The organism is uncultured Sneathiella sp. (assembly GCF_963973085.1).
GTDB lineage: Bacteria > Pseudomonadota > Alphaproteobacteria > Sneathiellales > Sneathiellaceae > Sneathiella.
This window is the reverse complement of sequence record NZ_CAXAXA010000001.1, coordinates 229349-285470: the sequence shown is the minus strand read 5'-3', so window position 1 is coordinate 285470 and position 56122 is coordinate 229349. Positions and strand designations below refer to the sequence as shown.

The 56122-nt window shown below is 56.5% G+C and carries 56 protein-coding genes (2 of these 56 cut by a window edge); 26 read left to right on the top strand and 30 right to left on the bottom strand.

Annotation, left to right across the window (positions count from 1 at the left end; genetic code table 11):
• From AACZ19_RS01300 to AACZ19_RS01290, 3 genes are all read right to left on the bottom strand, one after another.
• Positions 1–106 carry the 5' portion of a hypothetical protein gene (locus AACZ19_RS01300; RefSeq protein ID WP_339630396.1) on the bottom strand. The gene continues 113 nt to the left of window position 1, outside the view, so 106 of the gene's 219 nt are visible here — the first part of the coding sequence; its start codon is at positions 104–106; its stop codon lies off the left edge, out of view.
• A 156-nt stretch (positions 107–262) separates the two neighbouring features.
• Positions 263–2167 carry an ATP-binding protein gene (locus tag AACZ19_RS01295; RefSeq protein WP_339630394.1) on the bottom strand — a complete coding sequence of 635 codons (1905 nt, stop codon included), beginning with the start codon at positions 2165–2167 and terminating at the stop codon, positions 263–265.
• Between the two features lie 413 nt (positions 2168–2580).
• Positions 2581–4563, bottom strand: a complete 1983-nt coding sequence (locus AACZ19_RS01290; protein ID WP_339630392.1) for an ATP-binding protein — start codon at positions 4561–4563, stop codon at positions 2581–2583.
• A gap of 217 nt (positions 4564–4780) precedes the next feature.
• On the opposite strand from AACZ19_RS01290, the gene AACZ19_RS01285 reads away from it, so the two are divergent.
• Positions 4781–5425, top strand: coding sequence for a hypothetical protein (locus AACZ19_RS01285; RefSeq protein WP_339630391.1), 645 nt, complete (start codon positions 4781–4783; stop codon positions 5423–5425).
• 6 nt (positions 5426–5431) lie between these two features.
• On the opposite strand, the gene AACZ19_RS01280 is transcribed toward AACZ19_RS01285, so the two are convergent.
• The gene (locus AACZ19_RS01280) at positions 5432–6253 is read right to left on the bottom strand and encodes a hypothetical protein (RefSeq protein ID WP_339630389.1); all 822 of its coding nucleotides are present in this window, start codon (positions 6251–6253) and stop codon (positions 5432–5434) included.
• A 105-nt stretch (positions 6254–6358) separates the two neighbouring features.
• Here AACZ19_RS01280 and AACZ19_RS01275 point away from each other — a divergent pair, with 105 nt between their 5' ends.
• On the top strand, positions 6359–9133 hold the full coding sequence (locus AACZ19_RS01275; protein WP_339630387.1) for a DNA methyltransferase: 2775 nt from the start codon (positions 6359–6361) through the stop codon (positions 9131–9133).
• Positions 9134–9289: 156 nt separating this feature from the next.
• Here AACZ19_RS01275 and AACZ19_RS01270 read toward each other — a convergent pair whose 3' ends face one another.
• Positions 9290–9694, bottom strand: a complete 405-nt coding sequence (locus AACZ19_RS01270) for a hypothetical protein (protein WP_339630385.1) — start codon at positions 9692–9694, stop codon at positions 9290–9292.
• Positions 9695–9841: 147 nt separating this feature from the next.
• Here AACZ19_RS01270 and AACZ19_RS01265 point away from each other — a divergent pair, with 147 nt between their 5' ends.
• On the top strand, positions 9842–10663 hold the full coding sequence (locus AACZ19_RS01265; RefSeq protein ID WP_339630383.1) for a helix-turn-helix transcriptional regulator: 822 nt from the start codon (positions 9842–9844) through the stop codon (positions 10661–10663).
• A 95-nt stretch (positions 10664–10758) separates the two neighbouring features.
• On the opposite strand, the gene rpsU is transcribed toward AACZ19_RS01265, so the two are convergent.
• Positions 10759–10959 (bottom strand): 30S ribosomal protein S21, encoded by a 201-nt coding sequence (rpsU, locus tag AACZ19_RS01260; RefSeq protein ID WP_161316574.1) that lies wholly within the window; start codon positions 10957–10959, stop codon positions 10759–10761.
• A 105-nt stretch (positions 10960–11064) separates the two neighbouring features.
• Here rpsU and def point away from each other — a divergent pair, with 105 nt between their 5' ends.
• From def to AACZ19_RS01245, 3 genes are all read left to right on the top strand, one after another.
• Positions 11065–11679 carry a peptide deformylase gene (gene def, locus AACZ19_RS01255; RefSeq protein ID WP_339630380.1) on the top strand — a complete coding sequence of 205 codons (615 nt, stop codon included), beginning with the start codon at positions 11065–11067 and terminating at the stop codon, positions 11677–11679.
• 9 nt (positions 11680–11688) lie between these two features.
• The gene (locus AACZ19_RS01250; protein WP_339630379.1) at positions 11689–12366 is read left to right on the top strand and encodes a COQ9 family protein; all 678 of its coding nucleotides are present in this window, start codon (positions 11689–11691) and stop codon (positions 12364–12366) included.
• A 658-nt stretch (positions 12367–13024) separates the two neighbouring features.
• The gene (locus AACZ19_RS01245) at positions 13025–13807 is read left to right on the top strand and encodes a DUF1828 domain-containing protein (protein WP_339630378.1); all 783 of its coding nucleotides are present in this window, start codon (positions 13025–13027) and stop codon (positions 13805–13807) included.
• Between the two features lie 104 nt (positions 13808–13911).
• Here the strand turns inward: AACZ19_RS01245 and AACZ19_RS01240 are convergent, their stop codons facing one another.
• The 3 genes from AACZ19_RS01240 to AACZ19_RS01230 all read right to left on the bottom strand — a co-directional run bounded on the left by AACZ19_RS01240 (position 13912) and on the right by AACZ19_RS01230 (position 16814).
• Entirely contained in the window at positions 13912–14607 is a 696-nt protein-coding gene (locus AACZ19_RS01240; protein WP_339630377.1) for a glutathione S-transferase family protein, read from the bottom strand.
• A 133-nt stretch (positions 14608–14740) separates the two neighbouring features.
• Positions 14741–16264, bottom strand: a complete 1524-nt coding sequence (locus AACZ19_RS01235) for a BCCT family transporter (RefSeq protein ID WP_339630375.1) — start codon at positions 16262–16264, stop codon at positions 14741–14743.
• A 253-nt stretch (positions 16265–16517) separates the two neighbouring features.
• Positions 16518–16814, bottom strand: a complete 297-nt coding sequence (locus tag AACZ19_RS01230; protein WP_339630373.1) for a hypothetical protein — start codon at positions 16812–16814, stop codon at positions 16518–16520.
• A gap of 150 nt (positions 16815–16964) precedes the next feature.
• Between AACZ19_RS01230 and AACZ19_RS01225 the strand changes: the two genes are divergently transcribed.
• On the top strand, positions 16965–17411 hold the full coding sequence (locus AACZ19_RS01225) for a MaoC/PaaZ C-terminal domain-containing protein (RefSeq protein ID WP_339630371.1): 447 nt from the start codon (positions 16965–16967) through the stop codon (positions 17409–17411).
• Between the two features lie 131 nt (positions 17412–17542).
• Complete coding sequence (locus AACZ19_RS01220; protein ID WP_339630369.1) at positions 17543–19321, top strand: methyl-accepting chemotaxis protein; 1779 nt, start codon at positions 17543–17545, stop codon at positions 19319–19321.
• 156 nt (positions 19322–19477) lie between these two features.
• Here the strand turns inward: AACZ19_RS01220 and AACZ19_RS01215 are convergent, their stop codons facing one another.
• Entirely contained in the window at positions 19478–20206 is a 729-nt protein-coding gene (locus tag AACZ19_RS01215; RefSeq protein WP_339630367.1) for a TorF family putative porin, read from the bottom strand.
• Positions 20207–20444: 238 nt separating this feature from the next.
• Here AACZ19_RS01215 and AACZ19_RS01210 point away from each other — a divergent pair, with 238 nt between their 5' ends.
• From AACZ19_RS01210 to AACZ19_RS01195, 4 genes are all read left to right on the top strand, one after another.
• Positions 20445–22256 (top strand): methyltransferase domain-containing protein, encoded by a 1812-nt coding sequence (locus AACZ19_RS01210; protein WP_339630365.1) that lies wholly within the window; start codon positions 20445–20447, stop codon positions 22254–22256.
• Between the two features lie 79 nt (positions 22257–22335).
• On the top strand, positions 22336–24063 hold the full coding sequence (locus AACZ19_RS01205) for an adenylate/guanylate cyclase domain-containing protein (protein WP_339630363.1): 1728 nt from the start codon (positions 22336–22338) through the stop codon (positions 24061–24063).
• Between the two features lie 58 nt (positions 24064–24121).
• Entirely contained in the window at positions 24122–25795 is a 1674-nt protein-coding gene (locus AACZ19_RS01200) for a SulP family inorganic anion transporter (RefSeq protein ID WP_339630361.1), read from the top strand.
• Between the two features lie 86 nt (positions 25796–25881).
• Entirely contained in the window at positions 25882–26616 is a 735-nt protein-coding gene (locus tag AACZ19_RS01195; protein WP_339630359.1) for an SDR family oxidoreductase, read from the top strand.
• A gap of 3 nt (positions 26617–26619) precedes the next feature.
• Here the strand turns inward: AACZ19_RS01195 and AACZ19_RS01190 are convergent, their stop codons facing one another.
• Together AACZ19_RS01190 and purE are read right to left on the bottom strand one after the other, a co-directional pair.
• Positions 26620–27708 (bottom strand): 5-(carboxyamino)imidazole ribonucleotide synthase, encoded by a 1089-nt coding sequence (locus tag AACZ19_RS01190; RefSeq protein WP_339630358.1) that lies wholly within the window; start codon positions 27706–27708, stop codon positions 26620–26622.
• Between the two features lie 15 nt (positions 27709–27723).
• A complete protein-coding gene (gene purE, locus AACZ19_RS01185; protein ID WP_339630356.1) occupies positions 27724–28212 on the bottom strand; it encodes a 5-(carboxyamino)imidazole ribonucleotide mutase in 489 nt (162 codons plus the stop codon).
• Between the two features lie 195 nt (positions 28213–28407).
• On the opposite strand from purE, the gene AACZ19_RS01180 reads away from it, so the two are divergent.
• Entirely contained in the window at positions 28408–29145 is a 738-nt protein-coding gene (locus AACZ19_RS01180; protein ID WP_339630354.1) for a GGDEF domain-containing protein, read from the top strand.
• Between the two features lie 46 nt (positions 29146–29191).
• Here AACZ19_RS01180 and AACZ19_RS01175 read toward each other — a convergent pair whose 3' ends face one another.
• Positions 29192–29401: a DUF465 domain-containing protein gene (locus AACZ19_RS01175; RefSeq protein ID WP_339630353.1), complete on the bottom strand. Its 210-nt coding sequence runs from the start codon at positions 29399–29401 to the stop codon at positions 29192–29194.
• 151 nt (positions 29402–29552) lie between these two features.
• Here AACZ19_RS01175 and AACZ19_RS01170 point away from each other — a divergent pair, with 151 nt between their 5' ends.
• Positions 29553–30125: a TIGR02444 family protein gene (locus AACZ19_RS01170; protein WP_339630351.1), complete on the top strand. Its 573-nt coding sequence runs from the start codon at positions 29553–29555 to the stop codon at positions 30123–30125.
• 36 nt (positions 30126–30161) lie between these two features.
• On the top strand, positions 30162–30851 hold the full coding sequence (locus AACZ19_RS01165) for a hypothetical protein (RefSeq protein ID WP_339630349.1): 690 nt from the start codon (positions 30162–30164) through the stop codon (positions 30849–30851).
• Positions 30852–30856: 5 nt separating this feature from the next.
• Here AACZ19_RS01165 and AACZ19_RS01160 read toward each other — a convergent pair whose 3' ends face one another.
• Positions 30857–31438, bottom strand: coding sequence for a UbiX family flavin prenyltransferase (locus AACZ19_RS01160; protein ID WP_339630347.1), 582 nt, complete (start codon positions 31436–31438; stop codon positions 30857–30859).
• A gap of 132 nt (positions 31439–31570) precedes the next feature.
• Here AACZ19_RS01160 and AACZ19_RS01155 point away from each other — a divergent pair, with 132 nt between their 5' ends.
• The 5 genes from AACZ19_RS01155 (at position 31571) to AACZ19_RS01135 (ending at position 38263) form a co-directional block, all read left to right on the top strand.
• Complete coding sequence (locus AACZ19_RS01155) at positions 31571–31753, top strand: DUF465 domain-containing protein (protein ID WP_339630345.1); 183 nt, start codon at positions 31571–31573, stop codon at positions 31751–31753.
• Between the two features lie 508 nt (positions 31754–32261).
• Positions 32262–34139, top strand: a complete 1878-nt coding sequence (locus AACZ19_RS01150) for a ribonucleoside-diphosphate reductase subunit alpha (RefSeq protein WP_339630343.1) — start codon at positions 32262–32264, stop codon at positions 34137–34139.
• A 45-nt stretch (positions 34140–34184) separates the two neighbouring features.
• Positions 34185–35144: a ribonucleotide-diphosphate reductase subunit beta gene (locus tag AACZ19_RS01145; RefSeq protein WP_339630341.1), complete on the top strand. Its 960-nt coding sequence runs from the start codon at positions 34185–34187 to the stop codon at positions 35142–35144.
• A 137-nt stretch (positions 35145–35281) separates the two neighbouring features.
• Positions 35282–36271, top strand: coding sequence for a DUF262 domain-containing protein (locus tag AACZ19_RS01140; protein ID WP_339630339.1), 990 nt, complete (start codon positions 35282–35284; stop codon positions 36269–36271).
• Between the two features lie 876 nt (positions 36272–37147).
• On the top strand, positions 37148–38263 hold the full coding sequence (locus tag AACZ19_RS01135; protein WP_339630337.1) for an MBL fold metallo-hydrolase: 1116 nt from the start codon (positions 37148–37150) through the stop codon (positions 38261–38263).
• A 21-nt stretch (positions 38264–38284) separates the two neighbouring features.
• Here AACZ19_RS01135 and AACZ19_RS01130 read toward each other — a convergent pair whose 3' ends face one another.
• Positions 38285–38677: a hypothetical protein gene (locus AACZ19_RS01130; protein ID WP_339630335.1), complete on the bottom strand. Its 393-nt coding sequence runs from the start codon at positions 38675–38677 to the stop codon at positions 38285–38287.
• A 390-nt stretch (positions 38678–39067) separates the two neighbouring features.
• Complete coding sequence (locus AACZ19_RS01125; protein WP_339630334.1) at positions 39068–40462, bottom strand: alpha/beta fold hydrolase; 1395 nt, start codon at positions 40460–40462, stop codon at positions 39068–39070.
• Between the two features lie 157 nt (positions 40463–40619).
• Between AACZ19_RS01125 and ppk2 the strand changes: the two genes are divergently transcribed.
• On the top strand, positions 40620–41378 hold the full coding sequence (ppk2, locus tag AACZ19_RS01120; protein ID WP_339630333.1) for a polyphosphate kinase 2: 759 nt from the start codon (positions 40620–40622) through the stop codon (positions 41376–41378).
• A 33-nt stretch (positions 41379–41411) separates the two neighbouring features.
• Here the strand turns inward: ppk2 and AACZ19_RS01115 are convergent, their stop codons facing one another.
• From AACZ19_RS01115 to AACZ19_RS01100, 4 genes are all read right to left on the bottom strand, one after another.
• The gene (locus AACZ19_RS01115) at positions 41412–41546 is read right to left on the bottom strand and encodes a hypothetical protein (RefSeq protein WP_339630332.1); all 135 of its coding nucleotides are present in this window, start codon (positions 41544–41546) and stop codon (positions 41412–41414) included.
• 290 nt (positions 41547–41836) lie between these two features.
• The gene (locus tag AACZ19_RS01110) at positions 41837–43120 is read right to left on the bottom strand and encodes an adenylate/guanylate cyclase domain-containing protein (protein ID WP_339630331.1); all 1284 of its coding nucleotides are present in this window, start codon (positions 43118–43120) and stop codon (positions 41837–41839) included.
• 157 nt (positions 43121–43277) lie between these two features.
• Complete coding sequence (locus AACZ19_RS01105) at positions 43278–44468, bottom strand: multidrug effflux MFS transporter (protein WP_339630330.1); 1191 nt, start codon at positions 44466–44468, stop codon at positions 43278–43280.
• Positions 44469–44732: 264 nt separating this feature from the next.
• Entirely contained in the window at positions 44733–46373 is a 1641-nt protein-coding gene (locus AACZ19_RS01100) for a hypothetical protein (RefSeq protein ID WP_339630328.1), read from the bottom strand.
• Positions 46374–46563: 190 nt separating this feature from the next.
• Here AACZ19_RS01100 and AACZ19_RS01095 point away from each other — a divergent pair, with 190 nt between their 5' ends.
• Complete coding sequence (locus AACZ19_RS01095; protein ID WP_339630326.1) at positions 46564–47787, top strand: MFS transporter; 1224 nt, start codon at positions 46564–46566, stop codon at positions 47785–47787.
• 80 nt (positions 47788–47867) lie between these two features.
• Positions 47868–48497, top strand: coding sequence for a LysE family transporter (locus AACZ19_RS01090; RefSeq protein WP_339630324.1), 630 nt, complete (start codon positions 47868–47870; stop codon positions 48495–48497).
• A 27-nt stretch (positions 48498–48524) separates the two neighbouring features.
• On the opposite strand, the gene AACZ19_RS01085 is transcribed toward AACZ19_RS01090, so the two are convergent.
• The 4 genes from AACZ19_RS01085 to AACZ19_RS01070 all read right to left on the bottom strand — a co-directional run bounded on the left by AACZ19_RS01085 (position 48525) and on the right by AACZ19_RS01070 (position 51597).
• A complete protein-coding gene (locus AACZ19_RS01085; protein ID WP_339630322.1) occupies positions 48525–48953 on the bottom strand; it encodes a GFA family protein in 429 nt (142 codons plus the stop codon).
• A gap of 84 nt (positions 48954–49037) precedes the next feature.
• The gene (locus AACZ19_RS01080; protein ID WP_339630321.1) at positions 49038–49547 is read right to left on the bottom strand and encodes a helix-hairpin-helix domain-containing protein; all 510 of its coding nucleotides are present in this window, start codon (positions 49545–49547) and stop codon (positions 49038–49040) included.
• 228 nt (positions 49548–49775) lie between these two features.
• Positions 49776–49961 carry a hypothetical protein gene (locus AACZ19_RS01075; RefSeq protein WP_339630319.1) on the bottom strand — a complete coding sequence of 62 codons (186 nt, stop codon included), beginning with the start codon at positions 49959–49961 and terminating at the stop codon, positions 49776–49778.
• A gap of 133 nt (positions 49962–50094) precedes the next feature.
• Positions 50095–51597, bottom strand: a complete 1503-nt coding sequence (locus tag AACZ19_RS01070) for an NAD(P)/FAD-dependent oxidoreductase (RefSeq protein WP_339630317.1) — start codon at positions 51595–51597, stop codon at positions 50095–50097.
• Between the two features lie 142 nt (positions 51598–51739).
• Here AACZ19_RS01070 and AACZ19_RS01065 point away from each other — a divergent pair, with 142 nt between their 5' ends.
• The 3 genes from AACZ19_RS01065 (at position 51740) to AACZ19_RS01055 (ending at position 53194) form a co-directional block, all read left to right on the top strand.
• Positions 51740–52204, top strand: coding sequence for an MAPEG family protein (locus AACZ19_RS01065; RefSeq protein WP_339630316.1), 465 nt, complete (start codon positions 51740–51742; stop codon positions 52202–52204).
• A gap of 46 nt (positions 52205–52250) precedes the next feature.
• Positions 52251–52769, top strand: coding sequence for a DUF2867 domain-containing protein (locus AACZ19_RS01060; protein ID WP_339630315.1), 519 nt, complete (start codon positions 52251–52253; stop codon positions 52767–52769).
• Between the two features lie 92 nt (positions 52770–52861).
• Positions 52862–53194 (top strand): YegP family protein, encoded by a 333-nt coding sequence (locus AACZ19_RS01055; RefSeq protein ID WP_339630313.1) that lies wholly within the window; start codon positions 52862–52864, stop codon positions 53192–53194.
• Between the two features lie 63 nt (positions 53195–53257).
• Here the strand turns inward: AACZ19_RS01055 and AACZ19_RS01050 are convergent, their stop codons facing one another.
• The 6 genes from AACZ19_RS01050 to AACZ19_RS01025 all read right to left on the bottom strand — a co-directional run.
• Entirely contained in the window at positions 53258–53569 is a 312-nt protein-coding gene (locus tag AACZ19_RS01050; RefSeq protein WP_339630311.1) for a YciI family protein, read from the bottom strand.
• 24 nt (positions 53570–53593) lie between these two features.
• Positions 53594–54025, bottom strand: coding sequence for an SRPBCC domain-containing protein (locus tag AACZ19_RS01045; RefSeq protein WP_339630309.1), 432 nt, complete (start codon positions 54023–54025; stop codon positions 53594–53596).
• Positions 54022–54351 (bottom strand): metalloregulator ArsR/SmtB family transcription factor, encoded by a 330-nt coding sequence (locus AACZ19_RS01040; RefSeq protein WP_339630307.1) that lies wholly within the window; start codon positions 54349–54351, stop codon positions 54022–54024. The genes AACZ19_RS01045 and AACZ19_RS01040 overlap by 4 nt, the downstream gene beginning before the upstream one ends.
• A 79-nt stretch (positions 54352–54430) precedes the next feature.
• Complete coding sequence (locus tag AACZ19_RS01035) at positions 54431–55159, bottom strand: NYN domain-containing protein (RefSeq protein ID WP_339630306.1); 729 nt, start codon at positions 55157–55159, stop codon at positions 54431–54433.
• A 112-nt stretch (positions 55160–55271) separates the two neighbouring features.
• On the bottom strand, positions 55272–55844 hold the full coding sequence (locus tag AACZ19_RS01030) for a flavodoxin family protein (RefSeq protein WP_339630304.1): 573 nt from the start codon (positions 55842–55844) through the stop codon (positions 55272–55274).
• A gap of 178 nt (positions 55845–56022) precedes the next feature.
• A protein-coding gene (locus tag AACZ19_RS01025) for a flavodoxin family protein (protein WP_339630302.1) crosses the window boundary here: on the bottom strand, positions 56023–56122 show its final stretch. It continues 488 nt past the right edge of the window; only the last 100 of its 588 coding nucleotides appear in the window; the start codon falls outside the window, past its right edge; its stop codon occupies positions 56023–56025.

Below are 56122 nucleotides of genomic sequence, written 5' to 3'. Positions count from 1 at the left end.
CGACCATCTTCTGAATGGCGACGGTATAGTCGTTAGCGGCGGCGGTTGTCACCAGTCCGGCAAATGCGGCGATGGCGACAAGAGAGGAAACTGCCTTACGGATCATGGTGTTACTCCAATATTGCAAACTAAATTAAGTAAAATTCTGTATTCAGAGGTCGATATTTATTAGTTCTCGCCCCTGAAAGTAATAGAACAATAAAGGAAGAACTGTTTATTTATAGTTAATGAAGGAGGTCAGCGCAGGAAATGGGCTGGTCCGTCAGGCGACCTGACGATGGAGATCCCGGGGCAGGGTGACGGTGACACTGGTGCCGTAACCGAATTTACTTTCGATATTCAGGGTGCCCTGATGGGCGGTGACGAAGGACTGGACGATGGAAAGGCCGAGGCCGGCCCCCTCATGTGTGATGAGGGAGTTGGAATGCCCCTTGACGAACGGATTCGTAATGTCAGGAAGCTGTTCCTTCTTGATGCCGTCGCCGGTATCGGCAACGACTATCACCACCTTGTCGTCATCGGCCTCGGCGGACAGTGTTATTGTGTCCCCCGAATGGGAGAATTTGATGGCGTTGGTCAGCAGGTTGAGAAACACCTGCTGCAGGGCAGTCTCATCACCTTCAATGATCGGCAGGCTCGATGGTGTCTGCAGCGACAGGGCGATGGCCTTGGCTTCGGCGCGCCGGGAAACGGACTTGATGCAGTTCTGGAGTATGTCGGCGATGGCGATCGGCTTCTGTACGATATTACGCTTGCCCAACTCGATCGCGGAGATATCGAGCACCTCGTCAATCAGGGCGAGCAGGTGTTGGCCGCTATGGTTGATATCGCGCGCATACTCGATATATTTTTTGTTGCCGACCGGTCCGAAAAACTCGCCGGTCAGGATTTCGCTAAACCCGATGATGGCATTGAGCGGGGTCCGGAGTTCATGGCTCATGGTGGCGAGGAATTTCGATTTTGACTGGCTCGCCTCCTCCGCCTTTAACAGCGCATTGCGCAGGACTTCCTCGGCCTTCTTGTTGGCGTTGATATTGGTATTGATGTTGCCGGTGGCGATTATTTCGCCCTGCCTGTTGATGATCGGGAACCTCTGCGCGAGAATATGAACAATCGCGCCATCGGGGAGTACCTTTTCAAACTCCCATTCCATGGGCTTCTTTTCCGCTAATATCTGCAGCTCCTGAGCGCGCGTTTTTTTCGCAACCTCTTTCTCAAAGAAATACTCCATGGTTTTCCCGGTGATGTCCTGCTGTTCCAGGTTGAACCATTGGTGCCAGCGGTCATTGACATGGAGATAATGTCCGTTGAGGTCCTTGATCGAGATGGCTGCGGGGGAGTATTCGATAAATGTGCGGAACAGGACATCGCTGGTATGAAGCTTCCTCTGACGTACCATGGAAGTATGAATCAACCAGGAAATTGCCATTGTCAGGAGCAGCAGGAAGGCGAGGATCAGCTCGTCGATTATCGAGCTATTTGCGGCAATAAGTGCCGCCGTCGGTGCAATGGAGATAGTCCAACGGCGATCACCGAGCGCGATGGTGTGCGTAAGCGGCATGCCGGAATCAAGCACCGCCGCATCGGCGTTCGCAAAGACCAGCGTGTTGCCATCCAGTATCCTCACATGGAACTGGTCGAGGAAACCGTGATCCATGACCGACAGCAATAGCGGCTCGGTCCGGAACACGATATTCAGGAAGCCCAGCAATATCTCGTTGCGAACGACCGGAATGTAGACACTTATGCCACTGCCGCCCTGCCTGAGTTCAATGGGGGGCGTCATGCGCAGCTCCCCGGTATTAGCGGCGCTGCGTAAGACGGAACCGGGCCCGTCAAGATTGTAAACATTGATATTCTGCGCCGACTCATTCTTCTCCGGCGGATAGACCCAGCGAATAACGCCGTCGGCATCAATCCAGTTGAACGCCTGTAAATCCTGGAACAGGTCATAAACGGACGCCGCTTCGGACAGGAATTCGTGCTTGCCATAGACATGGCCGGCGACGATCTCGCGGCGGACATGTTCGGCAATGACGAGGTTGGTCCGGAAATGGGATTCCAGCTTCGCGGAGAAACGTTCGAGATGGCGCCGGGTATCCGTTTCCAGTCCCTTGGTGTCGCTTGTCGGGATCAGCAGCCAGCTTCCGATGATCAAAATGAACATGGATGCACATACCATAGCAGGCACCAACACCGTGCGGCGCATGAGCAACGTCGGGAGTTGATGAAGATAGCTAAGGAACAGTGGTTTCGGCAATTTGCAGCTTTTCAATAAATTGTCATGTTAAATGCACAGCGGAACAAAATACTTCCTCTTTCTCGGTATCCGAAACCGGATGCCGGGGCAGAAATATTTTTCCTCATTAATCCGCTAATCAAACTCTTCGGAATTTCTCTGCGGAAACGCCCAAAAAAAACGCCGATATCCAGCGTTATTTAACTGATCAACCAAATAATGTTTTGTAACAAACAAAAGTTGAGTGAGGCGGTTCTTAGTTAAAAAACAATATGCTGTCAACCTAATATAGCGCCATAGCGTCATTTCGTTCTCCTGCAGGGTTACCCGGCCGCCAGACGTCAGGCGACCTGGCGATTGAGTGTCCGGGGCAGGGAGACAGTGACGCGGGTGCCTTGGCCGAATTCGCTCTCGATATTCAGCGTGCCCTCATGTGCGGCGACAAAGGACTGGACGATCGAGAGGCCAAGTCCGGCTCCCTCATGAGTGATGTGGGAATTCGAATGCCCCTTGACGAAGGGGTCGGTGATCTTGGGGAGCTGTTCCTTCCTGATTCCGTCACCGGTATCGGCAACGACGATGACCACCTTGTCGTCGTCAGCTTCGGCGGACAGCGTTATTGTGTCCCCCGAATGGGAGAATTTGACGGCGTTGGTGAGCAGGTTGAGAAAAATCTGACGGATTGCGGTTTCGTCCGCGAAGATAACCGGGAGGTTCGCATCCGCGACCAGCGTCAACGTGATCCCCTGGCTCTCGGCGCGATGGCGAACGGATTTTACACAGCTCGACAGCAGATCCAAAAGAATGACAGGTTCCAGCACCATTTCACGTTTGCCCAGTTCAATTGCCGAGATATCGAGCACCTCGTCGATCAGCGCCAGCAGATGCCGGCCGCTATGATTGATGTCCTCTGCATATTCGATATATTTCTGGTTTCCGACCGGGCCGAAATACTGTCCGGTCAGAATGTCGCTGAACCCGATAATGGCATTGAGCGGGGTCCGGAGTTCATGGCTCATGGTGGCAAGGAATTTCGATTTTGACTGGTTCGCCTCCTCGGCCTTCAGCAGTGCATCCCGGAGGGCTTTTTCCGTTTTCTTGTTGCTGCTGATATCGGTCAATGTACAGCCGATGGCCGTGACGGTTCCATGATCGTCGGTAATCGGGAACATATGGCCCAGCGTTGGCATGATCCCGCCGCCCGCAACCGGACTGAGATACTCATACTCGGTCATTTCCTTGGTCTCGAGGGTCCGTTTCTCCTGATCCCGCACTTCCTTGCTGTAGGCTCTTGGGAAGAAGTCCGCCGCCGTGCGTCCCTCAATATCGTTATGGTCGGGGTTGAACAGCTCATGCCAGCGGGAGTTGCCATGAATGTAGTTTCCGTCGGCGTCCTTGATGATGATGGCGGAGGGAGTATGCTCGATGAAGGTGCGGAACAGCTTGTCGCCCGCCTTCACTTTAACCTGGCGCACCATCGCCAGATGGATGAGCCAGGCAATGGCGATACAGAGCAGGAGGAGCGTCAACAGGACGACCTCGTCCACCGCCGTTGAATAGGCGCCGATTGTTTCCGCCTTCGGCAGCAGGTTGACAGTCCAGACCCGGTTGCCGATGACAATCCACTTGCTTAGTACATGGTCGTGACCGGCCATGGTATCAATTGTGCCGTAGATCCGCCTGTCCTTGTCCATGAGGACGACGTCATGCTTGTTCATCAGGGACTCCGGCATGGCCGCCTGCATCAGCGGCTCGGTCCGGAAGACGATATTGATAAAGCCGGTGACACGCTCCATCTTGATAATCGGAATATAGGCAACGAACCCGCCGCCACCCTGGGTCAGCTCGATCGGGCGGGTCACCTGCAGGCGGCCGGTTTTTGCGGCCTCAGTAATGGCGAGGTCGGCGGGCGGGATGGTATGGACATTCAGGTTTTGCGCCGCCTCATTACCCTTTATCGGGGAAACCCAGCGGATCACCCCCTTGGAGTCGATCCAGTTAATCGCCTGGAAATCAGTAAACAGGTCGTGGATATAGGCGGTTTGCTCGAGAAACTCCTCGCGGCCCGCAATCTTTCCCTCGACCAGCCCGTCGCGGAGCTGTTCGCCAATGGCAAGCCGTGTCGTGATATGGGATTCCAGCCGTGCGGCGAAATTGGCGAGGTCATTCCGCGTCTCGGTCACATAGCCTTCGGTTTCCGCTGTCGGGGTCAGGGCCCAGGCCGTGACGACCAGCACGACCATGACCGCACCAATGACAGACGGCACCAGCGTCGTCCGACGCGGGAGCCGCCGGAGGCCGCGCCGCAGATTTTGAATTGCCATGTGCTTTTTCATCGGTGAATTCTAGTAAACAAACCCTTAAGAAAGCTTAAACAACTTTCCCAAGTTTTTATCTTTTTTCGCCTTCTCCGCGTTCGGTCACATCTCTGTGAGGGGCCGGCTTTCCCATTGCATTTCCCGCATCAATAAAATCTAATTTACCGGCGCCATGCGGCCCTCTCACCCGCGTCCGCCGCGCCTGAATTGAAAGGATTTGATCATGTCTCTGTTGAAATCGCTCACCGCTGCCACATTGCTTTTCGCCGCCGGCTTTCCGCTCGCCCAGGCCGGGGATCATTCCATGAGCTTCTTCGTCACCAGCGTCGGCATGGGCAATGGCGCTAATCTCGGCGGGCTTGAGGGAGCTGATGCCTGGTGCACGAAACTCGCGACGGACGCTGGCGCCGCGCCGAAAACATGGCGCGCCTACCTGAGTACGCAGGAGGAGGGCAAGCGCGGCATCTCGGCGCGCGAGCGGATCGGGATCGGGCCGTGGTACAACGCGCTCGGCGAGCTGATCGCCAGCGACCTCGACATGCTGCATTTGAGCCCCAACATCACCATGCGCACGGCGCTCGACGAGAAGGGCAACCGCGTCAAGGGCCGCGGCGATAAGCCGAACGAGCATGACATCCTGACCGGCACCATGGCCGACGGCACGGCCTATTTCCCGAGCGTGACCGAGGACAAGACCTGCAGCAACTGGACGAGCTCGACCGAGGGCAGCGCCACTGTCGGCCATCACGACCGCCATGGCGGCGGGAATACCTCGTGGAACGCCGCCCATGATAGCCGCGGCTGCAGCCCGGACAATCTCAAAAGCACCGGCGGCAACGGCTATTTCTACTGCTTCGCCGCGGATTGAGTTTTCTTATGCGCCCGGCGGGGAGGGGGGCGCCGCTTCGCCTCGCAATCCGATCATGTCGCGATAGAGGAAGGACGCGGTGGTCACCGTAATCGCCACGAACAGGACCGACAGGAACAGGTTCACGACGAGAAGGATTATCGTCGCGGCGGTGGAATGATCGAAAATGTCCGTGATCAAATTCATCGCGAAAAAGAGGATCGCCAGCGGCGCCACGAGGATCAGCATGACCATCCCGAGCGCGACGATATAGGAGAGGATCAGCGAGACCCCCTTTTTCAGGAACAGGGATAGGTCAAGCGGCTGATCGAGCGCGATGGCGGGATACATGAACAGCACCGTCATATAGACCGGGGCCATGATGACGAGGCCGATGATCGCGCCGATCCCCGACGTCAGCAGCGCGGTAAAGGCGAGGAAGACCAGCAGGCCGAGCACGGTCGTGCCGATGGCGAGGCCGGCGAACCTGATTTCCCGAAGACCGAAGGCGAGCGCAAACCCTTTTCGCATCCGCTCGGCGGGGAGCAGGGTGTAGCGGTGCCAGGAAACGGCGAATATGCTGAACAGGATCATGCTGATCACCTGCCCGGCGATGGAGAAGCCCTGCGAGAAAAAGCCGAGCCCGATCTCGATCAGCAGCGCGACGAGAAAGACCGGCAGCCCCCGCGCGAGGCAATCCCCGAAATTCCCGAACACGAACGCCCCCGCCGCCAGAATGGCCCTCGGCACCGTCAGCAGCGGCACCCCGCCTTGCTCATTGTCACCCAAACCGCCAACTCCCCCGCAAACAATAACCCTGCATGCGAGTATAGGGGCGGGGGAATTCACTGGCAATGCGGATTGTGGAGCGATCAGATTGCTGCATCTTTAGCGCTTGTGGGAAGATCATTAATCCCCTAGTTTTCGAATACCCGCACTGGTTAAGAAGAAAACATGCCCCTAAGCTGGAATGAAATACGCGCCCGCGCCGCCCATTTTGCCGTTGACTGGAAAGACGCGCATTACGAAAAAGGCGAGACGCAGACCTTTTACAATGAGTTTTTCGAAGTTTTCGGCAACCGCCGCCGGAATGTTGCCGTTTACGAGGAGAAAATCAACAAACTCAGCGGCAATCACGGATTTGTCGATTTGTTCTGGCCCGGGCATTTGCTGGTTGAGCAAAAATCCGCGGGCCGCGATCTGGCGAAAGCGAGAGTGCAGGCAACGGATTATTTCGTCTCCCTGACGGAAAAGGAAAAGCCGCGCTACATCCTGCTCTCGGATTTCCAGACGTTTGAGTTGCTCGATCTGGAGGAGAACGCGGAATACCGTTTCACCCTCGCCGAGCTTGCCGGCAATGCCCGCCACTTCGCCTTTATCGCAGGTTACCAGCAACAGAAATACCGCGATCAGGACCCGGCGAATATCGAGGCGTCCGAGCTTATGAGCAACCTTCACCGGCTGCTGGAGGAAAGCGGATACACCGGCCATGACCTCGAGCGTTTTCTGGTCCGCATCATGTTCTGCCATTTTGCCGAGGATACCGGCATTTTCGATATGGAGATATTCCTTCGCCTGATCGAGGACAGGACGGAGAAGGACGGCAGCGACCTCGGCAACTGGCTTGTCCATCTGTTCCAGATACTCAATACGCCGGAGGACAGGCGCCAGAACAATCTCGATGAGGACCTTGCCGCCTTTCCCTATGTGAACGGCAACCTGTTCGCCGATGCGATCAGTATTCCGTCCTTCGATCCGGCGATGCGCGACGCGCTGCTGAAATCCGCCTATTTCAACTGGTCGAAGGTGTCCCCGGCGCTGTTCGGATCGCTGTTCCAGACGGTGATGCTGCCCGCCGCCCAGCGGCAGGGCGGGGCGCATTACACCTCCGAGAAGAATATCCTCAAAACCATCCATCCGCTTTTTCTCGATGATCTGCGGGACGAATTCAATCACCTGAAAGGCCTTAAATCCCGCAAGAAGCAACGGCTTGAGCAATTTCACGACAAAATTGCCGGGCTCACCTTTTTCGATCCGGCCTGCGGCTGCGGCAACTTCCTGATCCTCGCCTTCCGCGAGCTTCGGGAGCTGGAGCTGGATATCCTGAACGAGCTTCATCCCGTAAAATCCAGCACGATGGTTCTGGATATCGGGTCACTGACAAAGGTCCGGGTGAACCAGTTCTACGGCATCGAGATCGAGGAATTCCCGGCCCGCATCGCCGAGGCCGCCATGTGGCTGGTCGATCACCAGATGAATATGAAACTCTCGGAAAATTTCGGTCAGGCCTTCGTCCGCCTGCCGCTCACCGAATCCGCCCATATCCACCACGGCAACGCCCTCACGACCGACTGGGCGGACGTCCTGCCGCCGGAAAAATGCAGCTATATCCTCGGTAATCCGCCGTTTGTCGGCTCGAAATATATGACCGCGGATCAACGAACTGAACTTCTGGCCGTATTCAACGGAGTAAAAGGTGCGGGTATACTGGACTATGTATCGGCGTGGTACGGCAAAGCGGCGCAATACATGCAAAACACCGAGATTATTTGTGCATTGGTCTCGACAAATTCTATTGCTCAGGGCGAACAGGTTGGCGTGCTATGGGGCACGTTACTGCGAGAATACGGCATCAAAATTTACTTCGCCCACCGGACATTTAAATGGACAATTGACGAGAAAAAAGCAAAGGGGATGAGAGTTGCCGCAGTGTACGTAGTAATCATCGGATTTGCTGCGCATGATACTGATAAGAAGTTTCTATACGAATATGAAAACTTGACCTCCGATCCTCATAAAGTAAAGGCCAACAACGTAAATCCGTATCTGGTGGATGGTCCGGATACTGTGATTACAAGCCGCAGGATACCTATTTGTAATGTTCCGGAGATCGGAATAGGCAACAAACCCATAGACGGCGGGAATTATCTTTTCACGACGGATGAAAAAGATGAATTTCTGAAACTGGAACCCGGCGCAAGAAAGTTTTTTCGGCGGTGGATAGGGTCTCACGAGTTTTTAAATGGATATGAGCGTTGGTGCCTTTGGTTGGGAGATTGTCCACCAAATGAACTCCGAACAATGCCGGAAGCTATAAAGAGGATTGAAGCCGTAAAAAATTTCCGGCTTGCCAGCAAAAGTGCGCCGACTCGCAAACTGGCGGACACGGCTACTCGATTTCATGTAGAGAATATTCCAGAAAGCTCATATTTAGTTGTGCCTAAAGTCTCTTCGGAAAGACGGCATTACATTCCAATTGGCTTTATGGACAAAACCACGTTTGCCAGTGATCTGCTCTTTATTGTTAGAAATGCTGAAAAATATCATTTCGGTATTTTATCTTCGGCAATGCACATGGATTGGGTGCGCTATACTTGCGGTCGGCTCGAAGGGCGGTACAGATATTCCAAAGACATCGTCTACAACAACTTTCCATGGCCGGTCGCGAGTGAGGCGGAGCGGGAAAATATCGCCGAAAAGGCGGAGGCCGTTCTGGCGGCGCGGGAAAAATTTCCGGGCAGCACATTGGCCGATCTCTATGATCCGAACACCATGCCGCCGGTTCTGTTAAAGGCGCATCAGGCGCTCGATAAGGCCGTCGATAAGGCGTACCGCAAGGCGGCGTTCCGCGATGAAAAGGAGCGTATCGAGTTCTTGTTTGATCGCTATCAGAAGCTGACCCAGCCGCTGCTGCCGGCGGAAAAGAAGAAGCGCGGCCGCCGGAAATAGGGCCGTGCGCCGCCCCAAAAAACCTTGACAATCTTCGAAATCTATACTAGTATGAAGGCCTTCCCTAATCGTGACAAACTATTCAAATTCCGTCATCGGTCAGGTATGGATAAGCCGCGGGCGAGGCCCACGGCTTTCTGCGTTATCCGGAGGATATCAGGCTGTCCGGGGATGGTGATCCCCCAGGCGCCTGAGGCCGACGGTCTGAAGGACCGCGAAGGCAGCGACGGCAAGAGCGATGAGCTCGATAGACCACTGCCCCAGCGTCGTCAGGCGGTCTGAGAACAGGAGCAGGGAGAGACCACTCCCCGCCACCCAGGCAACGTCGGCAGCAATGATAGCCTTGGCGAACAGCGGATTTATCGGATCTCGCGTGGCCGTCCAGGCAACATCGGCAGCGAAGAGCACCAAGCCCGCCCCAAGCACATAGAGGATCCATGAGGCGATCCCCGTCCACTGTGCCAAGGGGTCCGCGAAGGCGAGCGCCGCCCCTCCGATGAGAAGCGAGGACCCCGCATTGATCAGCAGGGTGTTCCGTAGCAGGTTAGACTTGTTCATCATCTTGATCTCCTTTCAGATGGGCGAGCCATGGGCTCTACTGAAAGCAGGATGGCGGAGACAGGTTATCTTCTCAATTACCTCACGGGTAATGTTCCTGATCTTTTTTTCGGGTTATTGTGGACGCCGGATTTATGAGAAGGAGGGACGATGACTGCGTCAGCCATGCAAACCCCGGTGCCCGAGCTCGGTCGGCTCTTGAAGCACTGGCGGCAGGTTCAGGGGCTCAGCCAGCTCGATCTCGCGCTCGACGCGGGAAGCTCGGCCCGGCACCTGAGCTTTATCGAGACCGGCCGCTCAAGCGCGAGCCGGGAGATGGTGCTGCGCCTAGGCGACGCGCTGGACTTGCCCTTGCGCGAGCGAAACCGCCTGCTCAACGCGGCGGGCTATACGGCCGCCTATACGGCGCGGCCGCTCGGCGATGCGCATCTTGAAACCGTGCGCAACGCCCTCGACCATATATTGAGGCAGCAGGAGCCTTTTCCTGCCATTGTGATGAACCGGTGCTTCGATATATTAATGATCAACGAGGCGGGCGCGAAACTGATCGCGATGCTCGGCCTTGGCGATACGGGCGGGGAGGGACCGCCGAATGTGCTGAAACTCACCCTGCACGCCGATGGCCTGCGCCGGGTGCTGAAGGACTGGGAACCCGCCGCGCGGCATATTGTCGAGCGCGCGCACCGGCAACTCAAGGGCGCGGAGGGGAATGATCCGCTCCGGCAACTGCTGGCGGAAGTGCTCGACTATCCGGGCGTGCCCGAGAGTTTTGCGGCCGAAAACCCGTCCCATGACGCGCTGCCCGTGCTGCCGCTGGAATTCGTGGTTGAGGGGGTCACCCTGTCCTGGATCACGACGGTCGCGAGTTTCGGAACCCCGCAGGATGTCACGGCGGAGGAAATCATGATCGAGAGTTTCTTTCCCGCCAATGCCGAGACCGAGGCCGCCGTCCGCGCGCAAATGGCGGATTAGGCTCTCGCAAATCATCCGGCCAGAAACGCCAAAAGCCGCGTTCCGGAACCCCGGTGCGGCTTTTTGAATTCTGTATCCCGGCGAACCGGGGAGGCTCAGCCTTCGCGCTGCATCCGTTTGCGGGCGAGCTTGCGGGCGCGGCGAATGGCTTCCGCTTTCTGGCGGGCGCGCTTTTCGGACGGCTTTTCATAAGCACCCCGGAGCTTGAGCTCACGGAAGATGCCTTCGCGTTGCATTTTCTTTTTCAGCGCCCGGAGCGCCTGGTCTACATTGTTGTCACGAACAGAAACTTGCACAGTTAATCGTGCTCCTATCTAAAACCTAAGTGTTACCGATTACAGAGTGGCCGCGGGTTTAGCACGCTTCATTTCCCCTGTGAAGGGGAAAACCACATTTTTAAGGTGAATTCCCTAAACAAAAGAGTAAATAACATAAAAGACACGAAAAAGGAAGGGTCTATGGCAATTCGCGACATTCTGAAGATGGGAAATCCGCTGCTGCGCGAGGTGGCGGCGCCTATTCATCCGCCGTTCGGTGACGAGATCGAGCAGCTGGTGGCGGATATGCAGGACAGCCTGGCGGCGGTCGGCGGGGTCGGCCTCGCCGCGCCGCAGATCGGGGTGTCGAAGTCCCTCGTCATCTTCGAGGTGCCGGAGGAGCGCGTGCAGCGCGAGGACGGCGAAATGGCGGAAAGCGTCCCCGCCACCATCCTCATCAACCCGGTGATCGAGCCGCTCTCGGACGATATCGAGCTCGGCTGGGAGGGCTGCCTGTCGGTCCCCGGACTGCGCGGCCTTGTCCCGCGCCATACCCATATCCGGTATCGCGGCCTCGGCATTGACGGCGGCGCGATTGATGTCGAGGCGCGCGGCTTCCACGCCCGCGTCGTGCAGCATGAATGCGACCATCTTTTCGGCATTTTATATCCCGAGCGGATGACAGACATGCGCTATCTGGTGTATGAAAGTGAAGTCGAGGCCTTTATGGAGGGGCTTCGTACATCCGCAGCCGAATAGGAGCGCGCCATGGGCAAGAGCGACGACAATGCGACGACCGAGCGGGAGCATCAGACCCGCCTGATGGAGGCGGTGCTGCCGCATGTGCTGTTTGACGGCTGGAGCCCGAAGGCGGTGAAGGCCGCCGCCGCTGACCTCGGCGAGGATGTTGCCACCTTCGATCTCGCCTTCCCGAACGGCGCGGTGGACATGATCCGCCTGTTCGTCGAGAATGCCGATGACGCGATGGAGGCGGAGCTGGAAAAGCGCGACGTGCTCTCCCTCAAAATTCGCGAGCGCATCACGCTCGCCATTCGTGTCCGGCTGGAGCTTTATGCGATGCATAAGGAGGCCGTGCGCCGCGCTGTCAATATCCTCAGCCTGCCGCAGAATGCCGCCCTCGGCCTCAAGCTGACGGCCAACACGGTCAGCCGCATGTGGTGGGCGACGGGCGATACCTCAAGCGATTATAACTGGTACACCAAGCGCATGACGCTCGCCGGCGTCTATGGTGCGACGCTGCTCTACTGGCTCGCCGACAAGTCGCCGGGCCATGAGAAAACCTGGGAATTCCTCGATCGCCGCATCGAGAATGTCATGCAGGTCGAGACCGCCAAATACAAATGCCGCGAACGGCTAAAGGAAAAGCCCGACTTTTCCCATATCCCGAGCCCGAAAAGATTTTGGCGGAATTTAACGGAGCGGTGAGGCGCTTTAAAAGAGAATTAAAGAATATTCTTGTGTCTTCACCACTATAATTTAGCGTATGAATCCCGTTAGAATGAACGTAAGGTTGCAAATGGGGCATGGTTAGTAGTATCTTATAAAGATATTACTGATAAACCTAGTGCTCAACAGCGACCTAACTAAGAGAAAATGACGGGTGCGCAATGAAGTTATCGAATATAATTAGAGCTAATAAAGTAAACGTAAATTTAGGGAGATGGCAAACAGGTCATGTTCCCAAGTCTAGCTTTCCCATGTCTAAATTACGCGCTAAAAATTGGAAGTTTGGTCAAGAGTATAAATCGAGAATTGTTAGTTTTGACGCCGCAGGTTACAAATGCCGAATTTGGCTTCTTTTGAATGAGAAAAAATCCATATATAGGGCACGATTTGGCGTTGAGTTAAATGGAGACATGGTCGTACTATGTGATCATGAGTTTCACTCTAGTGAACCCGGTTGGCATTGTCACTTGTGCAATGACGCAATTGACACTATCGAGCCTGGTGTAGCTAGGTCTCATACGTTAAGGTGGCCACAACACGAACATTTATGTTCATTAAAAAATTTTAATGTATCAGAAGTAAACGCGTTGTCGGAGGCGGCAACGCGTTTTCGATTCAACGCACAGGGGTCTTTGTTATGAAGCTGAAAGCATTATGCGAAGCATTCTGTACCGGCATTGCGGTAACCGAGGTGCCTATAGGATACGCCATTCGTACTCCGTTTATCGGAAATGATGGTGATGCACTTGGCCTTTATGTAAGACGCTTCGGCTCAGAGACGAGTCTTTATAGAGTTGAAGATGATGGACAGACGATTGTTTCTTTGGAAGAAAACGGCGTTGATCTCGACAACGAAGTACGTTTCGAGGAACTAACAAGGCTTCTACGAGAATATGAGTGCCAATTTGATGAAGCCGAGTTTTTACTACATACAGAATATGTTGAAGAGGAACGAATTCCGGCACTTTTTCTGAAATTTATTGGATTATTGTTGCGTGTACAGGACCTTGTTTTGTTGGCGCAATCTAAGGTTAGGAATACCTTTCTTGCAGACCTTAAAGAAATGGTAGAAGTTAATTTTTCAGATCGGGCAGAAGTCGAGTTTTCTGCACAAGTTGATATAAATCTTAAAGACTACTTTGCAGATATTGTTATTCATGCGCCCAATGGTAAGGCTCTGGCAATATACGCTGCTACTTCTGAAGTTAAAGCGTTGGAATCACTCTTAATTGCAGCCAAGATTAAGGAAGAGAGACTCAGCAAAATTAAATCGATGCTGGTATTGGAAACAGGGAAACCGCAGCAAATAAAAGCAAGAACACTCTCTCGCGTTATGAATAGCGAAGTACAGCTTGCTGCTATGGATGGGACTGTACAGGAAATTACTCAAAAGATGGCTGAAAGCGTTTCTCTGCACTAACAGTAAAAAATCAATAAGAGAAAAATTTTTGACGTACAGCGAGTCACCAAAAAAGCCAGCAGTTTAACCCGCTGGTCTTTGCTTTTTGTGCTCTGCGCCGCCCGTTACGCCTCGGCGTAGAGCGGGGTGATGCCGTCGTCGGCGTAGCCGGTGACTTTCGGGTCCCACCACAGGATGGGGTTTTTGGTGAAGGAGGGGCGGGCCTCCAGGCGGGCGACGAGGGCCTCGACCTTGGGGAATTTTGCCAGCTCGCAGTCGAGCTCCAGCGGGCGGTTGGCGATAAAGCTCAGGTGGCAGGCGAGAAAGATGTCCTGCGCCGCCGTGACGGGGCCGAAAAAGCCGGTCTCCCTATCCTCCAGCCGTGCCTCCAGCCAGCCGAGCAGATGCGGGAGCCGCTCGCGCCCGCGGGTGAGATAGCCGTTGTCCTGCCAGGTGACACCGGACCATTTCATCTGGCTGATCGTCGTCGCGACAGTGCCCAGCGTCTGCACGGTGGCGAGGGTGAGCCTGTCCTCCCACTCGGACCCGTCGCGGGTGAGGGCGCGGGCCAGCGGCTGCGATCCCTGCCAGATGGCGGGGTAGGTGGTGAGCAGATACTCGGCGATCAGCCCGCTCTCCCAGAGGACATGACCCTTGTCCCAGAGCGTCGGCACCTGCAGCGTGGGGGAGGCCGTCGCCCGCTCCTCAACGCTCGGGGTGGTCAGTTCCGCCTGTTGCTCATAGTCGAGGGCAAGCTCATGGAGAAGGACGCGCACGGCCCGCGCATAAGGGGAACCAAGGGTATAACGAAGCGCGCGCATGGGCTGTTCCTGTTCCTGAAGAGAAGATTTTCATTGTCGAGGGAATGGGGGCACCTGTCAAACGCCAATCGGGGAGATAAAAAAAGGCCAGCGGTTTAACCCGCTGGCCCTTGCTTTTGCGTTGTCGCCTTGGTTACGAGACCGGGGCGCCGGCTTCGTCGACAACGTAGATCTTCTCGTGGCGGAGCCCCATATAGAGGCAGACGCACATGGCGAGGAGGACCACCGTGAACGGCAGGCCGACCGTGATCGCCGCCGCCTGTAGCGCGGTGAGGGCATCGGCCCCGCCGCCAAACAGCAGCGCCGCCGCGACGACACCTTCGATGACGACCCAGAAGATCCGCTGCACCACCGGCGCATCGACCTTGCCGCCCGCCGTGATCGCGTCGATCACGAGGGAGCCGCTGTCCGATGAGGTGATGAAGAAGACCAGCACCAGCACGATCCCGATGGCGGAGGTGATGGTGGCAAACGGCAGGTTCTCCAGCATGTGGAACATCGCCAGCTCGACCGAGTCGAGACCGCCGGCGAGCGTGCCGACACCGTTCTGGATCTGGTCAAGGGCGGAGCCGCCGAAGACGCTCATCCAGACGAGGGTGACCAGCGTCGGGATGATCAGCACGGCGATGATAAACTCGCGCACTGTCCGGCCCTTGGAGACGCGGGCGATAAACATGCCGACGAACGGGGACCAGCTGATCCACCAGGCCCAGTAGAACACCGTCCAGCCCTGCATCCAGGCTTCATCCTCGCGGCCGATGAAGTTACTGTAGGCGACGATCTGGCCGAGATAGCCGATCAGCGTGTCGCCCATGGTCGCGATGATGACGGCCGTCGGGCCGACGATAAAGATGAACAGCAGCAGGATCGCCGCAATGCTCATGTTGATGTTCGAGAGCACCTTCACCCCGCCGTCGAGCCCGCGGATCACCGAGAACAGCGCCAGCGCCGTGACCACGATGATCACCGCAATCTGGGTGTTGATCCCGGCATCGAAGCCGAACAGATAGGCAAGCCCGGCCGAGGCCTGCTGCGCCCCGAACCCGAGCGAGGTTGCCAGGCCGAACAGCGTCGCCAGCACCGCAACGGTATCGATCACATGGCCGAAGAAGCCCCAGCTGTGATCGCCGATCAGCGGATAGAAGGCCGAGCGGATGGTCAGCGGCAATCCCTTGTTATAGGAGAAGAACGCCAGCGACAGCGCCACAACCGCGTAAATCGCCCAGGGGTGAAGGCCCCAGTGGAACATGGTCGCACTCATGGCAAGGCTCGCCGCTTCGGGCGTTCTTGCCTCGACCCCGAGCGGTGTCTCGTACCAGCCGGTGTAATAGGCCGTGGGCTCGGCCACGGACCAGAACATCAGGCCGATGCCCATGCCCGCCGCGAACAGCATCGCGAACCACGACATGCGGCTGAACTCGGGCTTGGCATCCTGCCCGCCCAGGCGGATTTTTCCGACCGGCAGGAAGATCAGCACAAGGCAGAAGATCACGAAGATATTCCCTGCCAGCATGAACAGCCAGTCAAAGGCGGCGATGGACCACCATTTCGCGCCGTCAAGGGCGCCTTTCGCGGCTTCCGGCGCCATCAGGACGCCGAGCACGAAGAGGATTACCAGGCCGGACGACACCCAGAAAACCGGGTGATGAACATCCATCCCCCATCTCTGGAGGTTGCTCTGTCCAACCTCATAATCTGTTTCATATAAGTCTTCGCTCATAGTTCCCCCATATTCTGCCTCCCGGTGCCGGCGCGTTAAAATTTTTCATTCCCGGGATACTCATGATATATGCGTCGGCGGCGCCAAACTTTACCAAATCCGACAGTTGATGTCCAACCGGGTCCGGCATTTTTCGGCGAAACGGGGGAATTCCGCGGCCGCGGGTATAGGCTGCTTTCCGTGGAATGCATCAACGGCGGAAGTTAACCCGGCTGTTGCCATGGCCATCAGCGCCGATCACCAGCGTGCCGTTGCCGATGATCTTCACGTCATAGTAATGCTTCTTGCCGATATTCTCCAGAAAGCCCTTGTAAAACACGACCGCATAAAGTTCCGTGGCATCGACATGATAGGCATGGGCGGCGTCGATCTTGCCGTCTTTCACCTCCACGGTGACCAGTTCCTTCGATTTGTCCTTGGAAAAAAGGACAATCTTCTTCACGTCCGTGACCTTGCTTCCCGAAAGGTCGACTGTAATCCGGGCCATCTCTTTCTCCATATTTTTTCAGGGTCCTGGCAAAGAGGACGGAAAAGTGGGCACCCTTGTGACGCGCCCACGACCTGCCTTTTCGAAAATAGCCGTTTGCGCGGCGGCCAATCCGGCTTATTCTCAAGCCAAAACAGACGGGGACGGACAATGGCGCGGAAACTCTATTTCAACGATATTGCCAAGGGCGACAGGTTCGCCGGCGCGACGGTGACGGTGGAGCGCGAAGAGATGCTGGATTTCGGGCGGCGCTTCGATGATCAGCCCATGCATTATGACGCCGAGGCCGCCCGCGCCATGGGTTTCCCCGATGTGGTGGCCTGCGGCGCCTATACCTTCGCGCTCTCCTCCAAGGCGACGACGCATATCTGGCAGCAATGGCATTTCCTGCCTTCCGGCCTTGGGGTGGAACTGAATTTTCTCGCGCCCCTGCATGCGGGCGATGTGCTGACCACGGAAATGGAAATACTGGAGACCCGGCCCAGCTCGAAGCCCGGGCGCGGCTGGCTCGATACGGTTCTGCGCTGCGTCAACCAGAACGGCGCAACTGCCTTTACCACCAAGGCACATTTCCTGCTGCTGGAACGCCCGGAATAAAGCCGAAGCGGCTCGGTCGGATAAAGTTTCCTTAACCTTCTTTATCTAAAGTCGAACAATTGCGAATGGTTGTCTTTGCGCGATTGCCAAAAAAAGCCGCGCTCCAGCGCGTGTATACAGAAGGTTTCATAATGTTCAAAACTATGTCATTGCGCCGTAAATTCGGCATTTTGTCAGTCATCACCGGCCTGCTAATTGCCGTGACGGTCTGGATCAGTATCAGTGCCACCAATAAGCTCAACGCGACGCTTGAAAATGTCGTGGTATCGGGTCAGGCCTCCAGCAACTTCCTGATCGGTGACATGATGCATGACGCCCTGAAATCGGATGTGCTCAATGCGCTTCTGGTGTCGGGCGGCGAGAAAATCTCGGACAAGGAAACCGTGCTTGCCGATATCGGGGAGCATGCGGCTTTATTTCGCGAAACCCTGAAAAAGAACGAGGCGCTGCCCCTCAAGCCCGAAATTTCCGCCGCAATCAATGATGTTAAATCGGCACTTGATAACTATATCGGCACGGCCGAGCAGCTTGTCGAGCAAAGCTTTTCCGATCGCGCCGCAGCGATCAGCGCAATGCCGCAGTTCTTTGCCGCCTTTGACCGGCTCGCCGATGAGAACGGGACCATCGGCGAATTGATCGATGAGGAAATGGTGGCCAGCAGCGAAGCCGCGATTGCCGCTGCGCGGACATCTGAACTTGCCATCCTTGGATCCGGGGCTGTCGCCATTCTGCTTTTTGTCGGGCTGTCGATCTTCATTGTCCGTTCGATCGAAGCGCCGCTCCGTCTCTGCGCCAATGCACTAAAGAAAATCGGTGCGGGGGATGTGTCGGTTACCGTCGATCATCAGTCAAGGGATGAAATTGGCACCATCGCCGCGGCCGTTGTCGATTATCGGGATAGCGTGGTGACCTCGCGGGAACTGGCCGAGAAGCAGGCAGAGGCAGAGAAGTCCGCAAAACTTCACGAGGAAGAAGAAAGAAAGCGGCAGGCCGCCGCCTCAGAGGAACAACGCCGCCGTGAAGAGCAAATCAACAACGAGCGCGAGGCGCGCCTCGCCAAAATTGACGCGCTGAACAAGGATTTCGATGCCGGAATTTCCGGTATTCTCGGCTCCTTCCGCACGGCGCTTTCGAAATCCGAGACGATGGCCCGCAGCATGTCTGACTCATCTTCAAATACCTCCGAGAAATCGGTATTGGCCAAGGAGACGTCCGACAGGACTGCCAACAATGTGCAGTCCGTCGCCGCGGCAGCGGAAGAACTCGGTACAACCATCCGCGAAGTGAGCCAGCAGGTAAGCCATGCCGGATCGATCTCCGACGAAGCGGTCACCGAGGTTGAAGGCGCCTCCGTCAAGGTGATGGGCCTGCGCGATTCCGCCCAAAAGATCGGCACGGTTATCCAGCTTATCACGGATATCGCCGAGCAGACCAACCTGCTGGCGCTGAACGCCACTATCGAGGCGGCCCGCGCCGGAGAGGCGGGCAAGGGCTTTGCCGTTGTCGCTGCTGAAGTCAAGAGCCTCGCCACCCAGACCGCCAACGCGACCGAGGAGATCAACAAGCAGATCAATGGCATCCAGGGCGCCACCGAAGATACGGCCAGGGCGATTGAAGGGATCGGCGGGATTGTCTCGAAGGTGAGCGATGTTTCCATGGCGATTGCCTCGGGGGTCGAGGAACAGAGCGCCGCGACGCAGGAGATCTCCCGCAATGTGACCGAGGCCTCAAGCGGCGCCCAGCTGGTGAACCGCAATATCACCGAAGTGAACGATGCGGTTCTTGAAACCGGCCGGACGGCTGGCCAGGTTCTTGATGCGACGAAGGACATGGGATCGCAGGCGGAAAGCCTGAACAGGCTGGTGGAGAAATATCTCGCCGATATCAAGGCGGTCGATCGCGTCGCCTGATCGCGATCACATCCAGATGACGAAAGGCGGCAGGAACCCTGCCGCCTTTTTTAATGTCTCGCAAAAAAAGGCCGTCCGACGGGAGTAGGGATCGTCAGACGGCCAAGTTACAGGACCATGGTAGGGGAGACCTCTACATGGCCCAGCGGGAATAACTTAGAAGGAACGCGACACCGAAAGGGCGAAGATACCGCACAGATCGCTGCACTGGCTGCTGGGCAGGTCCGTATCAGTCCAGCCCGCGCTGACGCCGAACCCGGCAATCTCCGTCGAGAGGCTGACGCCGTAATCCATGTAGTCATCGGTGCCCCAGGCGGCATTATCGTCAATCGTCTGGTAGCCGATGGTGCCGCTTAATGTGAAATATTCTCCGAGCGGGATATCCACGCCGCCGCTGTAATAGAAGGCATCGCCGCTGCTACCGAAATAATCAGGTGAATAGTTGATGCCGGCACTGACCGAGGCGAAGCCGAAGTCATAGCCGACGGACGGCGCAATTTCGAAGAAATCATAGTTGAGGCTGCTGGAGGCGCCGGGATAGCTGTAATAGATCGCCGAGACATCCCAGCTGAAATCGTCGACCGCGCCGCCGACGCCAACGTAATAATCAATCTCGACCGTGGCGTCCGTGAATTTGACGTTGGACGCCCAGACGCCGCCACTGACGGCAACCGGGCCGAAGTCATATGTATAGTCGAACCCGCCCTGAACGGCCGGTTCGTTATCCGTTTGTGAAATACCGCGGAAGGTATAATCAGTGGTGAAACCGATATTGGCGGAAAATTCGCCCGGTACGTCACTCTCTTCAACCAGCGGGGCCGCGTGAGCCATTGTGGTGAGACCTAGAGCGAGAACCGTCGTCGAAAGCAACCTGGAATATTTCATTTAAAGTAAATCCTTTACTCACGTTGATGATCCTTTAATTAGCAAGGGGTGTGCCAGTTTTTAAAATATAATAAATTCAATATGTTAGACTGACTTCCTGTTGGGGGAGGGCCTTAAATGGCTCAGAATTTAATCAGTTTATGTTGCGCTGCACCATTTTTGAGCAGATTTCCTCTGCTTGCGGGTGGCGGTTGCCTCAAATTTCCCCTAGATTGGCCGTTCAAACCGGAGGACTTTTATGCGAGCAGCGGAAATAGAACAGGTGATGGGCCGGGCAACGGCTCTGCAGCGGCGCGGCGAGACGGACGCGGCGGCGGCGCTCTATCGCCAGATTCTCAAGCAGCATCGCGACCTTGCCCCGGCCCATTACAATCTCGCGCTCTTGCTAAAGGATCAGGGGAAGACGCAGGCGGCGGAGAAATCCTTCAAGGCAGCGGTGACGGCGGACAAGGGGTATCGGCTCGGCTGGCGCGGCTATGCCCGTTTCCTTAGTCGGCGGGAGAAGCATCGCGAGGCCATCCGCGCTGGACTGAAGATGGCGGCGCTCGACGATTATTCCGATAACGCGCTGCAGGAAGTGGCGGACCTTGTGGCGGGCGCCGGAACGGCGGACCTCGGTGCGCCGGGGGATGAGGCGATGCTGCGCTGTCTCGGCCGCGACGGGGTCGAGAGTGATCGCATGATCAATGCGCTGCTGGCGCGACTCCGGCGGCACCCGGGTCTGCAAAGCCCGCCCAAGAGCAAGGACGACTGGCCTAAGTTTTCGGCGGCGCTGACGGAGCCGGTGATCGCCGCGGCCTTCGCCAGTCTCATTCTTCCTGCGCCGGATATGGAGGCACATGTGGAGGCTGGTCGGCGCCTTATCCTCGGCGGAGAGGTGACGGCGGAACCGGAGGTCATCGCCCTTCTCGCGCTGCAGCTTTCCCTCTGTGAATATGCGCTTGCGCCGCCGCCGGGGGAGCCGCCGCTGGTCACCGGCCTTGAGAGTGCGCTGTTGGCGGCGCTTTACGCCCCGCTTCAGCCGGAGATGGCGGACGAGATTTTGGAGAAGGGCGAGACGACCCTGACCGCGCTGCCCTGGTGCGGCCAGCTGATAGTCCGCATGGGGCCGGAAAAGATGCGCGAATGGGTGTTGAAGGCGACGCTGCCGTCGCTCTCGACGACCGGCGATAAAGTCTCCCGGGCCGTGCGCGCGCAATATGAGGAAAGCCCTTATCCGCGCTGGCGCGGCCTCAGGGCAGGGGGCGAAACTACCTTGCCAGCGCTTCTGCGCACTCTCTTCCCCGCGCTACCGCCGCTCCCGGTGAGTGCCGCGCCTGCCGTGCTGGTTGCGGGCTGCGGTACAGGGCGGCATGCACTCCGTACGGCACGGCGGATAAAGGATTGCACGGTGACCGCCATCGATCTCTCCCGCCGGTCCTTGAGTTACGGAGCACGGCAGGCGGAGGTGCTGGACATCGGGAATGTCACCTTCGCCGAGGCGGATATCCTCGACCTGCCAGATACCCTCGGGCCGTTCGACCTGATCGAGGCCTGCGGTGTGCTGCATCATATGGCCGATCCGGAAGCGGCCTGGCGCGGGCTGCTCGATCTGCTGGCGCCGGGTGGCGTGATGAAGGTCGCGCTCTATAGCGAGAGTGCGCGGCAGGATGTCGTCGCGGTCCGCGAGATGGTGGGCGAGGGGATCGGGACCCTCGATCTCGATGACATGCGGGCGCTGCGCCAAAAAATTCTGGCCCTGCCGGAGGAACATCCGGCGAAGGGTGTCACGCGGGAGCTTGATTTCTACTCTTTAAGCGGCTGCCGCGATCTTCTCTTCCACCGCCATGAGCAGCGCTTCGACATCCCGCGCCTGCAGGCGGCCATCACCGACTTGGGGCTGGAGTTCCTCGGCTTTGAATTCACGGAAAGCCGGGTGATGGAAGCCTACCGCGCCCGCCATGGCGATGATCCCGGCGGACGCAACCTCGCCAACTGGGCCGAGATCGAGGCCGAAAACCCGACGTTGTTCCGGGGCATGTACCAGTTCTGGTGCCGGGTTAAAAAGTAAACTCTCGCAATTGCCATGGCCGTGTGACAATATTAAATTAGCTGGTCGGGATATTCTGACAGCAAATGGATAGTCAAAAATGGCGCTGCAGCGACGCCTTGCAACAATCATGGTCGCCGATGTTGTCGGCTACAGCCGTATGATGGAGATGGCCGAGGAAGAGACGGCGGCACATCTCGATATCTGCCAGAAACTGATCACGGAGACGGTAGACGCGGGCGGGGGACGTATTTTCAATCGCGCCGGCGATGCCGCGCTCGCGGAATTTCCAAGCCCCATTAACGCGGTGAAGGCGGCGGTCGGAATCCGGGAAGGCCTTGCCGGGCTGGCGCCGGAAATCGCCAGCAAGATGAAGATGCGCTTCGGCATGCATCTGGCGGATGTCATGGTGTCCGGCGATGACCTGCTTGGTGACGGCGTCAATCTCGCCGCCCGCATCCAGCAAGGCGCCGATCCCGATACAATCCATCTTTCGCAAGCCCTGTTTGACCAGATCAAGCGCAACTCGCCCTATTCCTTCGATGATCTGGGCGAGCAGCGCTTCAAGAATATTACCGATCCGATCCGGGTGTACCGGCTGAAAGGGCATCTCGGCGCCCATGTCTTCCTGTCGGCGCCAAGCCAGAGGGCGGCAACGGCCAAAACCATCCACCCTAATTCTCTTGCCGTCCTGCCCTTTGTCTCGGCGGGCGGGGACGAGGACCAGCGCTACCTTGCGGAGGGCCTGACCGAGGAAATCATACTGGAGCTTGCCCGGTTCAGGAAGCTGCATGTCGCCTCGCGCAGCGCCAGCTTCGCCTATTTGGAGACGACGGCCAATCCATCCGAGGTCGCCCATGATCTCGGCGTGACCTATGTACTGGAAGGGCAGGTGCGGCGGCTCGGTGACAAGGTCCGGCTGTCGCTTGAGCTGACCAATGGTGAGACCGGCATCGCCGTCTGGACAGACCGGATTACCCGTCAGTTCGTCGATCTGTTCGAATTGCTCGACACCATGACGACCCAGATCGCCGCGACAATTCTTGGTCGCGTGGAGGCGGACGCGATTGAGGCCGCCCGGCGCAAACCGCCGGAGAATATGAATGGTTATGATTTCATGCTACGGGGGCTGGATCTGCATCGTATCGGCGGTATTACCTATGATAACTCGCGTCAGGCCGTCAGTTGGTTTGACAAGGCGATTGAGGAAGATCCGAGCTATGGGCCCGCCTATGCCTGGCGGATCTGCGCGGCGTCTTGGCTGCCGGAATTCGAGGTGGCAAAAGACAAAAGCTTCATCGAGAAGGCGCTTGAACTGGATGCCAACAACCCGGAAGCCCAGCGCATCATGGGGGCGATCATGATGATGGAAGGGAATTTCGAGGCGGCGAAATATCATCATGAGCGGGCGATGGCGCTGAGCCCGTCGGACGCTTATATTCTCGCCCGGTCGGCGGCCTTCTATAGTTTCATCGGCGAACCGGAAAAGGCACTGAAGCTTCTTGAAAAGGCCGAGGAGCTGGATGGGCTGCTGCCGGTCTGGTGTATCGAGGAACGCGGGATTGCGCATTTTAGTGCCGGGCGGTTCGATCAGGCCGTTCAGGCCCTGACGGAACTTCCCTCGCAAACCTCACGGAGCAGGCTTTATAGCTGCGCGGCGCTGATTGAGCTCGGACGGCAAGAGGAGGCGGAAGTCGTGATGCAGAAGGCGCTGGCCGTAAATAAGGAACTGACAGCCGCCCAATTCATCAAGAAGGAATGCTGGCGCGAACCCGTTATTCGCCACAAGCTGCGCAAGGGTCTGATCGCGGCGGGCCTGCCGAAATAGTCTGCTGACGCTCGCTGTGTTTTCCGGTCAATTGCTGCGCTGCAATAAAAAACTTTTCATGAATGCCCGTTTCCCCTATGGTCGGCGCGAATTTGACATTTCCCAAACACTGGAAATTTATCACGTGATCAAGCCAACGCTTGCCGCCGTCACCGGCCTGTTTTCCGCCGGACGCAATAACGCGGCCCCGATCCGCTTTACCCCGGGTCGCATCAAGACGGAGTTACTCTCGGGCCTCACAGTCGCGCTGGCGCTGGTGCCGGAGGCGGTCGCTTTTGCGTTTGTCGCAGGCGTACATCCGCTGGTCGGGCTCTATGCCGCCTTTATCGTCGGCCTGATCACGGCGCTGATCGGTGGGCGGCCGGGCATGATCTCCGGCGCGACCGGCGCGCTTGCGGTGGTCATGGTCTCGCTGGTGGCGCTGCACGGGATAGAGTATCTGTTCGCGACCGTGGTGTTGATGGGGATACTGCAGTTACTGGCAGGGGTCTTCCGCCTTGGCAAATTTATCCGGCTGGTGCCGCATCCGGTGATGCTCGGTTTCGTCAACGGCCTCGCCATCGTCATTTTCATGGCGCAGCTCACCCAGTTCAAGTCCGTCGATACCTATGGCGAGGTTGTCTGGATGAGCGGCATACCGCTCATCACCATGCTCGGTCTTGTCGCGGCGACCATGGCGATCATCTGGCTGATGCCGAAGCTGACGAAAGCCATTCCCGCGCCGCTTGCGGGCATTGCGGTTATTGCCGGGATCGTGATCGCGTTTGGCATCGATGTGCCGCGGGTTGGCGATCTGGCCTCGATCAAGGGCGGCCTCCCGGACTTTCACATTCCCATGGTGCCGATCAATCTCGAGACGCTGGAGATTATCTTTCCCTTCGCCCTGATCCTCGCGGCCATCGGCCTGATCGAGAGTCTGCTGACGCTCAACCTCGTCGGTGAGATCACCGAGAGAAGCGGCGGCGCGTCGCAGGAATGCATGGCGCAGGGCCTCGCCAATACGGTCACGGGATTCTTCGGCGGCATGGGCGGTTGCGCCATGATCGGCCAGTCAATGATCAATATGAAATCGGGCGGACGGACGCGCCTTTCCGGCATTTCTGCGGCGCTCTTCCTGCTCGCCTTTATCCTCTTTGCCTCGCCGCTGATCGAGCAGATCCCGCTCGCGGCGCTGGTCGGCGTCATGTTCATGGTGGTGATCGGCACTTTCGCGTGGCAGAGTCTCCGCATCATGCGGATCATTCCGCTCGCCGATACGCTGGTGATCATCCTGGTGACCGCGGTAACGGTACTGAGCGACCTTGCGGTGGCGGTGGTCGTCGGGGTGATCGTCTCGGCGCTGGTCTATGCGTGGAACAATGCGCGGCGTATTCATGCGGTGACGGAAATCCTGCCGGGCGGCGAAAAGGTCTACAAGATCGAAGGACCGCTCTTCTTCGGCTCCACCGATGGTTTCGTGGAACAGTTTGATATCAAGGGGGACCCGACCGTCGTCATCGTCGATTTCATGAACAGCCGTGTCGTCGACCAGTCTGCCCTTCAGGCGATCGAGATGCTGGCGTCAAAATATGAGGCGCTTGGCAAGGCGGTGCAGCTCCGTCATTTGTCGCGCGACTGCCACCGTTTGCTTAACCGCGCCGGGCAGCTGATGATCGATTCCGATGATGACCCGAGCTATGGCGTCGCCGTGGATTATGAAGTCAAGACCGGCATCATGGGCGGCGGCCACTGATCATCCGAAGATCGACCTTGCCTTTGCCGGGGCAGGTCCTATTGTTGGCATTTCCAGACAAACGCTAACAATCGGGACCCACAATAATGCTCAACAATAAAATCATCCTGATCACCGACGCCCTGCATTTCCTGGGCAAGACCGGCTGCCGCGTGATGCTCGGCGAGGGCGCCACGGTCTATGCGCAGGACGAGGCCTTTAGCGACGCCGCGGCGCGCGACGCATTCGAGACCGAAATCCCCGGCACGAAGGCGCTCGCCGAGCAGGACCCCACTGAACTGGTGGAAAAGGTCATTGCCGCCGAGGGGCGGATCGATGTGATGATCAACAACGACGCCTATCCGGCGATCAAGTCGGCGATTGACGAGGCGGATATCGAGGAGTTCCGCCGGACGCTGGAAGCGCTGATGGTGCGCGGCTTTCATTTCGCGAAGGCGGCGGCAAAGCATATGAAGGCGGCGGGGCGGGGCAAGATCCTGTTCATTTCCTCCGCCGCACCGAAGAACGGCATTCCCAATTATTCCATGTATGTGGCGGCGCGCGGCGGGGCCAACGCGCTCGCCCAGACGCTGGCCAAGGAGCTCGGGCGCCATAATATCCAGGTGAATGCCCTCGCGCCGAATTTCGTCGAAAGCCCGGACTATTTCCCGAAGGAACTTCTGGAAAATGAGGCGGCATTCAAGAAAATCACCTCGCAGATCCCGCTTCGCCGTCTCGGCACACAGGAGGAGGCGGGCGACTACCTCCTCTTCCTTGCTTCCGACAAGTCGAACTATATCACCGGTCAGGTGCTCTATTTTGCGGGCGGCTGGGCAATTTGACGGTCAGGCTTTCGGCTTCTGGTTGAGCGCGAAGAGTTTCGTGACATGGCCCATCTTGCGGCCTTCGCGGGCTTCAGCCTTGCCATAGAGATGCAGGCTGTTCTCCGGGTCCTCCAGAAGGGCGCCCCATGACTCGACATCATCGCCGATCAGGTTCGTCATCACCGCGTTTGAGTGCCGTTCGGGCTGCCCGAGCGGCAGGCCGCAGACGGCGCGGATGATCTGTTTGAATTGGCTGGTGGCGCAGCCCTCGATCGTCCAGTGGCCGGAATTGTGGGGGCGCGGGGCCAGCTCGTTGACGAGGATCTGGTTATCCTTGGTCACGAACATCTCGACCGCGATCATCCCCACAAGGTCGATCTTGGCGGCGATTTTCCCGGCGACCTCAATGGCTTTGTCGACGAGCCGCTTCGGAATGTCGGCGGGCGCCAGCGTGATATCGAGGATATGGTTCTTGTGGCGGTTCTCGACCGGGCAGTAACAGGCAATCTCGCCTTGCGTGCTGCGGGCGACGATCACAGAAATTTCCATCTTGAAATTGACGAACCCTTCAAGGATGGAGGGAGCATTCTTCATCTCTTTCCAGACGTCGTCTAGGTCGCTGCTGCCGGTGATCTTGACCTGGCCCTTGCCGTCATAGCCGAGCCGCCGGGTCTTCAGGATGGCCGGGAGCTTGATCTGCTTGATCGCCGCGACCAACTCGTCGATGGATTCGACATTGGCAAAGGTTGCCGTGCCGATGCCGAGATTGTTAATGAAACTTTTCTCGTACAGCCGGTCCTGCGTGATCTCCAGCACTTTCGCGTTCGGCCGCACGGGGACCAGTGCATTCAGGAATTCCAGCGTGTCGGTCGGGATATTCTCGAATTCCAGCGTCACCACATCGACGCTTTTGGCGAATGTCTCAAGCGCCGCCTTGTCGCCATAGGCGGCAACGGTGGAGCGGTGGCTGACCTGGGCGGCGGGGCTGTTCTCCTCGGGGCCAAAGACATGGACGAAATACCCCATTTCGGCGGCGGCGATGGCCATCATCCGGCCAAGCTGCCCGTCACCGAGAATTCCGATATGCCCGCCGGGCGCGATTACTGTCATCTGGGGATTGCCTTGCTATTGTGGGTCGGTGGCGACGGTGTCGGTTTGCTTCGCTCGCCAGTCACTGACGGCCTTGGCGTAGGTCTCATTGGAGAGCGCGAGGATCTGCCCTGCCAGCAGGGCGGCATTGATCGCGCCCGCCTTGCCGATGGCCAATGTGCCGACAGGAACGCCGCCCGGCATCTGGGCGATGGAAAGCAGGCTGTCCATGCCTTTGAGGGACTTGCTCTCGATGGGAACGCCAAGGACGGGAAGCGGGGTCATCGCGGCGGTCATGCCCGGCAGATGGGCCGCGCCGCCCGCGCCGGCGATAATCACCTTCAGCCCGCGGGCCGCCGCATGGGTCGCATATTCATAGAGCCGGTCCGGCGTACGATGGGCGGAGACGATTTTTGTCTCATAGGGAATTTTCAGCGTGTCCAGCACATCGGCGGCATTCTTCATGGTCTCCCAGTCAGACTGGCTGCCCATGATGATCCCGATTTCAGCGTCCTGTTTGGTCATTCGATGTTCCCTGTTGTGACCCCTGGCGGTTCGAAGCAGGCGATTATAGGCATGCAGTACAAAGACGCAAGGGAAGGTTGAACCTGCCTCGCGAAGCGCCGGAATAGCGCCTTTTATAAAGAGAATACTTTGAATTTTCGGTTAATTTACTCTAAACTTTCGTAAAATTATTCAGATCAGGGGATCGGGGATCATATGAAAATTGAGCCAGGCGGCCAGAGCAGGTCGACACGTGCGACGGGAGAGAGCCGGAAGTCAGTCACGAAGAACAGCGCCAGCTACACCAGCCCGGCGCGGGACATCAACGACAGCGCCTCCGTCCTTGGCATACCGGAAAATGAACTGACCCCCCGCGTGCAGGAGGCGATCACCACCCTGATGACGGAGGTGGAAAGCCTGCGCCAGTCGATCAGGGACCTGACCCGGCGCCTCAATGATGCCGAATTGGTGGCCGATCAGGACCCGCTCCTGCCAATCTACAATCGCCGCGCCTTCGTGCGGGAGCTGGCGCGGGTGAAAGCCTCGGTGGAACGGTACCAGACCGAAGCCAGCCTCGTTTATATCGATCTCAACCAGTTCAAGTCGGTCAATGACAGCCTTGGCCATGAGGCGGGGGACTATGTGCTCTCGCAGGTGGCGTTACGGCTCAAGGAAAGCGTGCGCGATACCGATATCGTCGGTCGGCTGGGCGGCGATGAATTCGGCCTGATCCTCTCCCGGACGAAGCCGCAGGATGCCCGGCATCTGATCGACCGCTTGCCCAAGCTGTTTGCCGAAAAGCCGATCATCTGGAAAGGCGCGTCCCTGCCGACCAGCCTGTCCTCCGGTATTGTGCCCATCAGCGCCGGGGAAAATCCGGAACAGACCCTGACCGCTGCCGACACGGAAATGTACAAGGAAAAGCACAAGGGCGAAAATCGCAGCGAGGCGTAGCGCGGCGGGGTGTCTTATTCGGTGTGATGACGGCGGAAGTAAAAATTCAGGCGATGATATCGGGGAGCAGGGTATTTTGCGCCCGGTAAATCTGGTCCTTGAGAATGAGTTTGCGCTTTTTGAGTCGTTGAAGTTGCAGCGAGTTGTAATTACCGCTTTCGATCAGCGCATCGATCGCCCGGTCAAGGTCTCCATGTTCGGTTCTAAGCTGTTCCAGTCTCGCCCTGAGCATTTCCTGCTCATCAATTTCCGCCATATGAAAGGCACTCCGACAACTATTTTCCAATGAAGCGACAGCTATGCTAACCTGTTTTCAGGTATTGCATCAGGATTATCAGTAATTTATCACTTTTCCGGGGACAATCCCAGCATAGGTCATATTACTTGAAGAAGGGGCGCTGTGGCAAATGGCGATTTTTTCCTCAGCGGTTTTTCCGCCCTCCCAGCTCTGGGATTACGCCCTCCGGCTCTACAGCGATGCCGACGTCGCGGCGGCCTGCCTGCGCTTGCAGGAGCGGCGCGCCCTGGATGTCAATTTGCTGCTGTTCTGTATCTGGGCGGCAGCGAGCGGTCGCGGGCGCCTCTCCGAAGCGGAGCTTGAGGCCGGGATCGAGGCCGGCGCGCATTGGCAGGACGAGGTCGTGGCACCGCTTCGCCATGTCCGCCGTTATCTCAAAGCACCGACGGCTCCCATTGATGCCCGCCTTGGCGGAGAGCTCCGGCGCGGCATTGCCGATGGCGAGCTGTTCGCCGAGCATATGGAGCTGCAGTTTCTCAATGACATCCTGAAGCGGCCCGCGACCGGATCGTTCGGCGCGAGTGAGCGCGGGGAGGCCGCCGCCGATAACCTTGCCGCCTATCTCGGCCGTGTTCTTGACACCCTCGCGCCCGATGATCTCGCCGACCTCTTGCTGATCTGGCGGCAGGCGTTTCCCGAGGCCGAACCGCGGCTGACCGGCCTGTTCGGACCCCATTTGTAGTTCTCAATGATAAGAAGAGTGAAAAAAGAAGAGTTCATGAGACAGCGAAAGACATTCCTTTTTATCACAAGCATCCTTTCCCTGCTGACGATCATGGCGGCGCTGCCGGAGGCGGCCATTGCGTCGGAAGCGCGCAAGACTCAGCTTTCGAACCAGTCCGAGGCCTGCAAGTCGAAAAAGGAATATGGCTGCGCGAAAATATGCCTGGTCGCGGCCAAGAATCCGGACAACAAGGCTCTCGGTGAGAAATGCGATCGTTTCTATCGGGACGCATTGCAGGCGAGCAAGCCGTCCGTCACCCAGCAGCCAAAGGAATTGGGCCAGGTCCTGCGCGATCAGGCGCGGTTCTGCCAGACAAGGAAGGACAGGCCCTGCGCCCAGGCCTGTTCAGCGGCCACCAAGAATGCGGCCGATGCCGCCGCCGTTCAGCAATGCAACGCCGAGTATAAGCGGGTGTATGCCGCCAATCCGCCGCCCAAGCCAAAGCCCGAGGAGAGCATGACATTGGCGCAGCGCATCGCGCTGATGAAAGACAAGCTGGCCTATTGCCAGGCGAAAAAGACCGTGAATACCGAGAGAGGGATGCGGCGCCCGCTCGATGGATGTATCGGCGCCTGCGGCGATAAGCGGGTGAGCGACCTCAACTATCCGGAAAGCCAGCGGGAGGCATTTGTCGGCATGTGCGAAGGGCTCTATTACCCTATTTTCCAGAAATTCGGGAAATAAGGGGCTCAGGCGCCACCCTTCAGTCCGGTCCATTCCCGGGCGAGGTCATTGTCGATGCCCATCAGGCGGAGCAGATGGCCGGTGAACTGATCGACGATCTCTGCGGTTGTTTCGGGCTTTGTATAGAAGGCGGGGACCGGCGGCGCGATGATCGCGCCCATCTCGGAGAGCTGGGTCAGGGTCCGAAGATGCCCGGTATGAAACGGCGTTTCCCTTACTGCGAGCAACAGCTTACGGCGTTCCTTTAAAGTTACGTCTGCAGCGCGGGTCAGCAAGCTGGAGGTCACGCCCGTTGCGATTTCCGACATCGTGCGGATGGAGCAAGGCACAACGACCATGCCCATTGTTTGAAACGATCCCGAGGCGATGGCGGCGCCGATATCGGCGGATTTATGGGTATGGGAGGCAAGGGCCTTAACCTCGGAAACGCTCTTGTTCGTCTCCTGCGCGATGGTGATTTCGCCAGCCTTGGAGATGACCAGATGGGTCTCCAGCTCGAGCTTTTGGCAGGCCTGGAGCAGGCGGATGCCGAGCGATGCTCCGGAGGCCCCGCTGATCCCGATTACAAGTCGTTGATTTTGCGCCATATTATAATTTTCTTTCAAAAATCATGCCCTGTGGCATTGAATCGTAGTCACTCTATTCATAATTCTGTAATATAAAGTTGTCTATCGCTGGTCCGCCAGCGTCCTGCCGTTTATTAACAAAGGAGATACACTATGAGCACAGCAGATCATGTTGCACAGCTGACCGAAAAACACCACCGCATCGAAGAAAAAATCGAAAATGAAATGGCCAGCCCGTCCGCAGATCATGTGCATATCAGTGAACTCAAACGCGAAAAACTCAGGATAAAGGAGAGAATAACCCTGCTCTCGTCGGAGGATAAAGTCACCCATTAACGAGGGACTTATATACCGTATTTAACCTCCCGTCGCGGGAGCAGATCGGCGCCGAAATCAGTTTCGGCGCTTTTTTTGCAGCCCGGCTCCGCCGCCCATTTCGACCGCGTGGAGAGAACGGTTTTTTTCCAAAAAAAAGCGGTGAGAAGGGTATCAAAGGGCGTCCGGTTGCGATAGAATTATCACAATCTCAAACCGGAAAAATGCGGGTTTCCCGCGTAATTTCCTTTTTGCCGATTCGTCAAGCGTATTAATTTTCAAAATTTTACCACAACCAGTTGACGCCATGTGAGCGTTTATACAATATGTAGTGGTTAATGATGTGTTTAAGTAGGTATTGACTTCCGCTAACGACACCAAAAATGACGTATTTTTGTAATGACCGGAATAAACAACCAGCATACCGGGAAATTATTACAAATTTATGGCAAGCGGAGCGAAATATAATTATCGGAATTGGCGCCAGCCGATTCCCGAGTATAAGTGAGATCTGGAAGGGGTAAGAAGAATGCTGGATACGGTCGATATGTTGACGGATATCGTTCAGGTAAAGGATGGCGCGCGGGTCCAGATTGACCATAGTCGCGACAAATATCTGACGGAATTCGGGATGGCGGTGCTGAAGGATCGCTACCTTCTGCCCGAGGAAAGTTTCCAGGACCTGTTCGGCCGGGTGGCGAGCGCCTATGGCGAGGATGATGCCCATGCGCAGCGCATCTATGAGTATATCAGCAAGCTCTGGTTCATGCCCTCGACGCCGGTTCTCTCGAACGGCGGCTCGTCGCGCGGCCTGCCGATCTCCTGCTTCCTCAATGAATCGAATGACAGCCTGAAAGGCATCGTCAATCTCTGGACGGAAAATGTCTGGCTGGCGTCGAAAGGCGGCGGCATCGGCAGCTACTGGGGCAATCTCCGTTCCATCGGTGAAGGCGTCGGCGCGGTCGGCAAGACCTCCGGGGTGGTGCCGTTCATCCGCGTCATGGACAGCCTCACCCTCGCCATCAGCCAGGGATCCTTGCGCCGGGGCTCGGCGGCGGTGTATCTGCCCATCTCCCATCCGGAGATCGAGGAGTTTATCGAAATCCGCCGTCCGACCGGGGGCGATCCCAACCGCAAGACGCCGAACCTGCATCACGGCATCCTCGTCTCCGATGCTTTCATGCGCGCGGTCGAGGAAGACAAGGAATGGGCGCTCACCAGCCCGCATGACCATGCGGTTGTCCGCACCGTCAGCGCCCGGAGCCTCTGGATCCGCATCCTGACGGCCCGTGTCGAGACAGGCGAGCCCTATATCATCTTCAATGACCGGGTGAACTCCCTGATGCCGGAGCATCACAAACTTGCCGGGCTGGAGGTTAAAACCTCCAACCTCTGCGCCGAGATCACCCTGCCGACGGGCATTGATCATCTTGGCAAGGAGCGGACGGCGGTCTGCTGTCTGTCGTCGCTCAACCTTGAGAAATATGACGAGTGGGAAGGGCAGGACGGCTTTATCGAGGATGTCATGCTGTTCCTCGATAACGTGCTGCAGGACTTCATCGACCGCGCACCGGACGAGATGGAACGGGCGAAATACGCCGCGGCGCGCGAGCGCAGCGTCGGCCTTGGCGTCATGGGCTTTCATTCCTTCCTGCAGGCGAAAAGAGTGCCGCTGGAATCAGTGATGTCAAAAGTGTGGAACCGGAAAATCTTCACCCATATCCAGAAGGGCGTGAATGCGGCCTCCAAGTCGCTGGCGAAGACACGCGGCGCCTGCCCGGATGCGGCGGATTACGGCTTTAACGAGCGGTTCTCCAACAAGACGGCGATTGCGCCGACGGCCTCCATCTCCATCATCTGCGGTGGCGCCAGCCCGGGGATCGAACCGGCCGCGGCCAACAGCTACACCCACAAGACGCTCTCGGGCAGCTTCAACGTGCGCAACCCGCATCTGAAGCGGCTGCTCGCCGAGAAGGGTCAGGATAACGAGGATGTCTGGAGCTCGATCACCGTCAAGGAAGGTTCCGTCCAGCATCTCGATTTCCTCGACGATCACGAGAAGGACGTGTTCAAGACCGCGTTCGAGCTCGACCAGCGCTGGATTATCGAGCTTGCCGCCGACCGCACGCCGATGATCGACCAGTCGCAGTCGGTGAATATCTTCCTGCCCGCCGATGTGCACAAGCGCGACCTGCACCAGATTCATTTCATGGCCTGGAAGCAGGGCGTGAAAAGCCTCTATTACTGCCGCTCCAAATCCATGCAGCGCGCCGAGGTTGTCGCCATGCGGGAGGAACTGCCGGAGGAGCTGCGCGAGCTTGCCGCCAGCCTCGCGCCGAAGGTGACCGCCGCGCTTGAATCCGCCGGTGAAGCCGTCGATTACGATGAATGTCTCGCCTGCCAGTAGGGCGGGGCACCCCCAAACCGATTACGTGAAGAATAGATATCCGTCATGTCCCTGCTCGATGCCAAGCCGGTCTACAAACCCTTCTCCTATCCCTGGTGCTACGACGCCTGGCTGAAACAGCAGCAGATTCACTGGCTGCCCGAGGAGGTGCCGCTCGCCGATGATGTGAAGGACTGGCATAACACCCTCTCGGACTCGGAGCGGCATCTGCTGACCCAGATTTTCCGCTTCTTCACCCAGTCGGATATCGAGGTGAACAACTGCTACATGCGGCACTACACCCGCGTCTTCAAGCCGACCGAGGTGCAGATGATGCTCGCCGCCTTCTCGAATATGGAGACGGTGCATATCGCCGCCTATTCGCATCTTCTCGACACCATCGGCATGCCCGAGACGGAATATTCCGCCTTCCTCCATTACAAGGAGATGAAGGACAAATACGACTATATGCAGCAGTTCAATGTCGACAACAAGTCGGAGATTGCGAAGACCCTCGCCGTTTTCGGCGCCTTCACCGAGGGGTTACAGCTGTTCGCCAGCTTCGCCATCCTGCTCAACTTCCCGCGCACCGGCAAGATGAAGGGCATGGGGCAGATCGTCACCTGGTCCGTCCGCGACGAGAGCCTGCATTGCCACTCCATCATCAAGCTGTTCAAGACCTTCATTAACGAGAATCCGGAAATCTGGACGAAGGAATTCTGTCAGGAGCTCTATGCGACCTGCCGCGAGATCGTCATCCATGAGGACGCCTTCATCGACCTCGCCTTTGGCGCCGGCGATATCGAGGGGCTGACGGCGGAGGAGATCAAGGCCTATATCCGCTATATCGCCGACCGGCGGCTTTCCCAGCTCGGCCTCGATGAAATCTACCATATCGAGAAAAACCCGCTCCCCTGGCTCGATGCCATCCTCAACGCCGTCGAGCACACCAACTTCTTCGAGAACCGCGCCACGGAATACTCGAAGGCGGCGACAAAGGGGACGTGGGACGAGGCGTTTGCTTGAGGGTGAGTAAATTACTACTGTAGACAGCCATATTTGATTGTTAAATGTTGGATAAAATTTATTTTTCATTCATGTTACATTTCGGACGTCTATAATAAGTCAATCTGATTAATCGAAATTCAAACAGGATTATCAAAATGGATCGGGTGGATTACCAATCATTTATCATCCAGGATTTAATCAACGACTATAATGATCAAAAATTAGATTTGAATCCTTGGTACCAGAGACGTTCTGTTTGGACGCAACCTCAAAAGGCGTACTTGATAAACACACTTTTTGAGAGAAAGCCAATCCCGGCAGTTTATATTCGGCACACTATTGATTTAGAAAAAGAAAAAAGTATCAAGGAAGTTGTTGATGGGCAGCAGAGAATTCGATCAATTTTAGAATTTAGAAACGATAAGTTTAGCTCTCGAACAGAACCAACAGGTGTCAGAAAGATATTTTCTAGACTGAATGGTAAAGAGAGAGAGAAATTTTTGCTTACTCCGCTACCTGTGGGGTACTTACTTGGTGCGACAGATGAAGACGTCATAGATATCTTCGCGCGCATTAATTCTGTGAGTAAATCGCTAAATGCGCAGGAAAAAAGGAATGCGGAGTTTAGCGGAGAATTTAAGCAGTTTTGCCTTCATTTTTCTACGAGCAAACTCTCATTTTGGCGCAATGCTGACATATTCACAGCCAATGATATAGCTAGAATGAATGAAGTTCAGTTTGTTTCAGATGTAATATACAATTTAATAAATGGACTTTCAGATTTCCGCCCATCGAGTTTAAAAGATATCTACAAAGAGAATGATAATGAATTCGCAGAATCTGGCGAGATTTCTGCACGTTTAGAGAAAGTATTTGACATCTTCATGAAGATGAATTCAAACGTTTTTAGTGATACAATTTTTAGCAGACCACCTATACTTTTCTCTCTAATTTTATGTTTGGATCGAAGAGACGATATAGATTCAGTAGCGCTTGAAGACAATCTCCATCAAATAGATGCTGAGTTTAACGACGAGACTTTACAGACCCCAGAGATAGTTGCTTTTAGAAATGCAGTTTCTGCTTCTACACAACGGCTATTATCTAGGAGAGCAAGACAAGACTTTCTTATTAGTCGTATTTAGTATGCCGCGACCGTCATTATCCATTACGCAGATTAAAGTTGAAAAGGAAATAAATAAGCTCGATAGCGTGTTAAATGGAACCCAAGCACTACCGGCAAATTTGCAATATTTAATTGCAGAAATTTTGCTTATTAGAGTTACGACTATATTTGAGGATGCTCTTGCGCAGCTTGCTTATAAATTAGCTGCTGGCGCGCTGTACTTGGATGGCTCTGCTCCAAATATTTTACTTCCCTGCCGGTCTTTGGCATCGGCTCGGACAAATATGTTAACCCATAATCGTGCTTCGCCATTACAAAGCTTAAGATGGACTAGAGCGAAGTATATTAAAGAATCTGTCCAATTCGTCATTGATCCCACAGATGACCTCATAAGTACGTGCGGTAGACATGGATCGAAAATTAGTGAGATATTTAAAGTGAGAAATTTCGCGGCACATAGGACAGCTTCAAGTAGGAAAAATTTTAAGACTGTAATTAAGTCAATATATGGAACAAACAGAAATATGCAGCTTGGAAACTTTTTGCTTTCTAGCAATTATGTTCGCACACCGAACTTGAGAAGATATTTTGTAGAGGTAAAAGTCATAGTGAATGACTGTGTAAAGCTTTAGAGTCTTTTTGTTTTTATTTTTTTGAAGTACATAGCAAACCGTCTTCCCTCAATTCAGCAGCAATTTTGTTATGTTGTTTTCCCTCAATCGCCTTCAAACATACTCCTTTAAAAAGATTTAGCCCTTCCTGTTCCACCAAGGTCCAAGCGGAATCGTTTTCGGGGAATTGAGCAGATGAGTTGTCGTAGGCGCTAATAACCCACCTTGCACCCTTCCACCCCCGCCGTCTATGATGTGCCGAGGCAAATTCACGGGAGGCGGGGATGAGGCTCTGGAAGAAGGTGAGTATCGGCGTGAGTTCCGGGGTGCTGGTTCTGGTCCTTGGCGTCGTTGTTGTCGGTTACACTTTGAGCGCCCATATCGCGGGGGAGCGGCTGGCGCGCGTCGAGGCGTCGCCGCATTATCATGACGGCGGCTTCGTCAATCCGGAGCGGCAGGCCCCGTACGAGCTGACATGGGACTATCTGCAGGAGCAGTTTTTTGGCGAGCAGCAGCGCGTGCCGCCATCGCCGCTGCCCGTCATGATGCTGCCGGAGGAGTATCTGCGCGTGCCCGCGCCCGAGGCGTTGCGGGCGACATGGCTCGGCCATTCCAGCGTCCTGATCGAGATGGCGGGGCTGCGCCTGCTGACCGATCCGGTGCTTTCCGACCGCGCATCGCCGGTGCAGTTCGCCGGGCCGGAGCGTTTCCATCCGTCGCCGCTGCCGCTTGCGGCGCTTGACAATATCGACGCGGTGCTGATCTCCCACAATCATTACGATCATATGGATGAGGCGACGGTGCGGCATCTCGCGGGCCAGGGCACGGCGTTCTTCCTCCCCCTCGGCGCGGGCGCGCATCTGGAGGCATGGGACGTGCCTGCGGCGCAGATCCATGAGCTTGACTGGTGGGAGACGCGGCCCTTCGGCGCGCTTGCCCTTGTGGCGACACCGACGCGGCATTATTCGGGGCGCGGGCTGTTCGACTATAAGGCGACCTTCTGGTCCTCCTGGTCGATCCTCGGGCCCGAGGCGCGCGTGTTCTTTAGCGGCGATAGCGGCTATTCGAAGCTGTTCGCGGAGGTGGGGGAGCGGTTCGGCCCGTTCGATCTCAACCTGATCAAGATCGGCTCCTACGGGCCCGGGCAGTCGTGGGAGGATATCCATATGACGCCGGAGGATGCGGTCGAGGTCGCGCGCGATCTCGGCGGCGGGCCGATGCTGCCGGTGCACTGGGCAACCTTCAACCTCGGCATCCATGCGTGGGACGAGCCGATCCTCCGCACGATGAAGGCGGCGGCGGAGAAGGGCGTCACGCTCATCACCCCGCATCTGGGCGAGACCGTCGAGATCACCGCGCCGTTCCAGAGCACCCGCTGGTGGGAGGGTGTCGGGAAGTAGGCGCGGGGCGGGACGGACGATTTACAAGGTCTTGAAGTCCGCCTCGATCAGCTCGACACAGGCTTCCGCAACATCGTTATCGGGTTCCTCCGCTCCGCCGACAAAGGTCACCCAGCCGCCGTCCACCAGATGGCTGTCCCGCTGCCAGGAGCTGACCTCGGATAGATTGGCAACCAGAGTGTTGTCGGCTTTCGCGGCCGTCTGGAACCGGGCGGCGCAGATCGGCGCGAGTGCTGCGACCTTCGCTGCGGTAGACGCGGTTTCGACTTTCTCCTCGACCGTGCCGCTGGTATCCCAACCGGCAAAGCCAAAGCCGAGAACCAGAGTGGCAACCGCGCCGACGACCAGGCCCTGAACGAGCCGGACAGGGGCGTTGCCTTCAACATAGGGCGCCAGAAATTCAGGAGTTTTCATCGGATTTCCTTTTCAATTTGCGGGAGAGAATTCCTCCCCCGTCGTCACCACCACAAGTGCAGCTTTAATGCTGTCGAACAAATAATACGAGGTGGTATGTATAAATATACGCTGCATACCCTATAATAAGTACGCATGAAACTCAATATATTAATATTTTAATATATCTTAATGTTTGTAAAATTTATGAAATATCAAATTATACTAGGAGTAAATATTTAGTAAATTACAGTAATTAAGTTGTGATAATCTAAGGTAATTAAAATATATACTTTAATAATAATAATAAATTCTTATCACATAATTGTGAATAAATATATGTTGTGGGGGTTTGTTTTGACGAGCCGGAAGGACATACCTGAAAAAGGCGTAGCCCGGGTCTCAGGCCTTTCAAACATATTCCTTCAGGAAATTATGCACGTCGCGCTCCAGCAGTGGCCAGGCGGGATCATTCTCCGGCACCAGATGGTTCGGGCTGTCATAGCTGACAAAGCGCGCTTTGGGCAGGGCGGCGGCGAGGCGCTGCCCCTCCTTCAGCGGGTGCATCCGGTCGTCTCGGCAATGGGCGACGAGGGTGGGGGCGCTGACCTCCGGGAGCAGCTCCGTAATGTCGATATAATCCACGACATCGCGAAAGCGTCCGAGATTTTCCGGCGTGATCATGTCGCGCATATGCTCGGCATAGAGGCGGCGGTCCTCCTCGCTCGCGCCCGGAATGATGGTCTGCGCGAGCAGGTCGCGGAGGGAGGGATAGTCATCCTCCCATCCCGCCGTCATCATGGCGCGGTAGGCTTCGGCCCGTTTCTTGTCGCTCTTGCCGCCACGCAGGGCACGCCCGATGGTGAAGCCACCGATCATGACAAGGGCAGAGACCCGCTCCGGATGCCGGACAGCGAAGGCCGCGGCGATGGCGCAGCCTTGCGAAAAAGCGAGAATGGGCGCGCGATCCACCTTGGTGGCATCGAACACAGCCTCCATATCGTCAACAAAACGATCAAAGGAGATTTCATCCACCTCCCAGTCCGAGAGGCCGTTACCCCGCGCATCGAAGCGGACAAGCCGGTATTTCTCGGATATCGAGCTGGTGATCGGGGCGAAACCCGGCCCCTGCCAGTCAAGCTGGAGATGGCTGATCCAGTTGGGGGCCTTGACGATGGGCGGTCCGTCGCCATTCACCGTCCAGGCGAGGCGGACCTTGTCTTTCGTTGTGCAGAATTTGATCTCCTGTGTCTCGGAGATACGGCGGCGTTGCTCTTTGACACCAGGATCGCTGAAATCCACCGAGAGCACCTCGATCGGCTGCTCGATGCCCTTGAAGCTATGGGCGCCTTCACGGCGGAGGCGGGTAGAGATATGGCTTCCCGCAAGGTCGCGGACGATGCGCGAGAGGAGCACGCCACCGGGCTCCGCCGCCGCCTGGATGCGCGCCGCGATATTCACCGCATCGCCGAAGACATCCTCTGCCTCGACCACCACATCGCCCGCATGGATCCCGGCGCGCAGGCGGATCGGCTCATCATAGGTGAAGGGAAGGTCGGGGGAGCGGAGCGTCTTCTGGATGGCAACGGCACAGTTCAGCGCCTCGATCGCGGAGGAAAACTCGATCAGCGCCCCGTCACCGAGCAGCTTGACCACCCGACCGTTGTGCGCGGTGACGGCGGGCGTGACGATCTTGCGGAAGATGAGGTTGAGCGCCGTTAGGAGGCGGGGCGAATCCGATTGCATCATCCGGCTGAAGCCAACCACATCGAGGGAGAGTATCGCCGCAAGTCGTTGTTGGCGCATCGGGTTTTCCGGCCTGTCGCTGTAGAGGACTATAAGGAGACCTAGCATTTTTTTGTTTGTCTGCCTAGCGGTCAGCGCAAAAGGCTGTTTGTTGTTGGTTATTCATGTGCAGGCCGTCTAGACTTGCGGCATACAGAATAGGGTGCGCGAGGTGGTTATGGATAAGAAAGAATACAAGAGAGAGCTCAAATCCCTTCAGATCGAGCTGGTCAAGCTGCAACGCTATATCATCAGTAACGAGCTGCAGGTCCTGATCCTGTTTGAAGGAAGGGATGCCGCGGGCAAGGACGGGACGATCAAGCGGATCACGCAGCATCTCTCGCCTCGGGAAACGCGGGTTGTCGCGCTCGGCAAGCCGTCAAACCGGGAGCAGGCAAGCTGGTATTTTCAGCGCTACACTACCCATCTTCCAGCCGAGGGGGAAATGGCGCTCTTTAACCGCAGCTGGTACAACCGCGCCGGGGTCGAGCGGGTAATGGGCTTCTGCACCGACAAGGAGTATGAAAATTTCATGACCACCGTCCCGTCGTTCGAGCAGCTTCTTGTTGCAAACGGAATCCAGCTTCACAAGTACTACCTTGATATCAGCAAGGACGAGCAGGCGGCGCGGCTGGAGGACCGGCGTGTCGATCCGCTCAAGACCTGGAAGATCAGTCCCATAGACGCCGTCGCGCTGGAGCATTGGGACGATTACAGCGCCGCGCGCAACGAGATGCTGCGGCGGACCCATAGCCCGGTCAGCCCGTGGCATATTGTGCGGGCGGACAGCAAGAAAGAGGCGCGCCTCAATGTGATCCGCCATCTGATGGCCCATGTGGACTGCCCGGACAAGGACCTGACACATACTCACCCCGACCCGGAGATCGTCTTCGAGTTCGATGAAAAATACATCAAGAACGGGAGAATTGCGTCCTGAACGCGCGGCCGATATCAGCGGGCGTTGACTTGCTTATTTCGCAGGTTTACGCGCAATGTTCAGCGAGACTTTCCCGGCATTGGAATCATTGGTGGCCAGAACCTTGGCTTTAACCTGTTTCGGTTTCTTGGTTTCTTTGTTTCCGCGCTTGTTGTTACCTTTGGACATCTGATTTCCCTTTCAAGAGAAGCGGGTCGCTATACACGGATATTATCCTGCCGAAGCCGGGCGCTAGCTGTCGCGTCCTATTCGGCGCTTCGTTGCCTCAATCCGGGAGGGGCAATGAATTCGGGTGAGAGGATGGCCGCGGGCCCTGAAGTCAGGGCAGGTAACTCCGCTTATCGCGGTTGTTCGCCGGGTATTCCGGGCGGGTGGCCAGTTTCACCGCCGGATTATACCACAGTTTTACAAAATACATCCGCAATTTCGCATTTACCTGCGGCGCGGCATCGCCGACCCTATTTGCTGAACTGAAGTTTTCTCGGATCGCTCATCGTCCGGAGTTTTTCGTTGGCCGTGCGACCGTCGGTATCCTCCGAATAGATTTCCTGCAGCCGGTTGAGAAAATACATCTTCTGCGGCGCCTTGTTTCTAACCTCGATGGAGCCGCGCTGGGTAAAGTCAAAAAACGGCGCCGTCTGGTGGAAAACCCGTTCGGAGACGTTGATCTTGCCGGGTTCACTGTGCGATTCCAGCCGCGCCGCCAGATTGACGGCATCGCCCCAGATATCATAGGTAAATCGCTTGCGACCGATCAGGCCCGCAATCACCGGCCCGCTGTGGAGACCGATGCGGAACTCAAAATAGGGTAGCCTCAGCTTCTGTCTCTCGGCTTTCAGCCTGTCTGCCGCCTTTTGCAGGGCAAGCGCCGCGAGGCAGGCCTTCAGCGTATGGAGCCGGTCGGAGGCCGGTACACCCGCCACGGCCATATAGGCATCGCCAATGGTCTTGATTTTTTCCAGATCAAATTGCGCCATCACTTCGTCGAAGGCGGCGAAATAGCTGTTGAGCATCCCGATGAGCATCGCCGGTTCGGCCTTTTCCGCAAAGGCGGTAAATCCGACGACATCGGCAAACAATATCGTTGCATCATTGAAAAATCGCGGCGCGACCTTGTCGTTTTCCATCAGTTCGCGGGCAATTTGCTCGGGCAGTATTGTCGACAGCATGTTATCGGCCCGCGCCTTTTCCGCCGCCAGTGCCGAATGAGCGGTATCGAGTTCGCGCATTGTCTCGTCAAGCTCGATGATCCGGCGCCGGTATTCCAGCTGTGCCATGGTCTGGTGAGCCAGGCGGCGGATGGCTTCCTGGCATTCGAACGAAAGTTCGCGGGGCTTGAAATCCATGACGCAGATGGTGCCGATGGCAAACCCGTCCGGTGTCACCAGCGGCATGGCGCAGTAAAAGCCGAGGAAGGGGTCGCCGACGACGAAGGGGAAATCCTTGTAATAGTCGTCCGCCTTGAGATCCGGCACCAGCACCAGCTCCGAGCCGCAGACGGTCACAGAGCAGAAGGCGATCTCGCGCGGGCAGCCCGTGAACTCGTCCGGCAGGCCGTATTTCGACTTGAACCAGAATCGGTCGTCCTCGATAAAGCTGACATAGGACACAGGGCAGTCGCAAATCTGCGCGGCGAGCTGACTGATTTCCTCAAACGCCGGTTCTGCCGGCGTATCCATCACGCGGTAGGCGCGCAGGGCCTCATTGCGCTCCGCTTCGTTTTCAGGGGTCGGGTAAGTCAATATCCATGCCTCCTGCCCGTGAAAATCCATCAGGACAAGTGCCCGGATGGTCGTATTACAGCACGGGAACACTAGTTTATAAATCGTACGGGATGAAGAGTACCTCTTTCATCTCCCTCTGGCCAATATTGTTTTTCCAGGCGAAAAGCCAGAGTCGCTAGGATATCCGCCGGTCCAGCCATTTCAGGTGAATTCCGGCCACGAGGGAGAGCAGCGTTATCACCAGCAGCAGGGTGAGGAGGGGGATGGCGCCGGATGTCTCGCTCACCAGCATGCCGGTCAGTGCCGTGAGCGCACCGCCGCACCCGACCGCCAGCGCCCCCATGAGCCCGACGGCGGACCCGGCGAGGTCCGGGCGGATCGACATCGCGCCGGCATTTGCGTTCGGCATGGTCAGGCCGTTGCCGACACCGATCAGCATCAGCGGCCCAAATAATGTATAGGCGTTGCCCATGTCGGCGAGGAAAAAGAGGAGGCAGCTCAGCGATCCGGCAACGGAAGAAAGACGCCCGGCCAGGATCAGGTTGACCAGCGGGACACGATGGGCGAGGCGGCTGGAGAGAAAGGTGCTGAAGGTAAAGCCAATGGTGATCGTCCCCATGCAAACCCCGAGCATCGCCGGCGACAGGCCGAGCATCACCACCGCCACCAGCGGCACCCCGGCAAGAAAGATATAGAAGCCGCTGTTGGAGAAGGCCATGCAGGCGGCGTAGTCCCAATATTTCGCCGATTTCAAAAGGTCCGGATAGTTCCTGAACTGCTGGCGGAAATTCTCGCTGCGGGTCCGGTTTGTCTCGCCGAGGTCGGTCCAGCAGAGCAGGAGCGCGATGACGCCGAACAGCGTGTAGGTGGCAAAGCTCGCCCGCCAGCCGAACAGCTCGTCCAGCACGCCGCCCAGCATCGGCCCGAGCAGCGGCGCGACCGACATCGCCATGGTAATGAGGCTGATGCGCCGCGCCGCCTCCTGTGGCTCGGAGGTGTCACGGACAACGGCAAGGGCAATGGCCCATCCGGCAATGACCACACCTTGCAGAACCCGGAAGGCAAGGAAAACCCAGACATTCGGCGCCAGCGTGCAGACGAGGGAGGCAATGATAAAAATCGTCAGCGCGGCGAGCATGACCGGCCGCCGTCCGTACCGGTCCGAGAGGGGCCCAAGGATCAGCATCAACACCGCCGTAATCCCGAGATACCCGGCAAAGGCGAGCGCCAGAAGGGCGTATTCCGCCTCGAAATCCCGCGCCATGTTGGCAAGGGACGGCAGGAACATATTCAGCGACAAGGTAGATAGCGCGGTAAAGATAACCAGCGTGATCATCCGGGGAGGGGTGGTGGCGGCGAAGGGCATGTTGTTCTCGTTATTTTACTGCACAAAAAAGCCCCCGGGGGATCGGAGGCGCATGGGGTCCCGTTTCGGCGTCCGTTACCGGCCCCCGTGCACGATGCGCGCCACCGTTTCCGGAGCCTTCTTTCTATTTCTCCATTCCATGAGGCAAAGGTTAGGGGGGCGGCGGGATGCGGTCAACCGAAAAGCGGCGACGGGAAAGCGGCGCGAGAAGGTGCTTTCCCGCCGGCGTACCTCTACGCCAGCATGTCAGTCTTGCTGATTTCGCTAGTCGTCTTCGTCTGAGTCTAAGTCTATGTAATCCATCCCATTAGAGTTATCGTTATCTCCGGGATCCGAGGGGGTCGCCGGATTTACAGGCGGCGGCGAAGCTTTGTCCTTGCTGCTCTTCTTTTTCGCCGCATCGGAATCGTTCTCGTCGTCAGATTCTGAATCTCCGCCGAGAAAAGCCAGTTTCTTTGCGAGTCTGGGGTCGTTCATTCCTGGATTGTTATCTCCGAGCGACGCATCATCCTTGCTGTCCTCTTCGATTTCATCGTTGGGGAGATCCTGGTTTTCTGCCTTCTTGTCTTGGGCCGGAGCGTTAACGTCTTTCGGAACCGGCGGGAATCTCAGGAAAATATCGACCGGATCTTTCATCCTCAGGTCATTTTCCGGCATGGAAGTGAGGTATAAAATGGATGTGAAGTATAAATTCGACAGAATATCGCTTTGTTTTTTCTCTTGCAGATATTTGTCAGTTTCGGGAAGGAACTCGGAAAACACATAGTTCATTAAACCGCCGATGAACCTTTTCTGTCTGGGCAGTAACTGCTCATTGAAATCCACGTTTCGCTCATTAATTCGCGAGGCGAAAAAATCGTCGGAAAAATAGCTATCGTAGGTTTTGAAATTTTCGAAGATTCGGGCGTTCACGCGATTGACTTTCTTGTTGGGCTCCTCGTCGTTTTTCTTTTCGTCATCCGAGTTTTTCTGCGCATCGAGTGTTAATTGATTTAAAAAGGGTGAGGTCCAATTATTGTATGATCTGGCAACAAAAACATTGGGGCTTGTCATGTGCCGCTGTGCGAGTTCGCGGACGGATCTGTTCGAGCGAATAAAAAAATCCATATCTTCATGGTTAAAATCTTTCGGCACTATTTTCAGATATTTCGATCGCCATATTCCGTTAATTGCAAGAATTCCGAAATCTGTGTGCTTCGCGCTGAAATAATCAACAAGGCCCAAGGAATCGGTCGGCACGTAGTGGTCAATAAAACCGCCGTTTATGGGAACGCTAACTTTGTAGAAGGTGGCGTTGGCTCTATCATTCGTTGCTACGTAATTTCCGCTCCGCTTACGTGGATTATTGCCTGCGGCTACAAAGAATTGGTGTAACCCGAGTTGTGAGTCCGTTGCCTCGAGCATATGCGCGGCACCTATCGATATTACAATGACTTCGTTGCGCCCTACTGTCGCAATCGCGTCGCCGAGGGTTTTTCTGGTGAAGTCATGAGAATTCCGTCCAAAGAAAAATAACTTGTCCGTCTGCTTCAGGGAGTACAGATATTTCTGTATGGCGAATTTTCCGGATAGATAAGGCGTTAATTTTGTTTGAGGTACAGCCTCTGGAAATTCCATTTTAAAATAATTGAATACTGTTGCACGATGCCCGTCGCTTTCCTCCTTGTCAGTTTTGGCATCCGTCGTGATGGCCGCCTCAAAATAGACACCTTTCAACGCAATTTCGTTGCTTGTGCTGAGGGCCTGAATAAGCGAAATAGGTAACATCGTATATTGGTCTATATCTAAATGGCCCTCTCCGTAAAAGATGACGCGGATATCATTATCGAGAATGAATTTGACGACCTTTTCCTGAAATTCTTTTGTTTGTTGGATCGTGGCTTGCTGTTTTTTCTTGTCCGACATTTGGGGCTCCGTCATTCTGGTTAAAGGATTTCAGCTATGACGCGTGCTTGCCGGGCTTGTGAATGGATGAATTTTCCCGAAATATCGTGCAACGGTTATGCCTGTCCGCCTGGTGCGTTCTTTGGGCTTGCATATCGCGCGCCCGCGTTCCATCCTCATGCGGACAGAACAACAAGAAGAAGGTCCTGCTATGAGTGATCTCAGCCAAGCCGAGCCCGCCTACCGCTGGGTCATTGTCGCCGCGTCCGCCGTGATGCTAGCGGTCAGCATGGGCATGATGGTGAACGGGGCGTCGGTTTTTCTGATCCCGCTCAATCTGGAATTCGGCTGGGACAGGGGCTCGGTCTCGCTGATCAATGTCGCTGGGCTGATGGGGCTCGCTGTCGGTGGCATCGTCATGGGCCGGATTGCCGATAAGAGCTCGACCCGGCGGGTTGCGCTGTTCGGTGCGATTGTCCTCGGGCTCTGTATCCTCGCGGCCTCTCAGGCGAATGAGCTCTGGCAGTTCTATGTGCTTTTCTTTATCGCCGGGGCGCTGGGCGCGGGCGCGCTGTTTGCGCCGCTGGTGGCCAATGTCGGCAATTGGTTTGTGACCGGCGCGGGGCTCGCCGTCGGCATCGTCTCGGCGGGGCAGGCGCTCGGGCAGGGGGGCGTTCCCTATGGTATTGCAATCCTTATCGAGAATATCGGCTGGCGGGAGGCGCTGATGGCGATGGGCGGTTTCACCCTCGTTGTGCTGGTGCCGCTCGCGCTCACCATCCAGCGGGCGCCCCTTGCGGCGCAGGTGGCCGAAGGCGGCGTGGAGGATGAGCCGCCAACCCCCTTGCCGCCGCATATCGTCACGATCTGGCTCAGCGCCGCTGTGCTGTTCTGCTGCACCTGTATGGCGGTACCGCTCATGCATCTGGTGCCGCTTATCCAAGATCAGGGCCTGCCACTTGAAGATGCGGGCAGCGTCATGTTCATCATGATGATCGTTGCCGTTCTCGGCCGGATCGTCTTCGGCAAGCTCGCCGATATTCTTGGGGCCGTCCGGGCCTACTGGATTGCCTCCTGCTGGCAGACGGTGCTGGTGTTCGGTTTTATGCAAATCGAGAGTTTAAGCGCCTTCTATATCTTCGCCGTCATCTACGGCTTCGGCTATGCGGGTGTAATGACCGGCGTTATCATCACCGTGCGGGAGCTCACCCCGGTTGCCAAGCGCGCCTCGGCCCTTGGGATTACGACGGTCTTCGCCTGGATCGGCCATGGTGTCGGCGGTTATCAGGGCGGCTTTTTCTTCGATCTGACCGGAAACTATACGCTCACCTACGCAAACGCAGCGATGGCCGGTGTGATCAACCTGATTATCGTCGGCGCACTCTATTTCACCATTCGCAAGCGGCGACCGCCACTCTCCATCGCGGCGGCATAACGACATATCAACGGTTTTCTCGTTGCCGCTTGTACAGTTGGGGGTTAGGCTGAAGTTCAGCGTACCCTGAGGAAATGAAAATGATAAGTGAATTGCATCTGCCCCTGATCCTGATTGCCGCGTTCGTTGCGACGGCGAGCCCGGGACCGGCGACACTTGCCATTTCCGGCCTGTCGATGAACTCAGGGAGGCAGTATGGGCTTGCGATGGCGGCGGGGGTGACGACCGGCTCGCTTCTCTGGTCTGTTTCGGCGGCGTTCGGGCTCGGCGCGATCATGCTCGCCAATGCCTGGGCGTTCGAGGTGGCGCGCTATTTCGGTGCGGGATATCTGCTGTATCTTGCCTATAAGTCTGCCCGTTCGGCGATGACGCGTGGCACGGTTGTGCAAGCGAGCCTGTCCGCCCGTAGTTACCGGGCCGCCTATGGTAAGGGGCTTGCGTTGCATCTCACCAACCCCAAGGCGGTGCTTTTCTTCGGCTCGCTCTTTTCCATCGGGGTGCCGACGGATGCGCCGCTTTCCTCGCTGGCGATTATCATCCTCGCCGTTGGGGTGCAGAGCGCCCTTGTCTTTCATGGCTATGCGCTGATCTTCTCAAGCGCACCAATGGTTGCGGCCTATACGCGCCTGCGCCGCTGGTTCGAAGGGGTCTTCGCCGTGGTCTTCGCCTTCGCCGGGTTCAAGATCCTTACCGCCCGGTTCGGCGGGTAGCCCGAAGCGGAGGCAGGCGCGCGCCGTTCACTCGGGCATATTCTCGCCGGAGCCGCCAAGCTCGGCCGGTACGTCCTTCATTTTCGGCAGGCCGTCCTTGATCCGAAGAACGGTTTCCGCGTAGTGCACATGAAGCGCGGGCTCGAATTTCAAATCGGGAATGGTGGCGGCATAAACATCAATCAGCCCCATTTCCGGGTGATTGGTCATGACGTGGCCGCCGCAAATATTGCAGAACTGCCGTTCGCTGCCCGGGGTTTTTGCATAACTCGCCAGATTTTGCTTTCCCTTGAGGACCTCGACGGCGTCGGGCTTCCAGAGTGTGAAGGCGTTGACTGGGCCCGCTGACCAGGATCGGCAGGAATTGCAATGGCAATATCCCATCGCTTCGGGGGCGCCGGTTGCCTGAACTTCGACGGCCCCGCAAAAGCATGTTCCGTTGTAACTTTGCCCCATAATAAATCCTCCTAGTCTGTATATTAGGAAGGAGGATTTTACAGGTTATGCGGAGTGAGGACAATGATAGTCCGGGACCTCCGGCTACTTCTTTTTCTTGGCCTTGTCCTTCTTGGACGGCTTGGCGTCTTTCTTCGCCTTCACATCCTTCTTTTTGGTGTCCTTTTTTGATTTCTTGGACTTCTCGTCCTTGTAGGCCTTCCTGGATTTTTCAGCCTTTTTCGCCTTGGCAGGCTTGGCGTCCTTCTTCTTGTCCTTCTTCGGCTTGTCGGCCTTGGCGTCTTTCTTTGCCTTCTCGGCCTTCTTCGCTTTTTTCTTGTCGGTTTTGATCGCAGCAGCGGGAACTTCCGGGGTGGCTGCGGCCGGGACCGGGGCCTTTACCGGTGCGGCAGCGATGTTGGAGACGGGGGCCGGGACAAGGGCCGCCTTCGCTGCCTGGATAAGTTGCTCGGCGCGGGCCTCGCCGATACCGGAGACAGTGAGAAGCACCGCAATCTCTGCCGTTGCGAGCTGTTCGGCGGTGGTAATGCCCTTTTCGGTGAGACCGGTGCCCGTGGTCGGGCCGATCCCTTTCACATCAAATATCGTCAGCATGTCAGCTATCCTTGAACAGGAGTGAAAAAGGCTGGCGCGATGCCAGCCTTGTCAATTGCGATGCGATCAGGCCGCTTTCTTGAGGGCTTTCTTCGCTTTTTTCAGTTTTGTTTCCTGCTTGGCGACTTTCGCCTTGCGGGATTTGACTTCTTTTTTAAGCTCTTTGATCTTCGCTTTCTTGGCCATGATATGCCTCCTTCATTGTATTAATCGGTCTATGCGGAAGCGCTAGGCATTTTCCTGATGGGCGTGCTGTTGAAGAAAATCGCGGATGAACCGCCGAACCTCGCGGGCGGCGCTGGTATCCAGTTCGTCGCAAAGCTCGACGAAGCGGTCCCGTTCCTTGCCCTTTATACGAATAATCAACTGGCTGTCTTTCCGTTCTTTCTTCTTCTGCTTTTTCTCTGCCGCCATTGCGTTGCTGCTCCATTGCATCTTCCGACTATACGGAATGCATATCGAATGTATATACATTTTATATTACAGTTTTGTGACAGCCGGGGCAAGCCCGTTCAACCAAAGGACGAGTATTTGCAGATGTAGAGGTTTACTTGTAGATCAGCGTGCCGTCGTCGAGATCGGCGTTGCCCAGCGTTTCCTTGTCGACATAATAGTCCTGGGTATGCACCCAGGGGTCTTTATCTCCCTGCTTGGGCATGATCGCGAGGGCCCGGGTGATGTAGCCCGCATTGAAATTCTCGGGATCGACAAAGGGCTTTTCGGGCATGCCTTTGTCTTCTTCCCTGAGTTCCGGCACCACCATTTTCGCGCCCTTCTGCGCCATATGCTTCATCAGGCGACAGACGAATTCCGCCACCATATCCGAGCGCATGGTCCAGCTTGTGCGCAAGTAGCCGAAAACCCAGGCCAGATTGGGCACGCCGGAGAACATGATCGCCCGGTGCGACCAGCAGTCGCCGAAATTGAGCGGCTTGCCGTCGATGGTGAACTCGATATCGCCGAGCACGCTCATATTGAAGCCGGTGGCCGAGACGATGATATCGGCTTTCAGCTCCTTGCCGGATTTGAGCAGGATGCCGGTTTCCGTGAAATGATCAATCTGGTCGGTGACGACCGAGGCGTCGCCCTTGCGGATCGCCTGAAACAAATCGCCGTCGGGCACGAAGGCGAGGCGCTGCCGCCACGGGCGATAGGTCGGGGTGAAATGCGGATCGACTGGCACGCTGTCGCCGAGATACATCTTCGCGCCCTTGATCAGCTCTTCGCGCAGGCCCTCCGGCTCCTCGAACGAGCGGCGGGTGATCTCCTTCTGGTCGAACAGGACCTTGCGGCGCGCGATCTCATGCACCCATTCGTCGGGCACGTCGAGCTCGCGCAATGTCTCGGCCAGCTCGTCGCGGTTGGCGCGGGCGGAGAAATAGGTGGGGGAGCGTTGCAGCATGGTGATATGGCCGGCCGTGCCCGCCATCGCCGGAATCAGGGTCGCCGCCGTCGCGCCAGAACCGATGACGACAACCTCCTTGCCCGTATAGTCGAGATCCTCGGGCCAGGTCTGCGGATGGACGATCTCGCCTTTGAAATCCTCCATGCCCGGATAGTCGGGCATATAGCCCTCGCTATGGCGGTAATACCCCTGACACATCCAGAGGAAGTTGCAGGCATAGGTTTCAAGCGCGCCGGTTTCCGTGTTGCAGACGCTCAATGTCCATTTTTTCTCCTCGCTCGACCAGCGGGCACTCTCGACCTGATGAGAGAAGCGGATATGGCGGCGCAGGTCATTTTCATCGAGGCTTTCATCGAGATAGCGGAGAATCTTGTCCGCGGTCGCGATCGGGTCGTCCTTCCACGGCTTCCATTTGAAGCCGAAGGTGAAGAGATCGCTGTCGGAGCGGATGCCGGGATATTTATGGGTCGCCCAGGTGCCGCCGAAGGTCTCCTGTGTCTCAAGGAGGGTGAAGCTCTTGGTCGGGCAGAGCTTCTGCAGGTGATAGGCGGCATCGATGCCCGAAATGCCCGCGCCGACGATCAGCACGTCAAAATACTGGGTTTCTGCTGTCGTATCCGGGGTATTGTCGACTGCCACATCCATGGGTTTGTCCTCCTGCTCGCCTTTGGCGTTATTCTTATAGGTAGAGCATAGCTATCTCGCGGCAACGCGCAATAGCAGATTGTGCTCCCTCTTTCTTATGTGTGATAATGGGCGAGATGTTCAATTCGAGGGGGAGACGTTGATGGACAGCTTTAATCTCGCAAATCCGGTTTTCACGGCCTACGCCATTGCCGCATCCTTGATGGTGCTCAAAATCATGGGGCAGGGCTGGATAACCGTCTATCGCATGATGAAGAGTGACTCAGGTCTGGCAACCCCCGAGGATCTTCAAGCGGGCATGATCAATAAGAATCCCCGGCCGGAACAGCTGGAGAAGAACGATTATGTCGACCGGTCGCGGCGGATGCACCGCAATGACCTTGAGAACATCCCGGCCTTCCTGATTGCGGGACTTTTGTTTGTTTTGGTCAATCCGGACATTCTTTGGGCGCAGATATTGTTTTACGGTTTCGTGGTCGCCCGGCTGCTGCACAGTATCGCCTATGCCACCAAACAAAGCCACGAGGTCCGCGCAACCTTCTATACCATTGGCAGTGTGATCGTGATCTATATGGCGATCCATGTATTGATTGTGATACTCTTCTAGAATTCCGGATGCGGGTCCGGGTCCGGGGTATTCGAAAGAAAACGATATGACGGTAAAACGGATTGAGCTCGCGACGGAAAGCCGCCTTAATGAGATATTCAGGCCGGGAGATTTCCTTGACTGCTACACGGTGGCCATTTTGCCGCCTGATCGTCCGCTCCCTGAAATCCTGCAATATGTGCTGATTGAAATGCCGGGATGGGCGCGGACGCTGATGCGTCTCCGCGACAGGATTGTCGGTTTTTTTGGCATCAAGACGACGAAGGAACTTCCCCAGAACAATAGCTTTCGAAAGTCGGTCGCCGTTGGGGATCATATCGGCTTTATGAAGATACGGAGTATGTCCGAGCAGGAAATCATCGTTGGCGAAGACGACTCCCATCTTAATTTCCGGGTGTCCCTCCGGCGCGAACCGGGGGAGGCAGGCCTTGTCTCCCTCGCGACGCTGGTGCATCGGCATAACCTGATCGGGAGGCTTTATCTCGCCCTGATCATGCCGTTTCACAAGCTGATCGTGAAATCCCGTCTTGCCGCCGCGGCGCGCCATTTTTCGGAGCAGGGCTGAACCGGGGTCTCTTATAGTTGCAAAGCAAGTTGATTCTGGACAATATACAGAACCAGTGTCCTGGTTAATACAAATAATGGGGAGAGCGCAGAATGGCAGGCAAGTTTGAACTTTATAAGGACAACGCGGGAGAATTCCGGTTTCGCCTGAAAGCGGGCAATGGCGAGGTTGTTGGATCTTCCGAGGGCTACAAGGCGAAAGCAAGCGCGGAAAATGGTATTGAGTCCGTGATAAAAAATGCATCCGATGATGGCCGGTACGACTTCAAGGAAGGCAAGAACGGCAAATGGTATTTCAACCTGAAAGCCTCTAACGGCCAGGTCATTCTGTCCAGTCAGGGCTATGCCGATGAAAGCGGCGCCAAGGCGGGAACCGGCGCGGTGGCCCGGGCGGCCGACGGCGCAAAGACCGACGACCAGACCTGACGCATTCAGATTTTTAAAGAGGCGAAGCCCGAAGAGCGATCCCCGCGGCTCCGTTCCGTTTGATTACATATCGATTGCTTGGATCACTTCGACGGTGCCGCCGTCATCCATCATCGGGCAGCCTTTGGCGATTTCAAGCGCGGCCTCCATATCCGGCGCATCGATCAGGCTGTAACCCGAGAGCGGGTTGCTGCCGCCGTGATCGAGCACGCCGTCGGCGGTGACGGTTTTCGACATGCCGACGGGATTGCCCGGATCGATGAAATCTTTTTCATGCTTCGTCATCCATGCGCCCCAGGCCGCCATGGATTTCTGCATTCCTTCCTCGGTTTCCGGTTGTTTTCCACCGTGATAGGCGAAGACAAATTTAGGCATTTCTTTCCCTCCTGCTGGTTCTCTTTAATTGGCAATATGTTCAAGTTTTCTGAGCGCCGAGGTCCAACCTTCGGTATGGCTGGCGGCGGCCTCGTCGTCCGAGAGACCCGCATGGATCAGGCGGAACTGCGTGCCGCCAGAGCCGTTGGGGGTCACCTCGAAGCGGATCCGGCTTTCATGGCCGCGCGCGTCGTTCTCATCATGCCAGGCCCAGGTGAGTTCCACGGAATGGGGCGGGTCGACGGCGACAACCTCGCCGGTCACCTTGTAGCGCTCTCCTTCCGCATTAACCATGACCGAGGACCAGGGGCCAGGCTGCGTGAGGTCGAGAACATATTCCGGTACGGTCATGCCCTCCGGCCCCCACCATTTCAGTAAATTTTCTTCTTCCGTGACATAAGAGAAAACGGTTTCCGGGTTGGCGGCAAAAGTCCGCTCTAAAGTCAGGTCGCTCATTTGTTGCTGTTCTCCTTATCAAGAGCCATAGCCAGCCGGTCGAGGCTACCCTCCCAGAAGTCGCGATAACTCATGGTCCAGGCGCTGATGGCTTTCAGTGTTCCGGGGTGGACGGAATAAAGACGGCGCTGGGCATCAATGCGCTGGTCAACAACGCCGGCCTGCCGCAGGATCCTCAGATGCCGGGAAATAGCGGGCGGGGAAAGATCCGCAATATTATGTAGGTCCCCGGCGGACTGCTCCCCCTCCCGGAGGAGCCGCTCGACAATGGCGAAGCGTGTCGGTTCGCCCAAGGCGGCAAAGGTGGATGACAGGTTGTTGTACATAGGCCCTCTTTAATTTAACGATTATGTTAATTAACATATTAGAAAATTAAAAAGAGTCAATATGGAAATGGGGGAAGGCTTACTTCCCGCCGGATTTCAGGCGGATGCGCATGGACCCGCCCTTTGGCGTCTCGACATCGAAAGCGCCCGTCTTTCGGACCAGCTCGCTCAATTTCTGAAAGCCGTAGTTGCGGGAGTCGAAGTCAGGATAAAGCCTGTTGAGCTGGCTACCGACAATGTTGAGAGGGAACCAGCCGTTGTCGCCTTCCAGTTCCGCAATCGCCTTCTTGACGAGGGGAACGGCTTTCGAGGGAGGCGGTTGAGTATCCTTTACGGCAGCCGGATCATCAGAACTCTTTTCAGCCCCACCATGCAGGTTTTCTGTATAGATAAAGCGATGACAGGCCTGTCGGAAGCTTTCCGGTGTTTTCTTTTGTCCAAACCCATATACATCCACGCCCTGTTCCCGAATACGTGAGGCCAAGCGGGTAAAATCACTGTCTGAGGAGACAAGGCAGAACCCATCGAACAATCCCGTGTGCAGGAGGTCCATGGCGTCAATTACCAGCGTGATGTCGGACGCATTCTTGCCTTTCGTATAGGCATATTGTTGCTGAGGGATAATGGCATGTTTTTGAAGAACCGCTTCCCAGCCCTTCAGGTGAGAATCTGAGAAATCTCCGTAAATTCGCCGCACACTCGCCGTTCCAATCTTGGCGACTTCCTCGAACAGGCCGTCGGCTATTCTGGCCGAGGCATTATCGGCATCGATCAGGACGGCGAGGCGGGGTGAGCGGGGTTCGGACATTGTCGGGCCTCTCTATAAGGGCTTTGGGTCGAGCCCGACAATGTCGCATGTACCGTAATTTTACAACCATGATTGTACAACTGCGGCGCCGTTTGTTTCAAATCGGGAGATATCAGGACAGCTTTGCGGCGAAGGTTGCGATCCGTTCGCCATAGAGGCGGGCGGTTTCAAGATCGCCGGAGCGCGGCGCCTCGTCCGGATCGGCATCTACCGGCGAGATAGAGAAGGCCCCGGAAAAGCCACCTGTCCAATTCACGTCCTCTGGCCCGTGTTCCTTCTTGTTGGCGGGGAGCAGCCCGGTTCCGATCCAGACTTGCCCATGCTGCTGTGACAGGGTGAAGAAATAGAGAATGGTGTTGAACTTGTCACCGTTCACTGCGCCGGAATTGGTGAAACCACCCGCGATCTTGTCTTTCCATTCCATGTCAAACCAGCGTTTTGAGCTTTCATCGGCGAATTTTTTGAACTGCCAGGCCGGGCCGCCCATATAGGTTGCGCTGCCATAGATGATAGCGTCGGCCTCGCCAAGGGTTTCCCAGTCATCGTCGCTGATCGTGCCGTCATCAGGGATATTAATGGTGGTGAGGGACACGTCCTGTACCGATGTCACGCCTTCTTCAACGGCTTCCGCCTGTTTTTTTGTGTGGCCATAGCCACTGTAATAGATAAGTGCAACTTTCGTCATTTTTTCTCCCCTTCATTTACGTAAGAGCGAATAAAATCCATGCTCATGTCCGCATGGACTGTTCTTCAGCACATAGGGAGACATTTTGCAAAAAGTTGGGCATTTCCCTGCATTCATAAAAAAAACGGCCGCCGGCTTTTGCGGGCGACCGTTTTCGAGTCAAAAAGAGCGGGTGGGATCAGGCGGCGACGGCGACGCGGTTTCTGATCGCTGCTGTCGCGACCCGCGCCCCATAGAGGCGCGCGGTTTCAAGATCGCCTACACTGGAACCCTGATCA

Excerpts from the sequence above, each read along its gene's own strand:
- AACZ19_RS01175 (WP_339630353.1), bottom strand. The coding sequence starts at position 29,401 with ATGGCGGAAATTGATGAGCAGGAAATGCTCAGGGCGAGACTGGAACAG.
- AACZ19_RS01220 (WP_339630369.1), top strand. The coding sequence starts at position 17,543 with ATGTTCAAAACTATGTCATTGCGCCGTAAATTCGGCATTTTGTCAGTC.
- AACZ19_RS01245 (WP_339630378.1), top strand. The coding sequence starts at position 13,025 with ATGAAGCTGAAAGCATTATGCGAAGCATTCTGTACCGGCATTGCGGTA.
- AACZ19_RS01215 (WP_339630367.1), bottom strand. The coding sequence starts at position 20,206 with ATGAAATATTCCAGGTTGCTTTCGACGACGGTTCTCGCTCTAGGTCTC.
- AACZ19_RS01100 (WP_339630328.1), bottom strand. The coding sequence starts at position 46,373 with ATGTCGGACAAGAAAAAACAGCAAGCCACGATCCAACAAACAAAAGAA.
- AACZ19_RS01270 (WP_339630385.1), bottom strand. The coding sequence starts at position 9,694 with ATGATGAACAAGTCTAACCTGCTACGGAACACCCTGCTGATCAATGCG.
- AACZ19_RS01050 (WP_339630311.1), bottom strand. The coding sequence starts at position 53,569 with ATGCCTAAATTTGTCTTCGCCTATCACGGTGGAAAACAACCGGAAACC.
- AACZ19_RS01230 (WP_339630373.1), bottom strand. The coding sequence starts at position 16,814 with ATGGCCCGGATTACAGTCGACCTTTCGGGAAGCAAGGTCACGGACGTG.
- AACZ19_RS01080 (WP_339630321.1), bottom strand. The coding sequence starts at position 49,547 with ATGCTGACGATATTTGATGTGAAAGGGATCGGCCCGACCACGGGCACC.
- AACZ19_RS01250 (WP_339630379.1), top strand. The coding sequence starts at position 11,689 with ATGGGCAAGAGCGACGACAATGCGACGACCGAGCGGGAGCATCAGACC.
- AACZ19_RS01285 (WP_339630391.1), top strand. The coding sequence starts at position 4,781 with ATGTCTCTGTTGAAATCGCTCACCGCTGCCACATTGCTTTTCGCCGCC.
- AACZ19_RS01040 (WP_339630307.1), bottom strand. The coding sequence starts at position 54,351 with ATGTACAACAACCTGTCATCCACCTTTGCCGCCTTGGGCGAACCGACA.
- AACZ19_RS01060 (WP_339630315.1), top strand. The coding sequence starts at position 52,251 with ATGACGGTAAAACGGATTGAGCTCGCGACGGAAAGCCGCCTTAATGAG.
- AACZ19_RS01090 (WP_339630324.1), top strand. The coding sequence starts at position 47,868 with ATGATAAGTGAATTGCATCTGCCCCTGATCCTGATTGCCGCGTTCGTT.
- AACZ19_RS01070 (WP_339630317.1), bottom strand. The coding sequence starts at position 51,597 with ATGGATGTGGCAGTCGACAATACCCCGGATACGACAGCAGAAACCCAG.
- AACZ19_RS01240 (WP_339630377.1), bottom strand. The coding sequence starts at position 14,607 with ATGCGCGCGCTTCGTTATACCCTTGGTTCCCCTTATGCGCGGGCCGTG.
- AACZ19_RS01155 (WP_339630345.1), top strand. The coding sequence starts at position 31,571 with ATGAGCACAGCAGATCATGTTGCACAGCTGACCGAAAAACACCACCGC.
- AACZ19_RS01205 (WP_339630363.1), top strand. The coding sequence starts at position 22,336 with ATGGCGCTGCAGCGACGCCTTGCAACAATCATGGTCGCCGATGTTGTC.
- AACZ19_RS01030 (WP_339630304.1), bottom strand. The coding sequence starts at position 55,844 with ATGACGAAAGTTGCACTTATCTATTACAGTGGCTATGGCCACACAAAA.
- AACZ19_RS01200 (WP_339630361.1), top strand. The coding sequence starts at position 24,122 with ATGAATGCCCGTTTCCCCTATGGTCGGCGCGAATTTGACATTTCCCAA.
- AACZ19_RS01055 (WP_339630313.1), top strand. The coding sequence starts at position 52,862 with ATGGCAGGCAAGTTTGAACTTTATAAGGACAACGCGGGAGAATTCCGG.
- AACZ19_RS01135 (WP_339630337.1), top strand. The coding sequence starts at position 37,148 with ATGAGGCTCTGGAAGAAGGTGAGTATCGGCGTGAGTTCCGGGGTGCTG.
- AACZ19_RS01275 (WP_339630387.1), top strand. The coding sequence starts at position 6,359 with ATGCCCCTAAGCTGGAATGAAATACGCGCCCGCGCCGCCCATTTTGCC.
- AACZ19_RS01170 (WP_339630351.1), top strand. The coding sequence starts at position 29,553 with ATGGCGATTTTTTCCTCAGCGGTTTTTCCGCCCTCCCAGCTCTGGGAT.
- AACZ19_RS01165 (WP_339630349.1), top strand. The coding sequence starts at position 30,162 with ATGAGACAGCGAAAGACATTCCTTTTTATCACAAGCATCCTTTCCCTG.
- AACZ19_RS01190 (WP_339630358.1), bottom strand. The coding sequence starts at position 27,708 with ATGACAGTAATCGCGCCCGGCGGGCATATCGGAATTCTCGGTGACGGG.
- AACZ19_RS01295 (WP_339630394.1), bottom strand. The coding sequence starts at position 2,167 with ATGTTCATTTTGATCATCGGAAGCTGGCTGCTGATCCCGACAAGCGAC.
- AACZ19_RS01145 (WP_339630341.1), top strand. The coding sequence starts at position 34,185 with ATGTCCCTGCTCGATGCCAAGCCGGTCTACAAACCCTTCTCCTATCCC.
- AACZ19_RS01290 (WP_339630392.1), bottom strand. The coding sequence starts at position 4,563 with ATGGCAATTCAAAATCTGCGGCGCGGCCTCCGGCGGCTCCCGCGTCGG.
- AACZ19_RS01160 (WP_339630347.1), bottom strand. The coding sequence starts at position 31,438 with ATGGCGCAAAATCAACGACTTGTAATCGGGATCAGCGGGGCCTCCGGA.
- AACZ19_RS01115 (WP_339630332.1), bottom strand. The coding sequence starts at position 41,546 with ATGTCCAAAGGTAACAACAAGCGCGGAAACAAAGAAACCAAGAAACCG.
- AACZ19_RS01225 (WP_339630371.1), top strand. The coding sequence starts at position 16,965 with ATGGCGCGGAAACTCTATTTCAACGATATTGCCAAGGGCGACAGGTTC.
- AACZ19_RS01095 (WP_339630326.1), top strand. The coding sequence starts at position 46,564 with ATGAGTGATCTCAGCCAAGCCGAGCCCGCCTACCGCTGGGTCATTGTC.
- AACZ19_RS01085 (WP_339630322.1), bottom strand. The coding sequence starts at position 48,953 with ATGGGGCAAAGTTACAACGGAACATGCTTTTGCGGGGCCGTCGAAGTT.
- AACZ19_RS01035 (WP_339630306.1), bottom strand. The coding sequence starts at position 55,159 with ATGTCCGAACCCCGCTCACCCCGCCTCGCCGTCCTGATCGATGCCGAT.
- AACZ19_RS01105 (WP_339630330.1), bottom strand. The coding sequence starts at position 44,468 with ATGCCCTTCGCCGCCACCACCCCTCCCCGGATGATCACGCTGGTTATC.
- AACZ19_RS01125 (WP_339630334.1), bottom strand. The coding sequence starts at position 40,462 with ATGCGCCAACAACGACTTGCGGCGATACTCTCCCTCGATGTGGTTGGC.
- ppk2 (WP_339630333.1), top strand. The coding sequence starts at position 40,620 with ATGGATAAGAAAGAATACAAGAGAGAGCTCAAATCCCTTCAGATCGAG.
- purE (WP_339630356.1), bottom strand. The coding sequence starts at position 28,212 with ATGACCAAACAGGACGCTGAAATCGGGATCATCATGGGCAGCCAGTCT.
- AACZ19_RS01065 (WP_339630316.1), top strand. The coding sequence starts at position 51,740 with ATGGACAGCTTTAATCTCGCAAATCCGGTTTTCACGGCCTACGCCATT.
- AACZ19_RS01265 (WP_339630383.1), top strand. The coding sequence starts at position 9,842 with ATGACTGCGTCAGCCATGCAAACCCCGGTGCCCGAGCTCGGTCGGCTC.
- AACZ19_RS01130 (WP_339630335.1), bottom strand. The coding sequence starts at position 38,677 with ATGAAAACTCCTGAATTTCTGGCGCCCTATGTTGAAGGCAACGCCCCT.
- AACZ19_RS01195 (WP_339630359.1), top strand. The coding sequence starts at position 25,882 with ATGCTCAACAATAAAATCATCCTGATCACCGACGCCCTGCATTTCCTG.
- AACZ19_RS01075 (WP_339630319.1), bottom strand. The coding sequence starts at position 49,961 with ATGGCGGCAGAGAAAAAGCAGAAGAAGAAAGAACGGAAAGACAGCCAG.
- AACZ19_RS01150 (WP_339630343.1), top strand. The coding sequence starts at position 32,262 with ATGCTGGATACGGTCGATATGTTGACGGATATCGTTCAGGTAAAGGAT.
- AACZ19_RS01045 (WP_339630309.1), bottom strand. The coding sequence starts at position 54,025 with ATGAGCGACCTGACTTTAGAGCGGACTTTTGCCGCCAACCCGGAAACC.
- AACZ19_RS01180 (WP_339630354.1), top strand. The coding sequence starts at position 28,408 with ATGAAAATTGAGCCAGGCGGCCAGAGCAGGTCGACACGTGCGACGGGA.
- AACZ19_RS01210 (WP_339630365.1), top strand. The coding sequence starts at position 20,445 with ATGCGAGCAGCGGAAATAGAACAGGTGATGGGCCGGGCAACGGCTCTG.
- AACZ19_RS01140 (WP_339630339.1), top strand. The coding sequence starts at position 35,282 with ATGGATCGGGTGGATTACCAATCATTTATCATCCAGGATTTAATCAAC.
- AACZ19_RS01235 (WP_339630375.1), bottom strand. The coding sequence starts at position 16,264 with ATGGATGTTCATCACCCGGTTTTCTGGGTGTCGTCCGGCCTGGTAATC.